This is a genomic window from Aeromonas sp. R7-4 (assembly GCF_040908055.1).
Taxonomy (GTDB): Bacteria; Pseudomonadota; Gammaproteobacteria; order Enterobacterales; family Aeromonadaceae; genus Aeromonas; species Aeromonas sanarellii.
Window position 1 is genome coordinate 23393 of the sequence record NZ_JBFODA010000026.1, and the last position, 56452, is coordinate 79844.

The 56452-nt window shown below is 64.9% G+C and carries 49 protein-coding genes; 36 read left to right on the plus strand and 13 right to left on the minus strand.

What is annotated here, in order from left to right:
• The first annotated feature begins 133 nt into the window (after window positions 1–133).
• Entirely contained in the window at window positions 134–907 is a 774-nt protein-coding gene (hisF, locus tag AB5Y72_RS04990; RefSeq protein ID WP_042078718.1) for an imidazole glycerol phosphate synthase subunit HisF, read from the plus strand.
• Window positions 900–1535 carry a bifunctional phosphoribosyl-AMP cyclohydrolase/phosphoribosyl-ATP diphosphatase HisIE gene (gene hisIE / locus AB5Y72_RS04995; RefSeq protein ID WP_209792234.1) on the plus strand — a complete coding sequence of 212 codons (636 nt, stop codon included), beginning with the start codon at window positions 900–902 and terminating at the stop codon, window positions 1533–1535. The genes hisF and hisIE overlap by 8 nt, the downstream gene beginning before the upstream one ends.
• A 61-nt stretch (window positions 1536–1596) precedes the next feature.
• Here the strand turns inward: hisIE and AB5Y72_RS05000 are convergent, their stop codons facing one another.
• Window positions 1597–3222: an acyl-CoA synthetase gene (locus tag AB5Y72_RS05000; protein WP_325782360.1), complete on the minus strand. Its 1626-nt coding sequence runs from the start codon at window positions 3220–3222 to the stop codon at window positions 1597–1599.
• Window positions 3223–3533: 311 nt separating this feature from the next.
• Here AB5Y72_RS05000 and AB5Y72_RS05005 point away from each other — a divergent pair, with 311 nt between their 5' ends.
• The 8 genes from AB5Y72_RS05005 (at window position 3534) to AB5Y72_RS05040 (ending at window position 15364) form a co-directional block, all read left to right on the plus strand.
• Window positions 3534–4073 (plus strand): glycine zipper 2TM domain-containing protein, encoded by a 540-nt coding sequence (locus AB5Y72_RS05005; protein ID WP_042078722.1) that lies wholly within the window; start codon window positions 3534–3536, stop codon window positions 4071–4073.
• A gap of 307 nt (window positions 4074–4380) precedes the next feature.
• Window positions 4381–7299, plus strand: a complete 2919-nt coding sequence (locus AB5Y72_RS05010) for an AAA family ATPase (protein WP_368198653.1) — start codon at window positions 4381–4383, stop codon at window positions 7297–7299.
• Window positions 7300–7610: 311 nt separating this feature from the next.
• Window positions 7611–8222 carry a nitroreductase family protein gene (locus AB5Y72_RS05015; protein ID WP_325782358.1) on the plus strand — a complete coding sequence of 204 codons (612 nt, stop codon included), beginning with the start codon at window positions 7611–7613 and terminating at the stop codon, window positions 8220–8222.
• A gap of 96 nt (window positions 8223–8318) precedes the next feature.
• The gene (locus tag AB5Y72_RS05020) at window positions 8319–8534 is read left to right on the plus strand and encodes a hypothetical protein (protein WP_318163270.1); all 216 of its coding nucleotides are present in this window, start codon (window positions 8319–8321) and stop codon (window positions 8532–8534) included.
• Between the two features lie 161 nt (window positions 8535–8695).
• Window positions 8696–10156 (plus strand): TolC family protein, encoded by a 1461-nt coding sequence (locus tag AB5Y72_RS05025; RefSeq protein WP_325782357.1) that lies wholly within the window; start codon window positions 8696–8698, stop codon window positions 10154–10156.
• A complete protein-coding gene (locus AB5Y72_RS05030; protein WP_325782356.1) occupies window positions 10153–11271 on the plus strand; it encodes an efflux RND transporter periplasmic adaptor subunit in 1119 nt (372 codons plus the stop codon). The genes AB5Y72_RS05025 and AB5Y72_RS05030 overlap by 4 nt, the downstream gene beginning before the upstream one ends.
• Entirely contained in the window at window positions 11268–14366 is a 3099-nt protein-coding gene (locus tag AB5Y72_RS05035) for an efflux RND transporter permease subunit (protein ID WP_325782355.1), read from the plus strand. The genes AB5Y72_RS05030 and AB5Y72_RS05035 overlap by 4 nt, the downstream gene beginning before the upstream one ends.
• On the plus strand, window positions 14366–15364 hold the full coding sequence (locus tag AB5Y72_RS05040) for a lipid A deacylase LpxR family protein (protein ID WP_325782354.1): 999 nt from the start codon (window positions 14366–14368) through the stop codon (window positions 15362–15364). Before AB5Y72_RS05035 ends, AB5Y72_RS05040 begins: the two co-directional genes overlap by 1 nt.
• A 134-nt stretch (window positions 15365–15498) precedes the next feature.
• On the opposite strand, the gene AB5Y72_RS05045 is transcribed toward AB5Y72_RS05040, so the two are convergent.
• Window positions 15499–18717 carry an ExeM/NucH family extracellular endonuclease gene (locus AB5Y72_RS05045; protein ID WP_325782353.1) on the minus strand — a complete coding sequence of 1073 codons (3219 nt, stop codon included), beginning with the start codon at window positions 18715–18717 and terminating at the stop codon, window positions 15499–15501.
• A gap of 552 nt (window positions 18718–19269) precedes the next feature.
• Between AB5Y72_RS05045 and AB5Y72_RS05050 the strand changes: the two genes are divergently transcribed.
• The 5 genes from AB5Y72_RS05050 (at window position 19270) to AB5Y72_RS05070 (ending at window position 24900) form a co-directional block, all read left to right on the plus strand.
• Window positions 19270–20391, plus strand: a complete 1122-nt coding sequence (locus tag AB5Y72_RS05050; protein ID WP_325782352.1) for an ABC transporter substrate-binding protein — start codon at window positions 19270–19272, stop codon at window positions 20389–20391.
• 101 nt (window positions 20392–20492) lie between these two features.
• Window positions 20493–21545, plus strand: a complete 1053-nt coding sequence (locus AB5Y72_RS05055) for an iron ABC transporter permease (protein ID WP_042077489.1) — start codon at window positions 20493–20495, stop codon at window positions 21543–21545.
• Window positions 21538–22308 carry an ABC transporter ATP-binding protein gene (locus AB5Y72_RS05060; RefSeq protein WP_325782351.1) on the plus strand — a complete coding sequence of 257 codons (771 nt, stop codon included), beginning with the start codon at window positions 21538–21540 and terminating at the stop codon, window positions 22306–22308. The genes AB5Y72_RS05055 and AB5Y72_RS05060 overlap by 8 nt, the downstream gene beginning before the upstream one ends.
• Window positions 22309–22363: 55 nt before the next feature.
• Window positions 22364–23593, plus strand: a complete 1230-nt coding sequence (locus tag AB5Y72_RS05065) for an MFS transporter (RefSeq protein WP_325782350.1) — start codon at window positions 22364–22366, stop codon at window positions 23591–23593.
• A 785-nt stretch (window positions 23594–24378) separates the two neighbouring features.
• On the plus strand, window positions 24379–24900 hold the full coding sequence (locus AB5Y72_RS05070; protein ID WP_325782349.1) for a hypothetical protein: 522 nt from the start codon (window positions 24379–24381) through the stop codon (window positions 24898–24900).
• Between the two features lie 87 nt (window positions 24901–24987).
• Here AB5Y72_RS05070 and AB5Y72_RS05075 read toward each other — a convergent pair whose 3' ends face one another.
• The 5 genes from AB5Y72_RS05075 to fadI all read right to left on the minus strand — a co-directional run bounded on the left by AB5Y72_RS05075 (window position 24988) and on the right by fadI (window position 30481).
• Complete coding sequence (locus tag AB5Y72_RS05075) at window positions 24988–25872, minus strand: AEC family transporter (RefSeq protein ID WP_325782348.1); 885 nt, start codon at window positions 25870–25872, stop codon at window positions 24988–24990.
• A 12-nt stretch (window positions 25873–25884) separates the two neighbouring features.
• Window positions 25885–26442 carry a YaeQ family protein gene (locus AB5Y72_RS05080; RefSeq protein WP_052815038.1) on the minus strand — a complete coding sequence of 186 codons (558 nt, stop codon included), beginning with the start codon at window positions 26440–26442 and terminating at the stop codon, window positions 25885–25887.
• 189 nt (window positions 26443–26631) lie between these two features.
• Window positions 26632–26772: a TIGR02808 family protein gene (locus AB5Y72_RS05085; RefSeq protein WP_005325161.1), complete on the minus strand. Its 141-nt coding sequence runs from the start codon at window positions 26770–26772 to the stop codon at window positions 26632–26634.
• A 248-nt stretch (window positions 26773–27020) separates the two neighbouring features.
• Window positions 27021–29171 carry a fatty acid oxidation complex subunit alpha FadJ gene (gene fadJ / locus AB5Y72_RS05090; RefSeq protein WP_368198741.1) on the minus strand — a complete coding sequence of 717 codons (2151 nt, stop codon included), beginning with the start codon at window positions 29169–29171 and terminating at the stop codon, window positions 27021–27023.
• On the minus strand, window positions 29171–30481 hold the full coding sequence (gene fadI / locus AB5Y72_RS05095; RefSeq protein ID WP_325782346.1) for an acetyl-CoA C-acyltransferase FadI: 1311 nt from the start codon (window positions 30479–30481) through the stop codon (window positions 29171–29173). Before fadI ends, fadJ begins: the two co-directional genes overlap by 1 nt.
• Before the next feature lie 183 nt (window positions 30482–30664).
• Here fadI and AB5Y72_RS05100 point away from each other — a divergent pair, with 183 nt between their 5' ends.
• The 11 genes from AB5Y72_RS05100 to AB5Y72_RS05150 all read left to right on the plus strand — a co-directional run bounded on the left by AB5Y72_RS05100 (window position 30665) and on the right by AB5Y72_RS05150 (window position 42929).
• Window positions 30665–31615: an AAA family ATPase gene (locus tag AB5Y72_RS05100; RefSeq protein ID WP_325782345.1), complete on the plus strand. Its 951-nt coding sequence runs from the start codon at window positions 30665–30667 to the stop codon at window positions 31613–31615.
• A 46-nt stretch (window positions 31616–31661) separates the two neighbouring features.
• Window positions 31662–32552, plus strand: coding sequence for a DUF58 domain-containing protein (locus AB5Y72_RS05105; protein ID WP_325782344.1), 891 nt, complete (start codon window positions 31662–31664; stop codon window positions 32550–32552).
• Window positions 32537–33076: a DUF4381 domain-containing protein gene (locus AB5Y72_RS05110; RefSeq protein WP_325782343.1), complete on the plus strand. Its 540-nt coding sequence runs from the start codon at window positions 32537–32539 to the stop codon at window positions 33074–33076. The genes AB5Y72_RS05105 and AB5Y72_RS05110 overlap by 16 nt, the downstream gene beginning before the upstream one ends.
• Entirely contained in the window at window positions 33073–34062 is a 990-nt protein-coding gene (locus AB5Y72_RS05115) for a VWA domain-containing protein (RefSeq protein ID WP_325782342.1), read from the plus strand. The genes AB5Y72_RS05110 and AB5Y72_RS05115 overlap by 4 nt, the downstream gene beginning before the upstream one ends.
• Complete coding sequence (locus tag AB5Y72_RS05120; protein WP_325782341.1) at window positions 34062–35510, plus strand: tetratricopeptide repeat protein; 1449 nt, start codon at window positions 34062–34064, stop codon at window positions 35508–35510. The genes AB5Y72_RS05115 and AB5Y72_RS05120 overlap by 1 nt, the downstream gene beginning before the upstream one ends.
• Window positions 35507–37039 (plus strand): hypothetical protein, encoded by a 1533-nt coding sequence (locus AB5Y72_RS05125; RefSeq protein ID WP_325782340.1) that lies wholly within the window; start codon window positions 35507–35509, stop codon window positions 37037–37039. The genes AB5Y72_RS05120 and AB5Y72_RS05125 overlap by 4 nt, the downstream gene beginning before the upstream one ends.
• 39 nt (window positions 37040–37078) lie before the next feature.
• On the plus strand, window positions 37079–37669 hold the full coding sequence (locus AB5Y72_RS05130; protein ID WP_325782339.1) for a sigma-70 family RNA polymerase sigma factor: 591 nt from the start codon (window positions 37079–37081) through the stop codon (window positions 37667–37669).
• Entirely contained in the window at window positions 37662–38405 is a 744-nt protein-coding gene (locus AB5Y72_RS05135; protein ID WP_042075656.1) for a DUF3379 domain-containing protein, read from the plus strand. The genes AB5Y72_RS05130 and AB5Y72_RS05135 overlap by 8 nt, the downstream gene beginning before the upstream one ends.
• 407 nt (window positions 38406–38812) lie before the next feature.
• On the plus strand, window positions 38813–40084 hold the full coding sequence (locus AB5Y72_RS05140; RefSeq protein WP_216990213.1) for an outer membrane protein transport protein: 1272 nt from the start codon (window positions 38813–38815) through the stop codon (window positions 40082–40084).
• 251 nt (window positions 40085–40335) lie between these two features.
• Window positions 40336–41592: an outer membrane protein transport protein gene (locus tag AB5Y72_RS05145; RefSeq protein WP_325782338.1), complete on the plus strand. Its 1257-nt coding sequence runs from the start codon at window positions 40336–40338 to the stop codon at window positions 41590–41592.
• A 116-nt stretch (window positions 41593–41708) separates the two neighbouring features.
• Complete coding sequence (locus AB5Y72_RS05150; protein WP_325782337.1) at window positions 41709–42929, plus strand: HDOD domain-containing protein; 1221 nt, start codon at window positions 41709–41711, stop codon at window positions 42927–42929.
• Between the two features lie 96 nt (window positions 42930–43025).
• Here the strand turns inward: AB5Y72_RS05150 and AB5Y72_RS05155 are convergent, their stop codons facing one another.
• On the minus strand, window positions 43026–44189 hold the full coding sequence (locus AB5Y72_RS05155; RefSeq protein WP_325782336.1) for an acetyl-CoA C-acyltransferase: 1164 nt from the start codon (window positions 44187–44189) through the stop codon (window positions 43026–43028).
• A gap of 132 nt (window positions 44190–44321) precedes the next feature.
• Here AB5Y72_RS05155 and AB5Y72_RS05160 point away from each other — a divergent pair, with 132 nt between their 5' ends.
• Window positions 44322–44720 (plus strand): MerR family DNA-binding transcriptional regulator, encoded by a 399-nt coding sequence (locus AB5Y72_RS05160; RefSeq protein ID WP_042075666.1) that lies wholly within the window; start codon window positions 44322–44324, stop codon window positions 44718–44720.
• Between the two features lie 94 nt (window positions 44721–44814).
• Here AB5Y72_RS05160 and AB5Y72_RS05165 read toward each other — a convergent pair whose 3' ends face one another.
• Window positions 44815–46059 carry a dicarboxylate/amino acid:cation symporter gene (locus tag AB5Y72_RS05165; protein ID WP_042075668.1) on the minus strand — a complete coding sequence of 415 codons (1245 nt, stop codon included), beginning with the start codon at window positions 46057–46059 and terminating at the stop codon, window positions 44815–44817.
• A 269-nt stretch (window positions 46060–46328) separates the two neighbouring features.
• Here AB5Y72_RS05165 and AB5Y72_RS05170 point away from each other — a divergent pair, with 269 nt between their 5' ends.
• The 3 genes from AB5Y72_RS05170 (at window position 46329) to AB5Y72_RS05180 (ending at window position 49808) form a co-directional block, all read left to right on the plus strand.
• Window positions 46329–46613: a pyrimidine/purine nucleoside phosphorylase gene (locus tag AB5Y72_RS05170; protein ID WP_042075670.1), complete on the plus strand. Its 285-nt coding sequence runs from the start codon at window positions 46329–46331 to the stop codon at window positions 46611–46613.
• Window positions 46614–46770: 157 nt separating this feature from the next.
• Window positions 46771–48153, plus strand: coding sequence for an L-serine ammonia-lyase (locus tag AB5Y72_RS05175; RefSeq protein ID WP_325782334.1), 1383 nt, complete (start codon window positions 46771–46773; stop codon window positions 48151–48153).
• Window positions 48154–48437: 284 nt separating this feature from the next.
• Window positions 48438–49808, plus strand: a complete 1371-nt coding sequence (locus AB5Y72_RS05180) for an L-serine ammonia-lyase (RefSeq protein WP_042075674.1) — start codon at window positions 48438–48440, stop codon at window positions 49806–49808.
• A 189-nt stretch (window positions 49809–49997) separates the two neighbouring features.
• Here AB5Y72_RS05180 and AB5Y72_RS05185 read toward each other — a convergent pair whose 3' ends face one another.
• A complete protein-coding gene (locus tag AB5Y72_RS05185; protein WP_042075677.1) occupies window positions 49998–50957 on the minus strand; it encodes a lytic transglycosylase domain-containing protein in 960 nt (319 codons plus the stop codon).
• Complete coding sequence (locus AB5Y72_RS05190; RefSeq protein ID WP_042075678.1) at window positions 50957–51235, minus strand: YcgL domain-containing protein; 279 nt, start codon at window positions 51233–51235, stop codon at window positions 50957–50959. Before AB5Y72_RS05190 ends, AB5Y72_RS05185 begins: the two co-directional genes overlap by 1 nt.
• 106 nt (window positions 51236–51341) lie before the next feature.
• Here AB5Y72_RS05190 and minC point away from each other — a divergent pair, with 106 nt between their 5' ends.
• The 6 genes from minC (at window position 51342) to AB5Y72_RS05220 (ending at window position 55026) form a co-directional block, all read left to right on the plus strand.
• Window positions 51342–52058: a septum site-determining protein MinC gene (minC, locus tag AB5Y72_RS05195; RefSeq protein WP_216990207.1), complete on the plus strand. Its 717-nt coding sequence runs from the start codon at window positions 51342–51344 to the stop codon at window positions 52056–52058.
• Between the two features lie 18 nt (window positions 52059–52076).
• The gene (gene minD, locus AB5Y72_RS05200) at window positions 52077–52889 is read left to right on the plus strand and encodes a septum site-determining protein MinD (RefSeq protein WP_042075682.1); all 813 of its coding nucleotides are present in this window, start codon (window positions 52077–52079) and stop codon (window positions 52887–52889) included.
• 2 nt (window positions 52890–52891) lie between these two features.
• Complete coding sequence (gene minE / locus AB5Y72_RS05205) at window positions 52892–53158, plus strand: cell division topological specificity factor MinE (protein ID WP_042075683.1); 267 nt, start codon at window positions 52892–52894, stop codon at window positions 53156–53158.
• A 173-nt stretch (window positions 53159–53331) separates the two neighbouring features.
• A complete protein-coding gene (locus tag AB5Y72_RS05210; protein WP_042075684.1) occupies window positions 53332–53658 on the plus strand; it encodes an HI1450 family dsDNA-mimic protein in 327 nt (108 codons plus the stop codon).
• Window positions 53643–54419 (plus strand): monofunctional biosynthetic peptidoglycan transglycosylase, encoded by a 777-nt coding sequence (gene mtgA, locus AB5Y72_RS05215; protein ID WP_216990206.1) that lies wholly within the window; start codon window positions 53643–53645, stop codon window positions 54417–54419. The genes AB5Y72_RS05210 and mtgA overlap by 16 nt, the downstream gene beginning before the upstream one ends.
• Window positions 54420–54702: 283 nt before the next feature.
• The gene (locus AB5Y72_RS05220; protein WP_042075688.1) at window positions 54703–55026 is read left to right on the plus strand and encodes an HI1450 family dsDNA-mimic protein; all 324 of its coding nucleotides are present in this window, start codon (window positions 54703–54705) and stop codon (window positions 55024–55026) included.
• Window positions 55027–55070: 44 nt separating this feature from the next.
• Here AB5Y72_RS05220 and AB5Y72_RS05225 read toward each other — a convergent pair whose 3' ends face one another.
• Both AB5Y72_RS05225 and AB5Y72_RS05230 read right to left on the minus strand, forming a co-directional pair.
• Entirely contained in the window at window positions 55071–55382 is a 312-nt protein-coding gene (locus AB5Y72_RS05225) for a DUF1289 domain-containing protein (RefSeq protein ID WP_042075689.1), read from the minus strand.
• Window position 55383: 1 nt separating this feature from the next.
• Complete coding sequence (locus AB5Y72_RS05230) at window positions 55384–56253, minus strand: S1 RNA-binding domain-containing protein (protein WP_042075691.1); 870 nt, start codon at window positions 56251–56253, stop codon at window positions 55384–55386.
• Window positions 56254–56452 lie beyond the last annotated feature (199 nt).

Below are 56452 nucleotides of genomic sequence, written 5' to 3' on the forward strand. Positions count from 1 at the left end.
TGGGCAGCCGTGTAGCTGCCCATCCCCCGTCAGGATCCCGCGAGGCATGCCGACCGCTTTCCCATTCGCCGCCAGATCCTGCGTCGGCGGCAGAACGATGTTGTTTAACCGTGCTTTACATGGAGCAATGAGCATGTTGTCAAAGCGTATTATCCCCTGTCTCGACGTCAAAGATGGCGTGGTGGTCAAGGGCGTGCAGTTTCGCAACCACGAGGTGATGGGCGGCATCGTCGAACTCGCCCGCCGCTACGCCGCCGAGGGGGCCGACGAGCTGGTGTTCTATGACATCACCGCCTCGAGCGACGAGCGGGTGGTGGACAAGAGCTGGGTGAGCCGGGTGGCGGAGGTGATCGACATCCCCTTCTGCGTCGCCGGCGGCATCAAGAGCGTGGAGGATGCCCGCCAGATCCTGGAATTTGGTGCCGACAAGGTCTCCATCAACTCCCCGGCCCTGGCCGATCCCACCCTGATCACCCGTCTGGCCGAGCGTTTCGGCGTGCAGTGCGTGGTGGTGGGCATCGACTCCTACTTCGACGCGGCCCTCGGCCAGTATCAGGTCAAGCAGTTCACCGGCGACGAGAGCCGCACCCGCACCACCGCCTGGACCACCCTCGACTGGGTGCAGGAAGTGCAGCGCCGCGGTGCCGGCGAAATCGTGCTGAACGTGATGAACCAGGATGGCATGCGCCAGGGCTATGATCTCGAACAGCTCAGGCTGGTGCGCGCCGTCTGCAAGGTGCCCCTCATCGCCTCCGGCGGCGCCGGTGCCATGGAGCACTTTCGCGATGCCTTTACCCTGGCCGACGTGGACGGAGCCCTGGCGGCTTCCGTGTTCCACAAGGGCCTCATCCCCATTCCCGAATTGAAACGCTGGCTGAAAAACGAAGGAGTCGCCATCCGTGAATAATCAAGCAGTAGACAATGCATTGCCGCTGGCCGAGCGCCTGGACTGGGCCAAGTGTGACGGCATGATCCCCGCCATCGTCCAGCACGCCGCGAGCGGCCAGGTGCTGATGCAGGGCTTCATGACCAAAGAGGCGCTGGAGAAGACCCAGGCCACCGGCCAGGTCACCTTCTTCAGCCGCAGCAAGCAGCGCCTCTGGACCAAGGGGGAGAGCTCAGGCCATGTGCTCAAACTCGTCGCCATCTCCACCGACTGCGATCAGGACTCCCTGCTCATCGCCGCCGATCCCGTGGGCCCCACCTGCCACCTGGGCACCCCGTCGTGCTTCGACGGCCACCCGCTGCCGCCGCTGGGTTTCCTCGCCGAGCTCGAGCAGATCCTGGCCGCCCGCAAGGGGGCGGACCCCGCCACCAGCTACACCGCCAGCCTCTATGGCAAAGGCACCAAGCGCATCGCCCAGAAGGTGGGCGAAGAGGGGGTCGAAGTGGCCCTGGCCGCCATGGCCAAGGATCGGGAGGAGCTCATCAACGAATCCGCCGATCTGCTCTATCACCTGACCGTGCTGCTGCAAAACGAGGGGCTGGGGCTGAAGGATGTGGTGCAGCGCCTCCATGAGCGCCACAACAAGTGATCGACACCGAGATAAACAACGGGCCCTGATGGGCCCGTTTTGTTTTACGGCTGTGGCAGCCTCAACAGTCCAACTGCTTTCGCAGCATAAATTTCTGCACCTTGCCGGTGGAGGTCTTGGGCAGGGGGGTGAAGATGATCCGCTTGGGGGCCTTGAAGTGGGCCATCTGCTCGCGGCAGAACGCGATGAGGTCGGCCTGGGTGAGCTCGCGGCCCTCCTTGAGCTTGACGAAGGCGCAGGGTACCTCCCCCCACTTCTCGTCCGGCATGGCGATCACCGCCGCCTCGTCCACGTCCGGGTGGCGATAGAGCACGTCCTCCACCTCCAGGCTGGAGATGTTCTCCCCGCCGGAGATGATGATGTCCTTGGATCTGTCCTTGATCTCCACATAGCCGTCCGGGTGCCAGACCGCGAGATCCCCGCTCCGAAACCAGCCGTCTGCCATCGCCTCCTCGCTCGCCGCCGGATTCTTGAGGTAGCCCTTCATGACGATGTTGCCGCGCAGCACTATCTCCCCCAGGGTCTTGCCATCCCGGGGAACCGGCTCGCCGCTCACCGGGTGGATGACCCGCATCTCCCCCTGCAGTGGTGAGGCGACCCCCTGGCGCGCCTTGAGGCGGGACAGCGTGGTGGCGTCCTGCCCCTCCCAGCTTCGCTGGGGCTCGCACACCACGCAGGGGCCATAGGTCTCGGTAAGACCGTAGACATGGGTCACGGCGATCCCCATGGCCTCCATGCCGGCGATCACGGTGGCGGGCGGCGCCGCCCCCGCCGTCATCGCCTTGATGGGGTGATCTAGCCCCTGCTTGAGCGCCGGATCGGCATTGTTCAGCATGTTGAGCACTATGGGGGCGGCGCAAAAATGCGTCACCTTGTGCTCGTGCAGCGCCTCATAGATGGCCGCCACCTGCACGTGACGCAGGCAGACGCTCACCCCGGCGGTGGCCGCCAGGGTCCAGGGGAAGCACCAGCCGTTGCAGTGGAACATCGGCAGGGTCCAGAGATAGACGCTGTGCTTGGGCAGCTCCCAGGAAAGGGCGTTGTTCACCGCGTTGAGGTGGGCACCGCGATGGTGATAGACCACCCCCTTGGGGTTGCCTGTGGTGCCCGAGGTGTAGTTGAGCGAGATGGCCTGCCACTCGTCCCCGGGCAGCCAGCCGGGCTCATCGCCGTTGCCCCCGGCAATAAAGGCCTCGTAATCCAGCTCGCCAATGAGCTCCCCCTCCCGGTAGAGGGGATCGTCGATGGCGATGACCAGGGGCTGGTTGTCTATCTGGGAGAGCGCCCTGCGCACCACGGCGCCAAACTCCCGGTCCACCAGCACCGCCTTGCTCTGGGCATGCTGGAAGATAAAGGCCATGGCGTCGGCATCGAGCCGGGTGTTGATGGTGTTGAGCACGGCGCCGCTCATGGGCACTCCGAAGTGTGCCTCGAACATCGCAGGCACATTGGGGGCGACAATGGAGACGGTGTCCCCCTCGCCGATGCCGCGGCGGCGCAGGGCCGAGGCGAGCCGGCGGCAGCGTACCTCGGTCTGGGCCCAGCTCTGGCGCAGGGGGCCGTGGATCAACGCCGGGTAGTCGGGGTAGACGCTGGCCGTCCTGGCCAGGAAGCTCAGGGGGGTCAGCGCCTCGAAATTGGCGGGCGTCTTGCCAAGGCCGGTCTCGTAGATGTGGGGCTTTGTCATCGGGTTCCTTCCTCGTCGGGTACAAAGCGGAGTGCGTCTCGCGTTCGAGATGCCGCCCGACGCAGCGCAGGGGCGACTCTCGAGAACGGATGAAAGGGTATCAAGGGGGCGTGATCCCAGGTATTAGCGAAACGTCTTAGGGTGCAGGCCTGCCCCCCCGTTGTCGCCAATCGCCGACGCTCTTTTGCCAAGGTCGTTTTTTGCGCAGTCAGTCTCTGTCGCAGTCGGGGGGCGCTCTGCTTGAGCCGGAGGGGGAAAATGCCAAGAATGCACCCAGGCCCGAAGCGGGTATCTGTATGAGGAGAGAGACGATGAACACATCCATGTTGGCAGGTATCGGGATCGGTGTGGCCTCTGCGCTGGCCTTGTCGGCCGCCGCCAGCGGATCCCTGTTTACCTCAGAGCCCCAGTTTGCCGAGGTGCTGGCCAGCAAGCCGGTGACCGAGACCATCAAGACGCCGCGCCAGGAGTGCCGCAACGTCACCGTCACCCACCGCAAGCCGGTGCAGGACGAGCACAAGATCCTGGGGACCGTGGTCGGGGCGGCGCTGGGGGGCGTGGTCGGCCACCAGTTTGGCGGCGGCAGCGGCAAGAAGATCGCCACCGCGGCCGGTGCCGTGGCCGGCGGCTACGCCGGCAACCAGGTGCAGGGCAACATGCAGGCGGGCGACACCTACACCACCACGGAGCAGCGCTGCAAGACGGTGCAGGAGAGCAGCACCCGCACCCTGGGCTATGACGTCACCTACCGCCTCGCCGGCCAGGAAGGGGTGGTGCGCATGGAGAAGCAACCCGGCACCACCATCCCGGTCAAGGATGGCAAGCTGGTACTGAGCAACGAGCAGGGTTGATACTCCGTTAGGAGCGCCCTGCCATGAGGAAGGCCCACCAGAGAGGTGGGCCTTTTTCTTGGGTCACCGTTGGAAAAGCACCGGAGCCACGGCCACCTCTGCCCTGCCTGTGGCTCGCCCCCCTCATTGCCAATGGGTGTCATCTGGTGAGTCGTCAAGCCACTGGCGGGCGTCATTAGCTTCCCTTTTTCACTGCCGCCCCCGGTTTTCTCTCCCCATCGCCGCTACGGCTGTCTTTTTTCTTGACCCCCATGACGGGCCGACTAAGATGATTCCGATTGCCAGCCTGCGGTATAACGGTTTGAATATGTCAAAGATATCAAGTACATCGCTTCCATTGCATGTCCGCTTTGGCGAGTTCGAACTGGATGAACGCAACGCACTCTTGCTGCGCAGCCACAGGGCCATCCCCCTCTCCCCCATCCCGTTCAACCTCTTGTGTGCCCTGGTACGGGATCCCGGCACCCTCCTGACCAAGGACGAGCTGCTCGACCGGGTATGGGGTCATCGCTTCGTCAGTGCCTCCGTGCTGAAAGGGGCCATCAGTGATCTTCGCACCCTGCTGGGAGACAGTCCCCGTCAGCCGCGCTTCATAGAGACGGTCTCACGCCGCGGTTATCGCTTTATCTGCCCGCTCCTCCCCCAGGGGGAGTCTGCCCCGCCCGATGGCCCCCTCCCCCCAGCAGTCCGGGTGCCGAGCATCGGCACCCCATCCCCCGAGGGATTCATCGGCCGCGGGGAGGAGCTGGCGCGGTTGCAGGACGCCTGGCGACGGGCGACTCAGGGTCAGCGCACCATAGTCTGGGTCGCGGGCGAACCCGGGATCGGCAAGTCCACCCTGATCGCGCACTTCTGCTCCGGGCTCGACCACGCCCTCTGGGTGCGGGGGCAGTGCGTGCAACTGCATGGGGCGGGCGAACCCTATCTGCCGGTGCTGGAGGCCATCGCCGAGCTGTGCCGTCGCGATGAGCAGGCGATCCCCCTCCTTCGCAGCGTGGCCCCCACCTGGCTGCTGCAACTGCCCTGGCTCTGCTCGGCCGCGCAGCGAGAAGCCCTGCTGAATGAACTGGTCGGCGCCCACCCGCAGCGCATGTTGCGGGAGATGAGCGAGTTTCTGGATCGTTACACCGAGCATCAGCCGCTGCTGCTGATCACCGAAGACCTGCACTGGGGCGATCCCTCCACCCTGCAGCTTGTCGACTATCTCGCCCGCCGGCGCAGCCACAGCCGCCTGATGTGGCTTGGCAGTTTCCGCCTGACCGAGATCATCGCCCAGGATCATCCTCTCAACGAGCTCAGACACGAGCTGCGCCCGCAGGGCTTGTGCGAAGAGATCCTGCTCGACGCCTTCTCCGAGCGGGATGTGGCGACCTATGTCTGCACGCGGCTGCCGACGCTGGCCGCCGAGGACAGATTCGTGAAGGCCCTGCATGAACGCACGAGTGGCGTGCCCCTGTTCGTGGCATCCCTCGCCAACGAGGTCCTCGCCCAGGCCGCCCATGGCAGCCTCGCCGGGCTGGCGGATCTGGCCCGCACCCGGATCCCCGAGAGCCTGAACGCCCTGATCGATCACCATGTGGCCAAACTCTCGGGCGAGCGGCGCCAGTTGCTCACGGCGGCCGCCGTGTTTGGCATGACACTGCGTCTCGACATGCTGTCACGGGTGCTGGACAGCGATCCTGTGCAGGTGGCGGAGCTCTGTGATCGGCTGGCACGGGAGCGGCTCTGGCTGACGGAAGTCACATCGAGCGAACCCGCACTCGGGGTGATGCCCTCCTTCGTGTTCCACCACCAGCTGTTCCGTCAGCGCCTTTATGACGGCTTGCCCGGCGCGGTGCGCGCCGCCTGGCACGGCAAGATAGGGGTCCTGCTCCAGCAGGACGGGAGCGCAACGGCCGCCGAACTGGCCATGCATTTCGATCGGGGCCGTGAGCCCATGAAGGCGCTTGGCTATTATGCCGAGGCGGCCCGGGCGGCCTTGCTCCATCTCAGCCCCGTCGAGTGCATGGGGTTGACCGAGCGGGCACTCTTTCTGATCGATCAGATGCCGGAGAGTGCCCAGCGCCATGCGCTCGAGATCACCCTGGCCACGCTGCGCGGCTGCGCCGCCTTCCACACCCTAGGGGCCGGGGACGACACCCGCGCCGCCTACCAGCGTGCGACCAGGCGCCTCGTCGAGGTGCCATCGCATCCCATGGCCGGCCTGGCACTGCACGGTTTTGGCCTGCTGCTCGATTTTCGGGCCGAGTATGACGAGGCGCTGGCCATAGCCGCACGGGCGCAAGCCCTCGCCACCGAGAGGGCGGATCCCCTGCTGACGCTGGCGGCCTGCACCATACAGGGGCATGCGCTCATGATGCAGGGCCATCATCTGGCGGCCAGGGAGGTACTGGAGCTGGCGTTGCCGGCCCTCGAGCAGGCGACGGCGACGACCGAGCACAATTTCATCGGGTTCATCGCCGATCCCCAGGCGACTGTGCTCGCCTTGCTGAGTCTCTCCCTCGCCCAGCTGGGCCTGTTCCATCAGGCGCGCGAACGCCTCCGGCAGGCTTATGCCCGCTCCCGCCACCTTGCCCAGCCGATGGCGCTGATGTTTACCCTCTGGTGCGATGCGCTCTGTGCCATCCGGCATGGCGACGTGGCGCGAGTCGCGGCGCTGGCCGGAGAGATGGCGACCCTCGTCGACCGCTTCTCCCTTGCCCAGGGCAAGGCGGCCTGCCGCTGGTTCCAGGGGTGGGCAGAGAGCCATTGCGGCAGCCCCCTGGAAGGAGGCCGCCAGATCTGCCTGGCTTACGAAGAGAACCGGGCGCTCGGGATGCTGTCAGGGAGCAGCGAAACCCTGGGCTATGCCGCCGAGGCCTTGGTCCTCCAGCAGGAGTGGGAAGGAGCCCAGGCGACGCTGGCGCGGGCGCTGGCGTTCGTGCACAGCCACGGGGAGCGCATCGTCCTGCCGCAATTGTTGCTGCTTCGCGCGGCCACAGAGCAGGCCAGGGGCGACGTGACGGCCGCGGCAACCTCGGCACGCCATGCACGCGCCGAGGCCATGGCCCAAGCCGCGCCATGGCTCGAAGTCATGGCATTGACCGCCCTTTGCGACCAGGGTGCTGCGACGCCAGAAGAGAGGGCGGCGCTCGCCGGATGGGAAGAGCGACTCGCCGCGCAGGGAGAGCCCGCCCCCCTTGTCAGGACGGTGCGCCCCCTTGCAAACGGCAAGGCGGCTCAATAAGCGCCCCTCCCGACCGAATCCCCACCTCTCCCTGACCACATGCCCATTCGTCGTCCTTATACTCGATTGCGACAGGTAATGGGCGTGATCCGGCCACTGGCCCGCGTCCTAGTGTGAGAAGGGGGATCCTCTGGCCCCCGCCTCGCCAACACCCTCGACAGGGCCTGGCGATCCCCGTCATTCAGGCCCAGCCATGGACACAGGGGGATTGAACGGCAGGCCAGGAGCCCCTTGTACCTGACGCCGCCATCGGTCGCGTTCACGCGTTTCCGGCGACCTCTTGCCTCCATTTACGTGATACCGGTGCCCCCATGGATATCTGTGATTGCCGTCAGTCAGGCCGTTGCAAGGATAGATTCGCCTCAGGCAGGCCCCTGCCAGAGTCGATCATCGACGAGCTCTGCTCCCTGGCCTGCCTTGGCCAGCCATCACAGCGCCGCCTGCCCTGGCATGTCATGGTGGCCTCCTCGCTGGATGCGAAGCGGCGCATCAATGCGGTAGTCAGCGGGGCGTTCCCCTTCGCCCCCTGCCAGCTCCACAAGGCGTCCCATATCGTGGTGCTGTGCGCCAGAACAGGGCCGAGGCGGGCCGCCTATGATGGGGCGTTGCCGACGGCCGTCCCCGGGCACCATGCCGAATATCCGGCAGCCCCCCGGGAGCACGCGGCAGAGCAGGCGGCCCTCGCCGGCGCCTCTCACCCGATCTACATGGCCCTGGGCGCACTCTTGCTGGGAGCGGCGACCCTGAACCTGGCCACTTGCACCGTGGATGACTTTGATGCTGACTGGCTGGATGCCGAGCTGGGGCTGGCCGAACGGGGATGGCGCAGCGTCGTGATGGTGGGTCTGGGCCAGCATGCCGCTGGCGATATCGAGCCACCCTCTCTCCCCCTGCCGACGGAGCTCTTCATGACGCGACTGTGAACAGATCGCCACCCAATTCCGACCTTTTATCCACCACTTCGCCCTCGTACTCCCGTAATCTTCTGCGGCAAGCCCGAATATTGATGGATGCTGCCCATGATCCTCAGATCCGATCCCCAATACCCCCTCCATCGCATGTACGTCGTCAAGCTGGACCGGGACGCCACGCCAGATGCGCTCCATGGGCGCCTTGAAAACCTCGTCTCCGGCACGCAGCGCAACTTCGCATCGGCGCAGGAGCTGCACGGCCTGATGGAGCGGGATCTCGAGCGCGAGGACGCCCCCGGGCAGAGTCCTGACCCCATTCCCTGACGGCACCCGCTCCCACCCATTTCCGACCAAAGTCCGACCCCTTCCTGACCATGGCCGCGGCCCGGCTTGCTAGTCTGCCTACCCGATCCCGTCCACCCCATGATGCGAGTTATACGATGTCTCCAACACCTGCCATCTCCCGGGTCCCGCGCCCGCGAAGGATGCGCGTCATCCCAGCCCTGGTCTCCTCTGCCCTGGCGCTTGCCTCGGCTGGCTGCACCACGCCCCAACTGGACTCCACCCTGGATCTCCCCGCCAGCTTCGCCACCTCGCGGGAGGCGGCCGAGCCGGACGTGCAGTGGTGGGAGAGCTACGGCGATCCTGTGCTCAGCGAGCTGATCGTCCAGGCGGCCCACGCAAACCGCGACATCCGCATCGCCGCCCAGCGCCTGCGCGCCGCCCGGGCGGGAGAGACAGTCAGCCGCTCCGTCCTCCTGCCCAACCTGGGGGTGACGGGCAGTGCCGGCCACAGCGACAACGGCTATGGCAGTGGCGCACGGCAGGCCGCCCCCGAGACGAGCAGTCTCTCCGCGGGCCTGAGCGTCTCGTGGGAAGTGGATCTCACCGGCCGTCTGCGGGCTGGCGCGGCCGCCGCCGCGGCAGAGGCCGAGGCCAGCGAGGCGCAGGCACGCGGCGTGCGTCTGCTGGTGCTGACGGATGTGGCCAGCAACTATTTCACCCTGGTCGGCGCACAGCGCCAGCTGGAGACGGTACACGCCATCTCGGAGGCCCAGGACGAGACCTTGCGTCTGGTGACGGCGCGCCAGCAGGTCGGGTTGGCCTCCCCCTTCGATGTCGAACGGGCGCGCACCGATGCCGCCCAGGCACGGGCGGCCATGCCGCGACTCGCCACCCTGATCGCCGTCTCGCGCCATCGTCTCGCCGTGCTGATCGGCGCCCAGCCGGCGACCGCCAGGATCACCCCTTCCCAGGCCGTCATCAAGACCCCGCCGGTACGCCCCGGACAACCGGCCAGCCTGCTGGAGCGTCGCCCGGACCTGCTGACGCTGCGTGCCCAGCTGGCAGCCTCGAACTGGCGTCGCCAGCAGGCAAAAACGCAGTGGTTCCCCCGCCTGTTCGTCAGCGCCCTGTTCGGTCGCGAGGATCTGGATGTGAACGGCATGGCGCTCGGATCGGCCCGCTTTGGCAACATCGCCGGCCTGATGACGATGCCGCTGCTGGACTGGGGCCGAACCAGCGCCGTCAACGAGATCGCCGAGAGCGCCCAGTCCGAGGCGCTGCTGCGCTACGAGGATGGCATCGTCCGAGCGCTCGAGGATGTGGAGAACAGCCTGGTCGCCCTGCGCGACGAGCGTGATCGGGCAGACGTGCTGCAAGGGGCCGCACGGTCGGCGCAAATGGCCCTCAAGCACGCCGAGTCCCTCTATCAGCGGGGACAGATCGATCTGTTGCCGCTGCTCGATGCCCAGCGCGCACGCCTGACCGTGCAGCTCGGCGCCAATGACAGCCAGACCCAGGCCCTGCTCGACAGCGTGACGCTGTTCAAGGCGCTGGGCGGTGGCTGGCAGGCCTTCGAGCCGGCGACAACCCATACCCCCGAGACAGCCGTGTCCAAACGCATCACCCCCACCCCTTTATCCACTAACGAGGAATCGTCGTGAAACCCTTCGTCGCCGCGGCCAGTGCCGCCACCCTTACTGCCTTGCTGTGTGCCTGCTCCGAACCCGCCCCCTCCACGGGCGCACTCAGACCGGTGAACACCATGGCGCTTCATTACGACAGCCTGCGCGACAGCCAGCGCTATTTTGCCTCGGTCGCCTCCCGCTACGAGGTCGAACAGGCCTTTCGCATTGGCGGCAAGGTGCTGGTGCGCAAGGTCGATGTCGGCCAGGTCGTGAAAGAGGGCAATGTGCTCGCCATCCTGGATGATGCGGACTACCTGCTCGCCGAAGAGGCCGCCCGCCAGCGTCTGGCGGCGGCCAAGGCGGCCGCCTGGCAGGCCGAATCGGATTGGCAGCGCCTCAGTGAGCTGAAGAAGAACGGCTCCGTCAGCGCCTCCCACGAGGAGCAGGCACACAGCACCCTGCTCACCGCCAGGGCGGCGGCACAGGCGGAGGCCCGCCAGTTCGAGCTGGCCCGCAACCAGGTCAATTACACCCAGCTGCGGGCCCCCATCAGCGGCGTGGTGACGGCGCTGCGCATGGAAACAGGCCAGGTGGTGGTGGCGGGTCAGCCCGTCATCACCCTCGCCAACGAGGGCAAGCCGGAAATCGTGGCGGATATTCCCGAGAACCGGCTGGCCGAGTTCAAGGCCGCACGCTACAAGGCCGCGCTGGCCACGGCGCCGGAGCGCTATTTTGCGGTCGAGCTGCGCGAGCTCTCGGCCCAGGCCTCGGCGCAGACCCGCACCTACCGCGCCCGCCTCAAGCCGGTCGAGCCCAGAGCACTGCCGCTGGGGGCGACCGCCACCCTGATCGCCGAGCGCACCGATGAGGGCACCCGCGTCGCCACCCTCCCCGCCACGGCCCTGACCCAGGAGCAGGGGGCGCCGGCCGTGTGGACGGTGCAACAGGACGGCAAGGGCAATACGGGCACCGTCAAGCTGGTCAAGGTCGCCATCCAGGGCTATCGCAGCGACGAGGTGCTCGTCTCCGGTCCCGCCGAGGGCGCCCTCGTCGTCACCGCCGGGGTGCAGAAGATGGCGCCAGGGCTGAGAGTCGCCCTGCCCGCCGCCGCATCCGCATCCCGCTCTGAACGTGAGGAAGTGACCCCATGAAATCGCTCAATCTCACCGAATGGGCGCTGAGCCACCGCGCCGTGGTGCTGTTCCTGATCCTGCTGGTGACGGTGGCGGGGACCCTGGGCTTTGGCAGGCTGGGTCAGCTGGAGGACCCCAACTTCTCGGTGCCCTCCATGACCGCCATGGTGGTCTGGCCCGGCGCCACGGCGCAGCAGCTCCAGGATGAAGTGCTCAACCGCATGGAGAAGAAGTTCGAGCAGCTCGATCACTTCGAGAAGGTCAAGACCTTCGCCCGCCAGGGGTTCGGCGGCATGCTGATCACCGTCAAGGGGGGCACCTCCAAGGCGGATCAGCAGGAGGCCTGGTATCAGGCGCGCAAGAAGTTCAGCGATCTCGAGCTCGAGCTGCCCGAAGGTGTCGTAGGCCCCATATTCAACGACGAATTTGGCGACGTCTACGGCCTGATGTACGCCATCAAGGGGGACGGGGTCAGCCTCGCGGATCTCGCCGATCAGGCGGAGATCATCAAGCGCCGCCTGCTCAAGGTGCCCATGGTCAAGAAGGTGGATCTGCTCGGCAAGCAGGCGGAAAGAGTCTACATCGAGTTCTCCCACGAGCGCCTGGCGGCGCTGGGCATCCAGCCCGTGCAGATCATGGCGGCCCTGAAGAGCCAGAATGCCGTCCTGCCGGCAGGCTCCCTCGACACCGCCTCCGACCGCATCTATGTGCGGATCAGCGGCCAGTTCCGCAGTCTCGACGACATCCGCAACCTGCCCATTGCCGCAGGCGGGCGCGTCATAAAGCTCGGCGACTTCACCACGGTGCGCCGCGGCTATGAGGATCCCCAGACCTACAGCATCCGCCACAACGGCCAGCAGGTGCTGATGCTGGGCATTTCCATGACCAATGACGGCAACATAGTCCAGCTGGGCGAGGCGCTTGAGACCGTCATCGCACAGATCCAGAACGAGCTGCCCTACGGGGTCGAGCTCGAGCAGGTCGCCGATCAGCCCACCACGGTCAAGGAGGCGGTCTGGGACTTCGAGCGCTCCCTGGTGGAGGCCCTGGTGATCGTCGTCATCGTGAGCCTGCTGAGCCTGGGCTGGCGCACCGGCATAGTGGTCGCCCTGTCGGTGCCCCTGGTACTGTGCATGGTCGCCATCTTCATGCTGGGGACCGGCTGGAATCTGGAGCGGATCTCCCTGGGGTCGCTCATCATCGCCCTGGGCCTGCTGGTGGACGACGCCATCATCGCCCTCGAGATGATGGTGGTGAAGATGGAGGCGGGCTGGGACAAGGTCAAGGCCGCCGCCTACTCCTACAAGGCGACCGCCATGCCCCGCCTGTCCGGTGCCCTGATCACCGCCGCCGCCTTCATGCCGGTGGGCTTCTCCCAGTCCACCACGGGTGAGTACGCCGGCGGCATCTTCTGGATCGTCGGCGTGGCGGTGGTCTTCTCCTGGCTCTGCTCGGGCCTCTTCACCCCCTACCTTGCCGTCAAGATGCTGCCCGCCCAACTCGGCCATCACCATGGCGAGGGGAACCCCTATGACACCAAGGGCTACCGCCGGCTGCGCGGCTGGATCCAGCAGGCCATCGCGCGCCGCTGGCTGGTCATCGGCATCACCTTCGGGGCCCTGGTGCTGGCCGTGCTGGCGGTCAGGCTGGTGCCGCAGCAGTTCTTCCCCAACAGCACGCGGCCCGAGCTCATCGTCGAGCTGCGGGTCAAGGAGGGGGCCTCGTTCGCCGCGACCACAGAGCAGGTAACACGCCTGGAGCAGCTGCTGGCCAAGGACGAGGACGTGCGCTTCTACACCGCCTACACGGGCGCCGGCGCACCGCGCTTCTACCTCTCCCTGGATCCCGAGCTGCCCAACCCGGGCTATGCCCAGTTCGTGGTGATGACCAAGGATCTGGAGGCCCGCGAGCGCGTGCGTTCGCGCCTGATGGCCATGGCCGGGGAGCAGTTCCCCCAGGCCTGGGTTCGCGTCACCCGCCTCGAGCTCGGCCCGCCGGTGGGCTTTCCGATCCAGTACCGCATCGTCGGCGCCGACACTCAGGTGGTGCGCGCCATCGCCCGCAGGGTCGAGCACCTGGTGGCGAGCAATCCCCAGGTGCGCGACGTCCAGCTCGACTGGAACGATCCGGTGCGCGCTCTGAATGTGGCGCTCGATCAGGAGAAGGTGCGCGCCCTGGGGCTCTCCCCCGCCGAGGTGGCGATGGCGACCCAGTCCCTGATGCAGGGGGTGACCCTGACCCAGTTGTGCGACGGCGAGGAGCTGGTCGACGTGGTCGCCCGCGCCATTCCCTCGGAGCGACTGGATGTGGAGACCCTGAAGGACATCAACCTCTACACGAGCCAGGGCACTGTGGTGCCCCTGTCGCAGATTGCGACCGTGCGCCATGAGCTGGAAGAGCCTGTGCTGTGGCGGCGCAACCGCGACATGGCGATCACGGTGCGGGCCGACGTGGTGGACGGTGCCCAGGCGGTCTCCGTGACCCAGGCCATCACCCCCCTGCTCAAGGAGCTGGAGGCGACCCTGCCGTCCGGTTACCGGATTGACGTCGGCGGCGCGGTCGAGGAGAGCAACAAGGCCAACGAGGCGCTGATCGCCGTGGCCCCCGTGATGCTGATCACCATCTTGCTGATCCTGATGCTGCAGTTGCAGAGCTTCTCCCTGATGACCATGGTGCTCTTGACCGCGCCCCTCGGGATGATCGGCGTGGTGGCCGCCCTGCTGGTGTTCCAGGCTCCCCTGGGCTTCGTCGCCATCCTGGGCGTCATCGCCCTGTGCGGCATGATCATGCGCAACTCGGTGATCCTGATCGACCAGATCCAGATAGAGACGGCCGGTGGCCGGGATCCCTGGAGCGCCGTGGTCGAAGCCGCCGTGATGCGGGCCCGCCCGGTGATGCTGACCGCGGCGGCCACCGTGCTGGCCATGATCCCCCTGACCCGCAGCGTCTTCTGGGGCCCCATGGCCATCGCCATCATGGGCGGGCTGACCATCGCCACCCTGCTGACCATCTTCTTCGTGCCCTCCCTCTATGCGGCCTGGTTCCGGATCGCCCCGGCCAAGGAGACCGGGCCCACCCTGGCGCAGGCCTCTGGCGCAGAGGAGCGGGCATAGTGAACAAGGGACGCACTGCGCTGATGTTGACGGGGTTGCTGCTGAGCGGCGCCAGCCAGGCCGGGGATGGCACCCTGACCCTCACGGTGGAGAACGACGTCTTTACCGGCTCAGACAACAACTACACCAATGGCGTGGGGATAGCCTGGGTCTCTGAGGCCATCGCTCGGGAGGACGATGGCCCCCTAGGTCAATGGACCCGCTTCTGGGCATTCCTGCCGTTCGTGGCCGATGAGGGCTACACCAACTATGCCTCTTGGGCCCTGGCCCAGGAGATCAACACCCCGGACGACATCGGGGAGCCCCATCCCGATGTCGACGATCAGCCCTACTCAGGGGTGCTGGTGATCGACAGCACCCTCTATGCCCGCAGGTGGGACTGGAGCCACGCCTGGCAGCTCAGGCTGGGGGTGGTGGGGCCCGCCTCCCAGGCCGATGACACCCAGCGGGAGTTCCATCGCCTGATCGGGGCCGACAAGCCGCAAGGCTGGGATACCCAGTTGCCGAACGAACCCATCGTCAACCTCAACTACACGGTGGCCCACCTCGCGGCGGCCGGACACACGGCGGCCGAGCTGGAGTGGCGCCTGGTGCCCCTGGCCACCGCCGGGGTCGGCAACTATTTCACCGGGGCCGGGGTCGGCCTCTATGGCGAAATAGGCTGGGATCTGGTGGATGCCCTGGGGGTCACCGCCCTGCGCTCCGGCCTCAATGCCGCCTCCACGGTCGGCATTGCACCGCAGAACCGCTGGTCGGTCTCGCTCTTTGGCGGGGGCGGCGCCTACGGGGTCGTCCACTACCTGCCCCTCGACGGCACCCTGTTTCGCACCAGCCACGCCGTCGATACCGAGCCCGTCATCGGCATGGGCTCCTTCGGCTTCTGTTTGCGGCGCGGCAAGTTGACCCTGGGGTTCGCCCGCACCTTTTTCACCGAGACCTTCGACACCCAGCGAGAGCAGACCGACTTTGGCACCCTGAGCCTGTCATGGGTGCTGTGATCGCCATCCCCCTGGGCGGGTTCGCCGGCAGCCAGCGTCCGGGCCGAGGTTGCCCTCGCGCCAGATGCAGAGCACGGCGCCCTTCATAAAAAAACGGGAGCCGTAATGGCTCCCGTTGTCATGCTTTCTCCCGGTTACTTGCGACCAAAGGGCCACCAGGACTTGTCGTTGTCCAGAATGTCGACCCGGGTCTGCTGGACGGCGCCCGGCTGGGCCCCTTTCAGCTTCTCGAGGCTCACACTGAACTGCTCGGTGGGCTCGACGAACCAGTCATCGATGATCAGCACCTTGACCGACTTGCTGCCCCCCTCGCCCGCGGCCCAGCTCACCGACTGACCGAGCCAGGGCAGGAAGTCCAGCCCCCAGCGGGCCGTGCTCCCCTCAAGGCTCACCTTGGCACGGGCGGGCTTGCTGAGATCGCCGCTGCGCACCAGGGGGATCTCCGCAAACCACTGCCCCTCGTTCACCGTCAGGGTGGGGTGAGCCAGGGTGATGGTGGACGGTGCCAGCTTGTCCTTGATGGTCACCAGGGTCTGGTGCTGATCCCCCAGGGCCGCGCCGCTTGCATCATAGAGCTCCAGGGTGAAGGTCTCGTCCCCCTCGCGCAGGGTGTCGCTCTTCACCGGGATGCTGATGGTCTGGCTGTCGCTCTCGCCCGCCCCCCAGTGCAGGGTGCCGGTAAGCGGCGCCACGTCGTTGGCATCGGCGCTGCCGTAGGCAATGCGATAACTCACGCTGGCCTCACCATAGGTGCCGTCGCGGCGCGCCACGCTCAAGGCCAGGGTGTTGCCCTCCTCCACGTTCGCAGCGGCGCTCTCTAGGCTCAATACCCCGGCGGGTGGCAGCGGATACTGGATGGCCACCAGCACGGGATCGTGATCCGAGGCGCTGAAGGGCCCTTCGGATTTTGCCAGCTGGCCGCTGTACTTGCTGCCGTACTCGAAGAAGTTGCTCTCGGCGGAGTTGATGTGCCAATCCTCGATGCCGATCACCTTGGCTGCGAGGCTCGGATTGGCCAGGGCGTGATCCAGGTTGCCGAGCTCCCCTTCATAGCTGTAGGAGTAGGTGTCGGTCCCGTGGAAGCGGGTGTTGAGGTTGATGAACCCATACCCCTTGCCCAGGGCGCTGCCGCTCTCCTCGAAGGGCTGACCCGCCAATGTGGTGAAGGAGGCGCTCATGATCTGGCGCGACTGGGCAGCCGGATCATAGTCGGTCAGCACCCGGATGGGATCCTCCATGCCGTAGGCGTTCATGTCGCCGATGAGCAGCAGATCCCCGGCCAAATCCTTGAGGGTCTCCCCCAGCACCTTGGCGGCGGAGACCCGCAGCGCGTTGCAGTGGCCCTGGCCATCCAGCGGATCGGCGGTGGCGTAGTCGGGGTAATCCTCGAAGCAGGCGGAGCCCTTGGACTTGAGGTGGTTGACCACCAGGGTCAGGGGCGCATCCCCCTTGGGCGAGCCGAAGCGCTGTACCAGTGACTCGCGCATCCCCTGGTTGATGGTCACCGGCTTGCCGCTGGCGTCCACCGCCTCGGCCTGCTGCACCGGCAGCGCGATGAGGCTGGCGGCCCCCTCCGGGGTCACCTTGGCGGGTCGGTAGATGAGCCCCACCGTGATGGCGTCGGTGCCGATGGGCTTGCCATCCGGCGAGGCAATCCAGCGGTAGTGATCCGCCTCGTCCGGCTGGGCGGCGTTGAGGGCCCCCACCAGGTTGGCGATGGCGGAGTTGTCGCCGTAGCCGTTGTTCTCTATCTCCATCAGCCCCACCACGTCGGCATTGAGGCGGGTGATGGCGCTGACGATCTTGGTGCGCTGCAGCTCGAACTCCGCCACCGTGAGGGCGCCCCGGTTGCTGCCGGTGGGGTTGGCATCCCCCCCCACGACAGTGGTGAAGAAGTTGAGCACGTTGAAGCTCGCGACCCGCAGATCCCCCGCCTCGGCGAGCTCGGGGGTTTCCACCCGATCCCAGCCACTGTGATCGATCTGGCTTGCGTCGATGCGGTTGTTCGCCACCAGCCTGAACAGGTTGTAGGAGTAGCCAAGCGCCCCTTCCAGCCCGTTGAGCCTGTCGCCGATGCGCAGGTAACCGTCCTCGGCGTTGAAGCCGGGATACCAGGGCAGCACGCCGTCCGGCGCCTTGGCGTCGGTCTCCACCACCAGCTGGTTCTGCTGGTTGCGCAGGGCCCAGTTGCTCGCCTCCTGGCTCATGGCGGCAAACTTCTGGGTCGACTTGATGAGCGGCGCGCCATAGGCCAGCACCAGGTTGTTGCGCTTGCTGTCGTAGTCGAAGCTGAAGTTGCGGGTCACCACCAGGCTGGATTCGGGCACCAGCCGCACCTGCATCCCCTCGTGACGCTCCAGCAGCTGGCTCAGGCTCTCCCCCGCCACCGGCAGCAGATCCACCGCCGCCGGCACGGCGCCGGCAGGTTGGGTCACCACCAGTTCGTCGGCACTGAGCTGGGTCTGGTTGAAATACTCCTTCACCTTGCCCGAGACGCACACCTCGGCCCCCGGCACGACGGCAGAGTTGGCCTTGGTGCTGTAGACGAAGAGGCCATCGGAGGTGGCCGGATCCCCGTCCCCTTGCACGTCCTGAATGAAGAAGCCCTTGTAGAGGCCGCTCACCACCTGGGTCACCACGCCGCGGATGGCATAGGCCTGCTCGGACTCGAACTTGCCGGCCGGCACCAGGGGGCTGCTGTTGCCGGGGCCCTGAATGGCGGGCACCGGCACCAGGCTGTCCACCGGGCAGACGAAGGCGGGCGGCTGGGTGCCATCGCAGGGACCATCGCCACTGCAGCCCAGACCGCTGGCGTCATCTTTCGGGGCGGCCACATATTCCTGCGCCGGATCGAAGGGGGCGGTCGCATCGACCCGGCCCGTAGTGACGGTGGCCTTGCGGCGCAGGGTCATGTCCAGGGTCGAGACGTTGCCCGACACCCAGGCCGTGCCCGGATCCACCCCCACCTGGCCGAAGCTGTCCACAAGCTCGCTGCCGCGATAGAGCACCAGGGCGTCGTCACCGTTGAACACCAGGTTGCCGCTGGTCTGATTGGCCTTGGCCAGGATCTCGCTGCTGGCGGAGGGGTTGGCCAGCACCAGGCTGGCCCCCGGCGCCAGGGTGCCCTGCAGCGCCAGGCTGTTGGTGGGGGCCTCGGTGAGGGGTTTGCCGTTGGCATAGAGCGCCAGTCGGTATTGGGAGAGATCGATGACGCTGGAGCCCACATTGCTCAGCTCCACCGCCTTGTTGTTGCTGGATCCTTCCAGATATTCGCTGATAAGCAGTTGCGCCTGCGCCTGTCCAGCGAGCGCCAGCCCGACGGCCAGCGCCACGAGAGAATGTCTTCCTGACATGGTCAGTTTCCTTTTTTTATTTGCAGTTCGTGTTATTGGCGCCCCGCGCAAGGCGGGCCGCAGCACCTTGTTGCCGGCGAGATCATGACGATTCGGTGCCATGATCCCGCGGCGGGCCTACTCTGCCCCTTTGACGGCGGAGCCGCTGGGAGCTGGCTAACAATGACAACAAAATGTTGCGTGCAGGTGACGGGCAATACCCGAATGGGCAGTGCCCGTCATCGGTGCGCAGGAAATCGTCGCCACCTCTGGCGGTGCCATGCCAGGGAGACTCGACATCGGACAGACTCCAGGGTTGAGAGCGCGAGCGGTGCGGCGGCCAGTACCCTGCACCACACGCGGCAAGATGGGCACCACGGGCCACCCTTTTTCCATGCAAACAGAAAGAGGGTCTCTATTGGAGCAGGGTGTTGTGCTGCGGTGGCATGGGTTCCAGTAGTGACATAAATAACAAGAGAGGGGATGGCACAAAGGTTTGTTGCTTTTACGCTCGCGAATGGCAATAGTTCTCACTTTCTTTTTTGACCGTTTCTATTCCCGAGGTGCTACAAGATGTTTCGTCACCCCCTGGCAAAGTTGCTGCTGCTCGGCCAGCTCGTCCTGGCGAGCTGGATGGCGCAGGCCGCCCCCCCCGTTGAAGTGGAAGATGTGATGGGCCGCAAGGTCTCCCTCAGCCTTCCGGCCAGCCGCATCGTGCTCGGTTTCTATCCCGAAGATTACCTGGCCGTGGCCGGTGAAGGCGGCGCCGATCGCCTGGTGGGCATGTCCCTGGGCTGGTTCATGAAGTCCCGTCCCGCCATCTGGTCTCTCTACGTGGCCAGCCAGCCACAACTGGCCAAAGTGCCGGACCTTGGCAACGTGCAGGATCAGAGCTTCTCCATCGAGAAGACCCTGGCGGTCAAGCCCGATCTGGTGATCCTGGCGAAGTGGCAATACGAGGCCCTGGCCGCGGACCTGCCGCGCCTCGAGCAGGCGGGGATCCCGGTGGTGGTCATCGACTACAATGCCCAGACCCTGGCACAGCACATGGCGAGCACCCTGCTGCTCGGCAAGCTGACCGGCCAGGAGGCCCGTGCCCGGAAGATGGCCGACGAGTACAAGGCCAAGATTGACACCATCACCTCGCGCATCGCCGCCGCGAAGCGCAAGCCGCCCCGGGTCTACATCGAGCTGGGTGACAAGGGCCCGGCCGAGTACAGCTACACCTATGGCAAGGACATGTGGGGCGCCATGGCCCTGCTGGCGGGCGGTGAGAACGTGGCCGCCCCCTTCGTCGATCGCTGGGGCCCCATCCACCCGGAACAACTGCTGGCGAGCAAGCCCGAGGTGATCCTGATGGCGGGCTACGAGAGCGTGAGCAGTGCTGTCGCCATGCAGGTGGGCCAGGATGTGTCGGCCGAGACCGTGCGCCAGCGCCTGCAGGGCTTTGCCGCCCGTCCGGGCTGGAGCGAGCTGCCCGCGCTGCAGCAGGGGCGCCTCTATGCGGTCTACCACGGCGCCACCCGCAGCATCATGGATGCCGCCCTGATCGAGTTCATGGCCAAGGCCCTCTACCCGGATCTGTTCCAGGATCTCGATCCCCTGGCCACCTATCAGGCGTTCTACCAGCACTACCTGCCCATCCGTCCCCAGGGCACCTTTATGCTGGGCATCAAGCAGGGTGACGCAAGCTAACCCTGGCAATTCGGGCGCGGCCCACTTCGGCCGCGCCCTCTTCAGCAACCCTCTTGGATTGTGTGGGCGCCTCTTGTGGCGCCCGTTTCAGGATTGACATCATGAATGATTTGGCTGCCCTGCAGCAGACCCTCGCCCGGCAGCGGCAACGGGAGCGCCGTCGCTGGCACTGGCTGGCGCTGCTCGCCCTGGTCCTGTGCATTACCCTGGTGCTCGACATCGCCACCGGCCCCTCCCTGCTGGCCCTGCACGACGTGATCGATGCCCTGGTTTCCCCCGCCCAGGCCGATCCCATGACCCGCACCATAGTCCACGACATGCGCCTGCCCATCGCCCTCATGGCCCTGGTGGTCGGTGCCTCCCTCGGCCTGGGCGGCGTGCAGATGCAGACCCTGCTGGACAACCCCCTCGCCAGTCCCTACACCCTGGGGCTCGCGGCGGCGGCGGGCCTGGGCGCGGCGCTGGCCCTCTACACCGGCGGCCTCGGGCTCTCCCCCCTGGTGGCCATCCCGGCCGGCGCCTTCATTGTGTGCATGTTTGCCGCCTGCCTGCTGTTTGGGCTGGCCATGATGCGCCATGTCAGCAGCCAGACCCTGATCCTGGCGGGCATCGCCCTGCTGTTCCTGTTCCAGTCCCTGCTCTCCCTGCTGCAGTTCCTCTCCTCCCCCGAGCTCAACCAGCAGATCCTGTTCTGGCTGTTTGGCAGCCTGATGCGCACCACTTGGGACTCCCTGATCATCACCGCCGTCGTCACCCTGATCTGCACCCTGCTCATCTACCGGGATGCCTGGGCCCTCACCAGCCTGCGCCTCGGGGAAGCCCGCGCCCGCAGCCTCGGGGTCAACGTCGACAGGCTGCGCATGAAGACCCTGGTGCTGGTCGCCTTGCTCACCGCCACCGCCACCAGCTTCGTCGGCGTGATCGGCTTCGTCGGCCTGGTGGCCCCCCATATCGCCCGCATGCTGGTGGGGGAAGATCAGCGCTTTTTGATCCCCCTCTCCGCCCTGTGCGGCGCCTGCATGCTCTCGGCGGCCTCGGTGCTCTCCAAGTCCATCATTCCGGGAGCCCTCTTCCCCATCGGCATCGTCACCGCGCTCATTGGCGTGCCCTTCTTCATCTGGTTGATCCTCGGCAGGGGGCGTAAACGTGCTTGAAATATCCCGACTCTCCCTCTCCCTCGGCCAGCAGACCCTGCTGCGGGATCTCAGCCTCACTCTGCATCCGGGTCAGGTCCATGTGATCATCGGCCCGAACGGGACCGGCAAGACCTCCTTGATGCGCGCCCTCTTTGGTGAACTGACCCCGGACAGTGGCGACATCCGCCTCGGGGACCAGAGTGCCCGCCAGATGACGCAGGCCAGGTGGCGCCAGCAGTTTGGCTACATGCCCCAGAACATCCAGCTGGAGCTGGACCTCAGCGTCATCGAAGTGGTGGTGCTCGGGCGCCTCGACAGCCTCTCCATGCGCCTCGCAGACGAGGACATCCTGGCTGCCGGCCGCGCCCTGCAGGCGCTCGGCATCGCCCATCTGGCGGATCGCCCTCTCTACTCCCTGAGCGGCGGCCAGCGGCAGATGGTGCTCTTCGCGCAGGTGCTGCTGCGCGACCCCCGCATCATGATGCTGGACGAGCCGGTCAGCGCCCTGGACCTGCACCACCAGATGCAACTGATGGAGCACCTGTGCCAGCAGACCCGGGAGCAGCAATGGATCACCCTGGTGGTGCTGCACGATCTCAACCTGGCCGCCCAGTTTGCCGATCAGCTGATCGTGCTGGCAGGGGGAGATCTGCAGGCCTTCGGCCCCCCCGCCCGGGTGCTCGACGCGGCCCTCATCGAGCGCCTCTACCAGGTGCCGGTGGAGATAAGCCACGATCAGCACGGCATCCCCTTCCTCAGAACCCTGCGAAAGACATCATGACACAGTGCTGCGCCACCCCGGCGACCACCTCCCCACGCGCTGGCGGGAGGCGACCATGAACGGCGCCTCCTACTGGCGGGACTGGCAGGGCATGAGCCCGGCCGCCCGCCTGCTCATCACCAACGGGCTCGCCTTCAACCTCGGCTTCTACATGATGATGCCCTTCCTCGCCCAGCACATGGGCAGCGGGCTCGGCCTGGCCGGCTGGGCCTGCGGCCTCGTCATGGGGATGCGGGTCTTCAGCCAGCAGGGGCTCTTCCTGCTGGGCGGCACCCTTGGAGATCGCATCGGCTACCATCCCGCCATCGTCTGGGGCTGCCTGGTACGATCCTTGGGCTTCGTGCTGCTGGGCTGGGCCGAGTCCCTGCCCATCCTGCTGCTGGCCGCCGCCCTCACCGGCTTTGCGGGAGCCCTGTTCACCCCCTGCGCCCAGGCCTACCTTGCCAGCGAATGCCACAACCCGAGCCAGCGCCAGCGCGCCTTCGCCCTGCACAATCTGGCCAGCGAGGCGGGCATGCTGCTCGGCCCCCTGGTCGGCCTCACCTTGACCCAGCAGAGCTATACCCTGACGGGGATCCTGGCGGCGAGCCTCTTCGCTCTGCTCGGAGTGCTGCAATACCGGGTGCTGCCCAAACGCCCGGTGAGCAACCAGAGCCCCCGTGGCGCCATCTTGCGCCAATGGGGGGAGATAGTGCGCCAGCGCCCCTTCATGGGGTTCACCCTGCTGGCGGGCAGCTACCAGATCCTGTTCCACCAGCTCTATCTCGCCCTCCCCGCCCATATCCAGAGCCTGCCGGACGCCACCCGGCTGCTCGGCGGCGTCTTCACCCTCTCGGCGGTGATCGGCGTCCTGCTCCAGCTCCCGGCCTCGCGCCTGGTGGAGCGCCGCCTGGGGGTGCCGCTCGCCATGGGGCTGGGGATAGGCATGATGGGCCTGAGCTACCTGGCCCTGCCCCTGCTGGCTCCCTGGCCGACGGCGGGCGTGTTGACGCAGGTGGCCCTGCTTTCCTTAGGCTCCATCCTCTGCTTCCCGCTCTTCGCCGCCCAACTGCCCCGCTACGCGCCCCCTGAGCAGCTCGGCAGCTACTACGGCTTCTATGCCAGCGCCGGGGGCTGCATGGCGCTTTTTGGAAACCTGCTCATCGGTTTTATGCTGGGGGACGCGGGCAGCCGCCCCACCACCGCCATCTGGTGGCTGCTGGCCCTCGCCGGCCTGCTGGCGGGGGTTGGCCTCTATACCCAGTTGCGCAAGGATGGCCAGGTTCAGCCGGCCACCCATCAATAAACAGGGCGGCCAAGGCCGCCCTAGTTTTGTTCCTGTTCTCTCCCTTCCCCACCTTATCAAGCGAACCAGAAACTGAGCGATATGCTTGACGTCGGTGGTTATCTTGTCAGAAATGAGTTCAACTCTTGCAAAAGCCCTACTAGCATGACCTGCTCCTTGAGGTCGGTAACCTTGACTGCCCACTACAGGGAGTATTTGGGGGTGGAGTAAGGCAGATATTGGGCATTCCAATCAGATTCAGATACGCCCTAGACCCAAAATCACATTATGCGATGGGTTTATGGGGTATAATATGCGCTGGGAGTAACTTAAGGTTATTATTAATACTTTACGTCCAGCATATAGGCCGCAATGAACTGATAGAAAGTCACTTATCTATTCCGAACGCAGGCTACTTTCAGCACTTAATATATTAAAGGCGAGTTTATTTTAAACGGTGATAAGCATAAAAATCTTTGGTCTCCTTGTTTTCATTAATTTTGTACTGATTCGCAATTGTTTACGCTCGAGGTCTCAATGGCGCCCTAGTCAAAGGCCCAGCTATAGTACCTCACCCATCAATGTCGTAAGGTCTTCCCATCCGAACAGCTCCAAGAAAAACTTGAGAAATAACAGTAGACAGAAAGCATTCCGATAAGAGCCGTATCTCGCCATTCTAAAGAAAGCTAACAACAAGGAATGATTATGGTAACTTATTGATACGCGTCACAGAACACAACGAGTAATTGATTAGGCTACCACTATGGAATCCACCAACCCAGTCGGGGAAATTATGAGCGCTTACAATGAATAGAAAACTCAAATCCCAAGGTGATCTTGATGGTGCCTGTTTTCTTTATTCCATCGTGAACGCCGTTCTCTCACTTAATGGTGAGGTAACAGCAAAGAGCTGGTCCAATGCAATATCCTTACTTCCGAAGGCGAAATTTTTCCTGCGACAAGACGAAGGTACACTCGCGTTCGATGATGATGGAGATAAATTAGAAAATATTTCAAAGAAATTTCTTCATGGACTTGTAGGAGATCAGTTCAAGCTAGAATTTCACCACGTAAATAAGAAAGGTATTCACAAGCTCATTGATCAACACTCTGTTGTAATCGTCAGTAATCCGGAGCATTGGTTTGTCGTTACAGAGGTTTACGATGAGTTTGTTTTCATTGCTTGCTCTGATGTATACAACACCCATAAATGTGAATATTTGGAAAAAAACACTCCAAAATATGGTCACTTGTCCAATTCAAAAATCGATTACAGCGCACTGAGTGTATTTGGCTGGATGGCTTTTCGCATCACAAAGGAATCATAGAGCCATGTTCAATTACCAAAACATCATCGGACTATCGCGATAGCAATAAAAAGGACGCCATCAGGCGTCCTCGAATACAACACCGGGTCAACTCCCCAGATGCAGCGCCAGCCAGACCGCAAGCGGGATCACCACCACAGAGAGCGCATTGCCGCCGAGCACTATGCTGGCCACCTTGTCGGGCTGGCACTGGTACTGCTCGCACAGGATGTAATTGAGCACCGCCGGGGGCAGCGCCACCGACAGCATCAGGAGTGGTATCCAGTCAGGTTCGAGGGGCAGCAGCCAGACGGCGAGCCCCAGGGAGAGGCCCCCCGCCAGCAGGTAGAGCAGGTTGCACTTGATGGCCAGCCCCAGATGATCCAGCTCCCCTTCCATCAGCCTCACTCCCAAGGCGAACAGCATCAGGGGCACCGCTATCTGGCCGAGCAGGGCGGCGCTGGTCACCAGGTAGTCCGGCAGCGGGATATGCAGGTTGGCCACCAGCAGCCCGGCGAAGGCGGCCCAGAGCACCGGGCTTCTCAGCCAGCCCCAGCGGGAGCTGCTGGCGGAGAGGATGAACATGCCCACCGAGAAGTGGAGCAGGTTGGAGAGCACAAAGAGGATGACGATGGCGCCGAGCTGCTGCTCGCCAAAGGCGAGCACCATCAGCGGAATGCCGAGGTTGCCGGTGTTGCGAAACATGGCGGGCAGGATCAGCGCGGCCCGCTCTATCTCCTTGAGTTTGAGCAGGGAGAGCAGCAAGCCGGGCAGCAGGATCACCAGGGCACCGGCCCCCACAAGGGGCAGGTGGGCCGCGAGATCCAGGGGGTATTTCACCAGGGCCGAGAAGACCAGCGCCGGGGTAAAGAGCTCGATATTGGCCCGGTTGACATAACCCAGGGCCCCGCCCGGTCGCAGCCGTCCATAGAGGGCGCCAAGGCCCACCACCGCAAACACGGGAATGACGATATTGAGCAGGGCGCTGAACATGGGGGCTCCCGATCAGAGTTCGCGGGCCGGACGTCCCATCAGCACCACGGGATCCAGGGTGACCTCCTGGCTGCCGTTGCTGACCCAGAGCTGGCCGTCGGAGATGGTGCAGGTGAGCTGCATGGTGCGCTCCACCATGGCCGCCAGCGGCAGGGTCTGGCTGTCGGAGAGCTCGATGACGCTCAGGTTGTCGTGCAGACCGAGCTTGCCCTGGTTCTGCTTCCACCAGACGCTGGTGCCACGGCCGCCGTAAAGGTAGAGCACCACCTGGCGGGAGCGGTTGCACGCCTTCTTGAGGCGCTTCTCGTCCGGCTGGCCCAGCTCAATCCAGAGTTCAATCTCGTCGGAGTAGTTCTTGCGCCAGAGCTCGGGTTCGTCGTCGGCAGAGAGCCCCTTGGTGAACTCCAGCCGCTCGGCCGCATGCCAGGCGAAGGCCGCGAGGCGGATCATCATGCGCTCGTCGGTCTCGGAGGGGTGACGGGCCAGGGTGAGGGAGAAGTCCTGATAGAGATTGCGATCCATGTCAGACAAGCTGATCTGGGCCTTGAAGATGGTTGCCTTGAGCGCCATAGAAGTCGTGAACACCTGATAAAAGAGAAAGGGGCGGACATGCCGGGCGTCAGTGTAATCAAAATGACTGCCGGGTTCGACCGTCTTGCGCTCCCTTTACCCTATCAGGGGCGGGATAAGTGCTTCAGGAGACACAAAAAACAAATGCCAGTCGTGAGACTGGCATTTGGCGGCATGAACGAGAGTGACTCACTTCTCGGCGGACTTGACCCCGAAGGCATTGAGCAGCAGGCAGCAGGTGACTGCCACGGCCACGAAGCCACTCAGAAAGATAAAGGGCATGGCCCCGTATCCCAATATGTTCCAGATGGTTTGTTCGAGCAGACTCATAGTGTGTCCTTCATCCAGTGAAATGGGTGTCCCTTTCGCGACGGGGTAGTCCCCGTTCCTGATAAGGCTATTTGACCTCAACCCGCGCCTGAGTCCTATGCCACCAAAGTAATAAATGGGGCACCAGTTTGCGCCAGATCAATAATTTGGCCCCTTGTCACCCCGTTTTCCGCTCCCCGAGGCCCCTGGCTTGGACAAAAAAGGCGGGGCGACCCAGGGCCGCCCCGCCTGTTTGTCACGCAGACGCCTCAGCCGTAGAAGCGCTGCTGCTCCGCCGCCATCGCCTTGAGCCGTGCACAGGGGGCAAAGCGGTCGCCAAAGCGCTTCTGATGGTGCTCGAGGCGCCCCACCAGGTAGTCGATGCCGAGGCTGTCCATGTAGCGGAAGGGGCCGCCCAGGAACGGCGGGAAGCCGATGCCGAAGATGGCGCCGATGTCGCCGTCCCGGGCCGAGGCTACCACGCCGCTGTCGAGCGCCATAGCCGCCTCGTTGAGCATCAGCAGCACGCAGCGCTCGGCGATCTCCTGCCTGGCCAGCCTGGCCTGGGGCTTGACGCCGAGCACGTCGTAGACGCTCGCGTCCACCGTCTTCTTGCCCTCCTTGCCGGTGAGCCGGTTGCGCGGCGCCGCCTTGCCATAGAGGTAGAAGCCCTTGCCGTTCTTGCGCCCCTTGCGATCGTCTTCCAGCAGCTTGTCAAACGCCTTGGGGGCCTGGAACTGCTCGCCACCCAGCTCCTTTTCGAGGATGGGGGAGATCTTGGCCCCTACGTCGATCCCCACCTCGTCCAGCAGGGTGATGGGGCCTACCGGGAAGCCGAAGTCCAGCAGGGCGCCGTCCAGCACCTCCACCGGCTCCCCTTCCAGCACCAGGCGGGCCGCCTCGTTCATGTAGGGGGCCAGGATGCGGTTGACGTAGAAACCCGCCTCGTCCTTCACGACGATGGGGGTCTTGCCCTGGGCCCGGGCGAACGCCAGGGTGGTGGCCACCGTCTCGGCGCTGGTACCCGCGTGGGGAATGATCTCGGCGAGCGGCATCTTGTCCACCGGGCTGAAGTAGTGCAGCCCCACCACCCGCTCCGGGTGCGTCGCCGCCGAGGCGATCTGGTGGATGGGCAGGGAGGAGGTGTTGGAGGCAAACACCGTGTGCTCAGCGCACTCGCGCTCCACGTCCTGCACCATCCGGTGCTTGAGATCGATATCCTCGAACACCGCCTCCACGACCATGTCGACCCGGTGGAAGCCGGAGTAGTCCAGGGTGCCGGTGAGCAGGCTCATCTGTTTCTCCAGCTCGCTGCGCAGCAGTTGGCGACGCTTAAGCTTCCTGGCCAGGATGTCGTAGCTGTAGCGCATGGCGTTGCCGATGCCGGCGCTCGCCACATCCTTGATCCGCACCGGCACCCTCGCCTTGGTGGCGGTGACGAAGGCGATGCCGCCCCCCATCAGGCCGCCCCCCAGCACGGCCGCATGGGCCACCTTGCGGGGCTCGGCCCCCTGGTAGCTCACCTCCTTCTTCATCTCTGTGGTGGCGAAGAAAATAGAGCGCAGGGCGGCGGATTCCGGCGTCATCACCAGCTCGCCGAAGTGGCGGGCCTCGGCCAGCAGGCCGGCCTGCATCCCCTCCTCCACGCCGATGCGCACCACCTCGATGATGCGCTCCGGCGCCGGGTAGTTGCCCCGGGTCTTCGCCTTCACCCCCTTGCGGGCCTGATCGAACAGCACCTTGCGCCCGAGCGCGTTGGTCTCCAGCACCTTGCCCTGCAGATCCCGCTTCAGGCGGTGGCGCGGCTTGCCCTTCTTGGCGAGCTTGATGGCGGCTTCCAGCAGAATGGAGGTGGGCACCATGTCATCCACCAGCGCGAGTTTCTTGGCCTGCTTGGCCCGCACCTGCTTGCCGGTCAGCATCAGATCCAGCGCCTTGGCCACCCCGATGAGGCGCGGCAGACGCTGGGTGCCGCCGGAGCCCGGCAGCAGGCCGAGCTGTACTTCCGGCAGCCCCAGCACGGTTTTAGCGTGATCGGTCACCACCCGGCCATGGCAGGCGAGCGCCAGCTCCAGCCCGCCGCCGAGGCAGGGGCCGTGGATGGCGGCGATCACCGGTATGCCCAGGGATTCGATCTCGGCGAACACTTCCTGCCCGGCCCGGGAGAGCGATTCGGCGTCCTGGGCGCTGGTGCAGGCTGCCAGCATGGCGATGTCGGCCCCCGCGATGAAGGAGTCCTTCTTGCCGGAGACGATCACCAGGCCGATCAGATCCCCGTTCCCCTTCACCTCGGCCAGCAGGGTGCGGATCTCGTCTGCAAAGGAGGCCTTCAGGGTGTTCATGCTCTCACCGGGCACATCCATGGTGAGGATGCCGATGCCGTCTTTGCGAATTTCCAGGGAAAAAGTCTTCTCGTTCATCATTCCACCTCCAGCACCATGGCCACACCCAGCCCTCCCGCCGCACAGGCGGTGTTGAGCCCCAGTCCCCCACCCCGGCGCCGCAGCTCGTGCAGGGTCTGGGTGATCATGCGTGCCCCGGTGGCGGCAAAGGGGTGTCCGTAGGCCAAAGAGCCGCCGAGCACGTTGAACCTCTCCATGTCCACCTCGCCGATGGCCTGATCCCGGCCCAGCTTGTCACGGGCGAATTCGGCACTGGCAAACATCTTGAGGTTCGCCAGAGTCTGGGCGGCGAAGGCTTCGTGCATGTCGATGAGGGTGAGATCAGCCAAGGTGATGCCGGCGCGGTCCAGCGCCAGCGGCGTGGCGTAGGAGGGGCCCATCAGCATGTCCTGCCACACGTCGATGGCGGAGAACGCGAAGCTGCGGATGTAGCCCAGCGGCTCCAGACCGAGCTCGCGGGCACGCCCTTCACGCATCATCAGCACGGCGGCGGCACCGTCGGTGAGCGGAGTGGCGTTGGCGGCGGTCACCGAGCCGTGAGCCCTGTCAAACACCGGCTTGAGCTTGGCGTAGCTCGCCAGATCCGAGCTTTCGCGGATGTTGTTGTCCCGCTCCAGCGGCGACTTGTAGGGGGGCACGTGGGCGGTGAACACCTCGCCGCTCAATTTGCCCTGTGCCCAGGCTTCGGCCGCCAGGGTGTGGGAGCGGTGGGCCAGCGCATCTTGCGCCTCGCGGCTGATCTGATGGGTCTTGGCCATCTGCTCGGCGGTCTGCCCCATGGAGAGACCGGTGGAGTACTCGGCCACGGCAGGGGGCACCGGCAGCAGATCCTTCAGACGCAGGCAACGCAGGATGTTGAAACGCTGCTGAAGGTTGCGCGCCTTGTTGAGATCCACCAGGGCGCGGGCCAGAGACTTGCTGACCCCGATGGGCAGTACGGAAGAGGAGTCGGCACCGCCGGCGATGGCGATGTCCACCGTGCCGGCCATGATGGACTCGGTGACGTTGGCCACCGCCTGGAAACTGGTGGCGCAGGCGCGCGACACGCTATAGGCATCGGTGCTGACGCTCATGCCGGTGCCGAGCACGATCTCGCGAGCGATGTTCGGCGCTTCCGGCATCTGCACCACTTGGCCGAACACCAGCTGGTCGATGAGCATGGGATCGAGATCGGTGCGGGCGAGCATCTCGCTCACCACCAGTTTGCCGAGATCCACCGCAGGCACGCCGTGAAAAGCGGTGGCCTGCTTGGCAAAGGGGGTGCGCAGACCCGCCACGACGGCTATCCGTTCGCCCTGGCGAGTCGTCAGTTTCAATGGCTGTTTCATCCTGGCTCCTTGGGTTGAAAAGGCAGAGGTCAGACCTCATTGCGCCACATCTTAACAATCCACTCACAACTTTCATACAGCTGATTGAAACTAAATTGTCTCCATCTTGGCACCCTCCCTCGCCCTTGCGGGCCAACTGGGGTATAAAAAGATCAACTTCCATAAAAACAACGGGTTTATCGCATGGCAGCGGCCGAGTTCAGAGCACTTGGAGACTATCTGGGCAGCCAGATCCTGGGACAGGGGCCCCTCATCGAGGGGCTGCTGATCGCCCTGTTATGTGAAGGACATGTGCTGATCGAGGGGGCGCCTGGCCTCGCCAAGACCCGGGCCGTCAAGGCGCTGGCCGGGGCGGTGGAGGGTCGCTTCGCCCGCATCCAGTTCACCCCGGATCTGCTCCCTGCCGATCTCACCGGCAGCGAGGTATTCCATCCCCAGGATACGAGCTTCGTGTTTCAACCCGGCCCCCTCTTCAACCACCTGGTGCTGGCGGACGAGATCAACCGGGCCCCGGCCAAGGTGCAGTCCGCACTGCTGGAGGCCATGGCCGAGCACCAGATCACCGTGGGCAAGAAGAGCTGGCGCCTGCCGCCGCTCTTTATGGTGGCCGCCACCCAGAACCCCATAGAACAAGAGGGCACCTACCCCCTGCCGGAGGCCCAGCTCGACCGCTTCCTGCTGAAGCTCCTGGTGGACTACCCCAGCCCCGCCATGGAGCTCGCCATCCTCCAGCTCAACGCCCGGGGCGACGCCCTGCCGCCACCGCCCTTGACCCTGAGCCAGGCCGATCTGCTCTCGGCCCGCACCGCGGTGCAGTCCGTGCAGATGCAGGGGCGCCTCGAGCACTACCTGGTGCAGCTGGTCTGCGCCACCCGCCCAGGCAGCGGCCTGTGCCCCGAGCTCGAACCCCTTGTCGCTGTGGGTGCCAGCCCCAGGGCCAGCATCGGATTGGCCCGCGCCGCCCGCGCCCGCGCCTGGCTTGCGGGGCGCGACTTCGTGCTGCCCGAGGACATCCAGCAGCTGGCCCCCGCCGTGCTGCGCCACCGCCTCATCCCCAGCTACCAGGCCCTGGCGGACAACCTGGACAACGAGGCGCTGATCGCCCTGCTGCTGGATGCTGTTCCATGCCCCTGAGCCTTCGTCAGCCCATGGTCTCCTCACCCCCGAGGCCCCGGCAGTCATGACCCGCGCCGCCGCCCCCCGGGATCACCCCGACATCGCCCTCACCCTCGACCGCCTGCTGGCGGTGCGGCTCTGGGCGCGGCAGGGCGAGCGGGCCCGCATTCACCAGGCGCGCCAGGGACGCGTCAGGCGCCAACCTGGCCTGAGCTTTCGCGAGCTGCGCCTCTATCAGGCCGGAGACGAGGTGCGCCACATCGACTGGCGGGTCACCGCCCGCCTCGGCCGCCCCCACACCCGCCTCTACGGGGAGGAGCAGGAGCAGGCCCACTGGCTGCTGCTGGATCTCTCGCCGGCCATGTACTTCGGTTCCCGCGCCCAGCTCAAGGCCCGCCTCGGCTGCGAGCTCGCGGCCGCCCTGCTCTGGCAGGGGGAGAAGCAGGCCAACACCCTGATCTGTCACGGCATGGACACCCGTCCCCTGCACCAGCGCGGCCCCCTCATCCCCTTGCTGGAGGCGCTCTGCCACCACTACGAGGCGGGGCTGGATCGCGCCCCCCAGCCCCAACTCCTGGCTCAGACCCTGGCGCGGCTCACCCTGCCCCATGGCGCCAGGCTGACCCTGATAAGCCACCACCAGGCGCCGGACAAGACGCTGTGCCAGCAGTTGCAGCGCCTTCGCCTGCGCCACGACATCCACTACTGGCAGATCCGGGACCCCCTGGAGGCGGCCCTGCCCGATCAGGGGCAACTGGCGGTGCAATCGGGCAGGCGCAGCGGCTGGCTCGATGGGGGGCAACCCCGCTTTCGCGCACGCTATCAGGCAGCGGCCGACGAACAGGCGGCGGCCAGCCAGCAGCAACTGCTGCCCCTGGTGACGCGCCTCTACCGCCTCGACAACGGCGCATCGCTGCAACGCCAGTGGCAGGAGGGTGGATGCCGTCTGTTCTGAACGCCGCCCCCGGGAGCGGGCCGACTTCCCCGTCGACCCCCTTGCAGGGGATCCAGGCCCAGCTTCGCGACATCCATCCGGGGCCGCCCCTCGAGACCGAGCTCGATCCCCGCCTGCCTGCCCTGGGGTGGCTGCTGATCACGGCCATCGCCGCCTGGCTGATCTGGGCCACGGTGCTCACCCTGTGGCGCCAGCGCCGCTGGGCGCGCCAGATCGAGTGGCAGGCCGACGATCTCGTACCCAGGCTGCACGAGACGCTGCGGGAGGCGGCCATGGCCCGCTGGCCCGAGGCGGCCTCCCTGCAGGGAGAGGCCTGGCTCGCCTGGCTCGACGAGAAGGGCGGCGGCGATTTTGGCCAGTTTGCCTCCCAGTGGCCCCGCTGGCTCTATGGCTCACAGAAGCCGGACGAGGGGCAGCGGGCAAGGCTGCGCCGCGCCTACCTCAGCTGGGGGCGCCGCTGCGTCAGCAGGCCGGGGCTGCCGTCACTGAGACGGGACGCAGGACGCGCCCGGAGGGTGCCATGATCCTCGCCTGGCCCTGGTTCGCCCTCGCCCTGGTCCTGCCGCTGCTGGTGCGCTTCGGCCTGCCGCCCCTGGCAGGGGGAGGCCGCGCCAGGCTCTCCCACATCGGTTTTCCCCTGCTCCAGCCCCAGGCGGGGCAGCCGTTCTGGCGCATGGCGCTCTGCTGGTGCGCCCTGGTGCTGGCCCTGTGCCGCCCCCAGTGGCAGGAGGCCCCCGTCATCCACTACCAGAGCAGCCGGGATCTCATCCTGGCGGTGGATCTCTCCGACAGCATGCGCACCCAGGACATGCTGGACGAGGGGGAGCAGAAAGACAGGCTGGCCGCGGTGCGCCAGCAGATCGACGGGCTCATCGCCGCGCGGCCTGGCGATCGCATCGCCCTCATCGTCTTCGCCGATCACGCCTATCTGCTCTCCCCCCTGACCCAGGAGACCGGGGCCCTGCTCGCCCTCACCCGCGAGCTCGACTTCGATCTGGCAGGGCGCACCACGGCCCTCGGCGAAGCCCTGCTGCTGGCCCGCCAGCACGCCAACCCCACCCGCCCCACCGCCCTGCTGCTGGTGACGGACGGGCGCAACACCTCGGGTAACGCGGATCCCCTGACCGAGGCCAGACTGGCCGCGGCCGCCGGCATCCGCCTCTATACCCTGGGGGTGGGCGCCGATCCCGACACCTTTGCCGCTCCCGCAGGGGACGCCGATCCCAGCGCCGAGCTGGATGAAGCCCTGCTGCAGCAGCTGGCCCGGCTGGGGCAGGGCCGCTATTTTCGCGCCCGCAACCAGGGGGAGCTGACCGCCATCAACCAGGCCCTCGACGCCCTAGAGCCCGCCGCCCGTCCCCAGATCCTCTATCGACCCCGCCAGGAGCTCTACCCCTGGCCACTGGCCCTGGCCTGGCTGCTGCTGGCTTGGCCCGCCCGCTGGCCGGGGCGTCTGCGTCCGACACGGAGTGGCCCCATGGGTGATCATTCCCCCCGGAGGGCCCCCTGATGGAATTCACCCTGTTGCGCCCGCTCTGGCTGCTGGCACTGCTCCCCTGGCTCTGGCAGGGGTGGCGGCGCCGTCGCTCACCCGAGCTGCTCTCCCCCGCCATGCAGGCCTATCTGCTGCCGGCCCGGCGCCGGGCCATTCCCTGGCTCTGGCTCGCCTGTCTGCCGGTGATCCTGGCGCTCTCGGGCCCCGCCCTGCGCCAGCAGAGCCTCGCCATCCAGAGCCCGGCCCTGGATCTCTGGCTGCTGGATCTCTCGGATTCCATGCAGGCAGAGGACCTGCCACCGGACAGGGCGACCCGGATGAGGCTGCAACTGCGGGAGATGCTGGCGACCGCCGACACCCGGCAGGCACCCCATCCCCTCGGCCTCATCCTGTTTGCCGGGGATGCCTACCTCGCCATGCCGCCGACCCGGGATCATCAGGCCGTCGCCCTGCTGCTGCCGGACCTGCGCCCGGCCATCATGCCCATTCAGGGCAGCGCCCCCGAGCGGGCCGTGGCCCTGGCCCTCGCACAGATCCCCCGAGGCCAGTCCGCCCGCCTGCTCCTCGTCACCGACGGCCTGTCGCAGACGCAGCGCGAACGCATCGCCGCCCTCTGGCCCTGTCTGGACGACCTCTTCTGCCCCCAGGGAACCTCCCCCCGCCTCGACATTCTGCTGGCCAGCGGCGGCCAGGGGACACAGCTGCCCGCCGCCGAGCACAGACAGCTCGGAAGCCCCACCCTGCCGGCCCCCGACGCGGCGGCCATGGCGCGGCTCGCGGCCAGCACTGGGGGGACGCTGCAGTGGCTGCAGGCAGGCCTGCCCCGCTTCGCCCCCCTGCCCATGAGCCAGACCCTCACCCAGGTGCAGTCCCGGGATCTCGGCCCCTGGCTGCTGATCCCCCTGCTGCCCCTGGCGCTGCTGGCGCGCATCGGCGCCCACTGGCTGATCGTGCTCATGGCCATCGGCCTCTGCCCGCCTCCCCTGCAGGCGGCCGGCTCCTGGCAGGACCAGCAGGGCTGGCGCGCCTTCCAGCAGGGCCGCTATCAGGAAGCGGCCAGGACCTTCCAGGATCCCGTCTGGCAAGGCAACGCCTGGTACAGGGCCGGCGACCATGCCAGGGCCGTGGCCGCCTATGGCCGCGCCGACAGCGCCACCGCCCATTACAACCGCGGCAATGCCCTGGTCTGGCTCGGGGATCTCGCGGCCGCCGAGCAGGCCTATCTGGCCGCCCTCAAGCGGGAGCCCGGCCATCAGGATGCCCTGCACAACCTGGCCCTGCTGCGGGCCGGCGCGCCCCAGGCAGCCCCCCAGACACAGCCCGCCGATCCCGGCGAGCGTCCCGACCCTTCGCACGCATCGGATACCCCCCGCCCTCCTGCCCCCCCCGTGCTGCTGCTGGAGCAGCGCCTGCGCAAGGAGGCACAGCGCCGCCCCCTTCTCAAGGTGGAGGAGCCCTGGTGATCCCCTGCGTGCGCTCATGCCTCTCATCTGTCTACGCCTGGACCTGCTGGCTGCTTGTCCTCCTGCTGGCCTTGCCGGCACAGGCCGCGCCCCCTCGCGTCGAGCTGCTGCCGGGGGCAAAGGAGAGCGACTGGCTGCTCATCGTCGAAGCCGACGGGGAGCGGCGCGATGACGAGCTCGACCTGCGCCCCCTGCTGCGCCAGTTTGCGGTGGGCCGGGTCAGCATCAGCCGCGTCCATACCCAGACCCGCCGCCTGACCCGCTGGCAGATCCCCCTGCACCTGCTGGACACCAGCCCGCGCCTCGTGCCCCCCCTGCCCCTCGGAACCGAGTTCACCCCGCAGCGCCCCCTGACGGCACGCCGGGCAGCCGGCACCCTGGTGCCCCTCCCCGCGCAGCTCGTCTCCCCCGTCGAGCTGCAGGCCCAGGTGCTGCACCAGGGCCCCCTCTACCCGGGCCAGCCCTTCATCTATCAGTTGAGCCTGTGGCTGCCGGCCAACCTGGAGGCCCCCCATCTCGGCGAGCCCGCCGCCCCCGCCTTCACCATCCGCCGCCTCGGCGACGATCGCTGGGAGTCCCCCGCGAGCCCCGGCATGCCCGGGCGTCTGACCCGCAAGTGGCTGCTGCAGGCCAGGGAGCCCGGACAGCACGCCATCGAATCCCCCCGCCTGGAGGGACGGCTGCCGGACGCCGCGCCGACGGGGACGGAGGAGCGGCTGTCCGCCAGGGCGACCACCCTCTTCGTCAAGGTGGACAAGGCGCCGCTGGAGCCGGTGGCAAGCAGCCTGGTACTGCGCCAGCGGCTCAGTCCGCCCCGGGCCCGGGTCGGCGAGCCCGTGATCCGCACCCTCACCCTGGTGATGGAGGGAGGGGACGGCAGCCGCCTGTCCCCGCTCCCGGCACCGCCCCTGCCCGCCGGCCTCTCCATGCAGCCGGACGGCGAACAGCAGCAGGAGCGCTTCGTGGCCGAAGGGGTGCTACGCTTCGAGCGCCAGTGGCGCCAGGCCCTGACCGCAGGGGCGGCGGGTTCCTATGCGTTGCCGGCGCAGACCCTGCGCTGGTTCAATACCCAGAGCGGGCGCATCGAGGAGGCCCAACTGCCCGCACAGATCCTGGTGTTCGAGGCCGGCGCAGGCGAGGCCGCCGCCCCGCCGCCGGGTACTCAGAGCCTCTACTGGGTGGTGATGGCGATCTTGCTGCGCACCTGGAGGCGGCGCTGGCCACGCTGGCTCGCCTTCTATCGCCTGCAGCGCGCCCTCGCCGCCCGCGCGCCGGACGCGGCCAGACGGGCCCTGCTGGCCTGGGCGGCGCTGCGCTGGGGTACCCCCTGCCATCACCTGGCCAGCCTGCCCTGTCACCGGGCCCCCGTCATGGGCCCCCTGCTTGACGGGCTGGATCGGGCCTGTTTCGGCCCGCCTCAGGCCGTCGGCGACACGCTGCACTGGCAGGCGCTGGCCCGGGAGCTGTGCACCCGGGAGACCTTTGCGATAGCCTATGCTCTTGGCAAGCTGGCCTGGCGACGTTCCTGACGCCTGCCGGGAGCCACTCATGCAAAAGGACATCCCTTCATGGCGTTAGGTTTTTTTAGAAAAAAGAAGGCGGGAAGGGGAAAGGATCCCTCGGCCAACCCGGTCTATCAGGAGATGGCAGACAGACAAACCAAATACGAGGCCCTGGTGCACGCCCTGCACGGGGACATCTACCGCTACGCCTACTGGCTGTGCCGGGATCCGCAAATCGCCGAGGATCTGGTGCAGGAGACCTTCCTGCGCGCCTGGAAGGGGATCGACACCCTGCAGGATGACAAGGCCGCCAAGGCGTGGCTCATCACCATCTTGCGGCGGGAGAATGCCCGTCGTTTCGAGCGCAAGCAGTTCGATCTCGTCGATCTCGACGAGCATCCCCAGCGCGATCAGGCCGTCCTGCACAACGAGCAGGAGATGGAGCACGAGTGGCTGAGGCGCCACATCGCCCGCCTGCCCGCCGAGTATCGGGAGCCCCTGTTGCTGCAGATGCTTGGGGGATTCAGTGGCGAGGAGATCGCCGAGCAACTCGGCCTGAACAAGAACACCGTCATGACGCGGCTGTTTCGGGCCCGCAACCAGATCAAAGAGGCCATGGAGTCTGCGCAGCAACAGAGAGGACACACCAATGGATGAGCTTGAATTTCGCCGCCGGGCCATCACCCATCCCTCGGACAGGGATCCCGCCTTTCTGGAGGCCGCAGAGACCTCCCCTGCCAATCGCAAGCACCTGGAGGAGATGAAGCAGCTCGACCGGCAACTGCGCCGCACCCTGGAGGTGGAGGTCCCGGCCGGGCTCGCCGACCGGATCCTGCTCAGGCAGGCGGTGGAGGCCAGCGACGAGGTCGTGATCCCCCTCACCCCTGCGGCCCCGCGCCGCACCTGGCGCCCCGTCGCCATCGCGGCTTCGGTCGCCTTCCTGCTCGGCATGAGCACCCGCTGGATCAGCTGGCCCCCGGCCTCCGAACCCTTCTCGCTGGCCCAGGTCGCCATGGCTCACGTCTACGGCGAGGAGCCCTTCATCCACGATGTGGACGAGAAGGTGAGCCTGCAGACCATCAACGCCAAGATGGAAAAGTATGGCGCCACCCTGACGGACATGCAGGGCATGACGGTGACCTATATCAATCACTGTGCCTTCTATCAGGGGCCGGCCCTGCACATGGTGATCCAGGGCAAGATGGGGCCTGTCACCCTGTTCCTGGTGCCCAAGCACCTGCCACTGGCGATCCAGCCCGATTTTGCCGATGGTCGGCTCAAGGGGGAGATACTGCCGCTCAAGGGGGCCAACATGGTGCTGATCGGCGACATGCAGGAGCCGCTCGCCCCCGTCGCCCGGCAGATCGAGTCCCGCCTGCAGTGGTCCATTTAACAGATCTTAACCCTGGCTGACCGGAACCGGTGCCACGCAAAAACACAGGCAGACGCCCTCAATGTCTGCCTGTTCATCTCAGAATCCCCGCACGTTCCCGCTTCTTGCCTCTCTGACATCACATTTTTGCCATTTATTTTGAATGACACGAACGAAACCCTTTGTTTCTTATTTATCCAATAATGGATAAAACAGACCAATAAAACGGCAAATTCAAACAAATGATTAACACAATGGAAACTTTTATGTATTCTGCTGTCACTGGTCTGATTTCTTACCTCCTACCAGATCCATAGAATCACGCCAGAAATGTATGGGAAGAAGCTGACATAACAACAGATCTTGTCGCCTACAGCGGCCAAAGAGCCGCGATTTCGACAGAAAATCTGCTACAAAGAGAGAACACTATGACGACTGCCTTTTTCAAGAAAAGCCTGATCGCTACGGCCATGACCCTGGCCAGCACCCAGACCTTCGCCGCCGCGTTCCAGCTGAACGAGCACTCGGCCTCCGGTCTGGGCCGTGCCTATGCCGGTGAAGCCGCCATCGCCGACAATGCAGCCGTGCTGTCCCGCAACCCGGCAGCCATGACCACCTTCGACAAGATGGCTCTGTCTGTCTCCGGCACCTATATCAAGCCCGACGTGGACGTGGCAGGCGACATCTATGCCGGCCCGACCAAGCTGGCACCGTCCAGCGAGAGCGACATCGCCCCCGATGCCTTCGTGCCGGCCAGCTACTTCATCCAGCCCCTGAACGATCAGTGGGCCTGGGGCATCGGCCTGTTCTCCAACTACGGCCTCTCCACCGAGTACTCCAAGACCTTCGCGGCCGGTGCCGGTGCCGGTGACACCGAGCTGGTCACCCTGAACATCAACCCCAACATCGCCTATCGCATCAACTCCAACTTCAGTGTCGGCGCCGGTATCAACGCCGTCTATGCCCAGGCCGAGCTGAACCGCTATGCCGGTGCGCTGGCTGCCGCCATCCCGGGTGCCAACTCCGATACCCGCCTGGCGCACCTGAAGGGCGACACCTGGGGCTTTGGCTGGAACGTCGGCACCCTGTACGAGATCAACGAAAACCACCGCCTCGCCCTGACCTACCGCTCCCAGGTGGACTTGAGCTTTGACGGCGACTTCCAGGGCGCCACCTCCGGCAACCGCGTCGTCGACGGCAACCTGAAGCTGGATCTGCCGGCCCAGGCCGAATTCGCCGGTTACCACCGTCTGAACCAGCAGTTCGCGGTGCACTACTCAGTGAACTGGACCGACTGGAGCGCCTTCCAGGAGCTCAAGGCCACCAGCAGCAACTGTGCCGGCGGTGTCTGCCTGCAAAAGGACGAGAAGTTCAAGGATTCCGCCCGCTATGCCTTGGGCGGCACCTGGTACGTCAACCCGTCCTGGGAAGCCCGCATCGGCTTCGCCTATGACAACAGCCCCATCGAGCCGGAATACCGCAGCCTGAGCATCCCCGACTCCGACCGCGTCTGGTACAGCGCCGGTGCCACCTACCACATCGATCAGGACATGAGCGTCGATTTCGGCATGGCCTACCTGGACGGCAAGGAAGTGGACGTGAACGAAGGCCTGCGCAGCCACGGCGACGCCCTGCGCTGGAAAGGCACCTCCCACGGCAACGCCTTCCTGGCCTCCGCCCAGTTCAACATGAAGTTCTGATTTCATCGCCATCAAAGAGAGCGCCCCAGGGCGCTCTTTTTTTATACCAGAGCCCCGTTTCGGCGCACACATGTAGCAAACAACTGTTCTCTTTTCGTTTTTTATCAATCTGTTATAGCCATGCCTGCCAGCATTTAATCCCGTTTTGCTCCCCTGGCCCCGCCGCCCGTTGCCTTACTGGTCGTACCATATAAAATCCCGGCCCCAACCGAATAACAGAATGAACGTCCAGTTCACTCCGAGGACAAACCATGCATCCGACCATCAAACCCTCCCTCATCGCCCTGCTGCTGTTGTCTGGCCATGCCCAGGGCGCCGGCTTCCAGCTGGCGGAGCAGTCCGCTACCGGCCTGGGGCGTGCCTTCGCAGGCGAAGCCGCCATCGCCGACAATGCCAGCGTGCTCGCCCGCAACGCAGCCGCCATGACCCGCTTCGATCGCACCGCCTTCTCCGGTGGCGTCATCCATATTCAGCCCGACGTCAACATCGAGGGAGTGACCCGGGTCCCCACCGCCACGGGGCCGGTGGCCCTCGACGCCAGCGCCCACGACATCGCGGACAATGCCTGGGTCCCCAACGCCTACCTCATCCTTCCCCTGAATGAACAGTGGTGGCTGGGTCTGGCGGCAACCTCCTACTACGGCCTCGGCATCCAGATGCCGGAGAACTACAACGCCGGCCACTTCGGCAATGTCTCCGACATCAAGACGGTGGATCTGGGGGCCTCCCTGGCCTACCGCATCAACGACAGCTGGAGCCTCGGGGCCGGCCTCTCCGCCATCCATGGGGAGGGGGAAGTGGGCGGCACCTTCCCCTCCAACAACAAGATAGCCAAGCACCTCAAGGGGGACGGCTGGGCCCTCGGCTGGCACCTGGGCACCCTGCTTGAGCTGTCACAAGCCACCCGCATCGGTCTCTCCTATCGCCACGACGTGAACCTGACCCTCTCAGGCGACGCCGTCGGCACGGATCTGCAGGGTCGCACCTTCACCGACACCGGCAGCCTGGATCTGCCCCTGCCCGCCACCGCCGAGCTGGCCCTGTTCCATCAGCTGACCCCGTCCCTGGCGCTGCACTCGAGCATCAACTGGACCAACTGGAGCAAGTTCGTGCAGCTCGAATCCGAGCTCGATCACTATGGCACCATGCATATCAAGGACGAGCACTGGGAAGACAGCTGGCGCTACGCCCTCGGCCTGACCTACCAGCTGGCGCCCCAGTGGCAGCTGCGCTCCGGCCTTGCCTATGATCGCAGCCCGGTGCCCGCCGATCGCCGCACCATCTCCATCCCCGACTCGGACCGGATCTGGTACAGCGCCGGGGTGGGTTACCAGATAGATCGCAATCTGTCGCTGGACGTCGGCCTCACCCTGATCGACGGCAAGAAGGTGGACGTGAGCGAGACCCTGCAGCTCAAGCCCGGCATACCGCAAACCACCTCCACCTTCCAGGGCACTTCGGAAGGGGATGCCTGGCTGGCCGGCCTGCAGCTCAACTACCTCTTCTGACCCCAAATCCTGCCGTGCAACACTCTGCCAGTTGTTGACCGTCTCGACCCGCTCGACACTGGCATAGTGATCCGCTTCACCATAGAATCAAGCCTGCACCCATGGTGGAGAGATGCATGTATTCCTATGTAGCAAGGCAGCCCATTCTGGATCGGGAGTTGAGAACCCAAGCCTATGAGCTGCTGTTTCGCGACAGCCTGGACAACGTGTTTCCCCCCGTCTCGGCACAGCAGGCCACCTCCCGACTGGTGGCCGAACAGTTTCTGCAGCAGAACATCGATCACCTGCTGGGGGGTCACCCCTGCTTCATCAACTTCCCCCACTCCCTGCTGCTGGATGGCCTGGCCGAATGCCTTCCCCATGACAAGGTCGTCATCGAGATACTGGAAGACGCCGAGCCCGATGACGCCCTCCTGGCCAAGGTGATCCAGCTCTACGAGCTGGGCTATCGGCTGGCGCTGGACGACTTCACCCTGGTCTCGGAGTGGGACAGGTTCCTTCCCTATATCCACATCATCAAGTTCGATCTGCGCAGCACGCCGCTCCCCAGCATCGAGCGGTTCATGGCGAGCCATTGCCACCTGCCCCTGACCTATCTCGCCGAGAAGGTGGAGGATCAGGCCGAGTTTGAGCAGATGAAGCGCCTCGGCGTCACCCTGTTCCAGGGCTTCTTCTTCAGCCTTCCCCAGATGGTGCAGCAGCCTGCCATGCCGCCGGCCCAGCTGGTGGTGATGCAGTTGCTGGAGGTAGTCAACCAGCCCGAGCCGGATCTGGACAGGATAGAGCGGCTGCTCAATCAGGATCTCTCCCTCTCCCTCAAGCTGCTGCGCTACGTCAACCACCTCAAGCGCTTTCCCCAGCCCATCGCCTCCTTTCGCCAGGCCGCCAGCTCCCTGGGTCACGCCCAGCTGAAGCGCTTCGTGGCCCTCATCGCCGCCACCAGCGCCGGTCACGACAAGAGTGCCGAGCTCTACCAGATGTCCCTCATCCGGGCCCGGTTCTGCGAGCTGCTGGCACAGACCCACGGCCCCGCCCAGCAGGCACAGCAGGCCTTCATCACCGGACTCTTCTCCCTCTTGGACGTGCTGATGGGGCAGCCGCTGGAGCAACTGCTCGGCACCATCCCCCTGACCGACGACATTCGCGCCGCCCTGCTGGCGCGCACGGGCAATCTGGGCTTCTACCTCGCGTTCTGTGAAGAGTACGAGAAGGCCAACTGGCAGCGGATCGCCGCCAGCACTGCCCGCCTCGGCCTCAACGAGGAGAAGGTCAGCCACCTCTATATGACCGCCACCGCCTGGGTCGATCAGCAGCTCCAGGCCATGGGGGTGGAATAGACCCCTCTCCCTCACCTCTAAATGACAACGTCCCTCATGGAGGGACGTTGTCATTTCATCGTGCAGGACCATCGTGCCCGAGTCCGTTGTCTGGCGTCAGCCCAGCTCGATGGCCATGGCGGTCGCCTCCCCGCCCCCGATGCACAGACTCGCCACCCCCCGCTTGAGCCCGCGCGTGCGCAGGGCGTGAACCAGGGTCACCAGGATGCGGGCGCCGCTGGCCCCGAGGGGATGACCGAGAGCGCAGGCCCCGCCATTCACATTCAGCTTGTGATGGGGGATGCCGCAGCCCGCCATGGCCAGCATGCTCACCATGGCGAAGGCCTCGTTCACCTCGAACAGATCCACTTCCTCCACCGACCAGCCCACCCGGGCCAGCAGCTTGTCGATGGCGCCGACGGGGGCGCTGGTAAACTCCGCCGGCAGGGCGGCATGGCTCTGGTAGCCGACCACCCTGGCAAGCACGGACAACCCCAGGCGCTCGGCGGTCTCGGCCCGCGCCAGCACCAGCGCCGCCGCCCCGTCCGAAATGGAGCTGGCATTGGCCGCCGTGATGGTGCCGGTCTTGCTGAAGGCCGGTTTCAGGGTCGGTATCTTGTCGGGCCTGGCCTTGCCCGGTTGCTCGTCATCGGCCAGCAGCAGGGCATCAGCGGCCATCACGGGCGCCAGCTCTGCCTGGAAGGCGCCACTCTGCTGCGCCGCCAGGGCCCGCTCCAGGGAGGCGATGGCGAAGGCATCCATGTCGGCCCGGGTCAACCCGGCCCTGTCCGCACTCAGCTGGGCGTAGTGGCCCATCAGCTGCCCCTCGTAGGCATCCTGCAAGCCGTCGAGGAACATGTGATCCAGCACGGTCGAATGGCCCATGCGATAACCGCTGCGCGCCTTGTCCAGCAGATAGGGGGCCCGGCTCATGCTCTCCATGCCCCCCGCCACCACCACCTCGGCTTCCCCCAGGCGCAGGCTGTCCGCCGCCAGCATCACCGCCTTCATGCCGGAGCCGCACACCTTGTTCAGGGTGGTGCAGGGCACGCTGTCCGGCAGCCCGGCCTTGAGCGCCGCCTGGCGGGCCGGGGCCTGCCCGACCCCGGCACTCAGCACGTTGCCGAAGTAGACCTCATCGACCCGCTCCCCATCAATGCCCGCCGCCGTCAGCGCGGCGCGGATGGCGCAGGCGCCGAGCTCGGGAGCCGTCAGACCGCTCAGGGCTCCCTGAAAAGCCCCCATGGGTGTACGTTTGGCCGCAACAATCACGATATCCATCGATAGCACTCTCCTTGTTACATTGGGATAACATATGCCGCCGCCGTCACCGGAACAAGACTTGCGGGGAAGTTGACGTTTGGGTAAGGTGCCAGCCTGCATTGACAATCAGATGACAGCCAAGACAGCCCTATGACCAAATCCAAGGATGAGAGCCGTACCTTCAGCATCAGCGAACTGGCCCGCGAGTTCGATGTGACCACCCGCAGCATCCGCTTCTACGAGGATCAGGGGTTGCTGAACCCGACCCGCCAGGGGCAGACCCGGATCTACAGCCGTCAGGACAGGGTACGCCTCAAGCTGACCCTGCGCGGCAAGCGGCTGGGCTTCAGCCTGGCGGACATTCGCGAGCTGTTCGATCTCTACGACGCGGACAAGAGCAGCCGTTCCCAGTTGCAGACCATGCTGGGACTGGTGGCCGACAAGCGGGAGACGCTGCAGCAGCAGCTCGAAGACATTCAGATGGTGCTGCTGGAGCTGGAGGCGGCCGAGCAGCGCTGCCGACAGGCCCTGGCCCAGCTGGGCGCCTGAACTCGGGGCGTTCGCCCGGGCTGACGGAGAACACGGGGAAAAGAAGAGGGAGGCACTTGGCCTCCCTCTTCTGTTTATCACGCCTTGCCCGGTATCAGGCCTCCTTGCTCCAGCGATCCGGATCGTAATCCGGGCTGTAGCGATCGACGATGATGGCGCAGGCAGCATCGCCGGTGATGTTCAGCGCGGTCCGGATCATGTCGAACAGGCGATCCAGCGCGAACAGCAGCGGCAGACCCTCGATGGGGATCCCGGCGGCCAGCAACACGGCGACCACCAGGAAGCTCGGGCCCGGCACGCCGGCCTGACCGATGGCACCCAGGGTGGAGGTGACGATGATCGCCGCCCAGGCTCCCATGGAGAGATCGATGTTGTAGACTTGGGCGAAGAAGATGGCGACCAGGCCGTAATAGATGGCGTTGCCGCTCATGTTGATGGTGGCGCCGAGCGGCAGCACGAAGGACGCGGTGGCGTTGGTCACCTTCAGATCGCGCTCGCAGGTCTCCATGTTGACCGGCAGGGTCGCCATGGACGAGGCGGTGGAGAAGGCCACGATCTGCGGCTTCTTCATCGCCGAGAAGTACTTGCGTACCGGCGTGTTGGAGAAGAACGCGATGAGCAGCGGATAGACCACGAAGCCGAAGATCAGGATGGCGGCAACATAGACCACGAACAGCTTGAGCACCAGGGTCAGCACGTCGAAGCCATAGGTGCCGATGGCGTCGGCCATCAGGCCGAATACCCCGATGGGGGCAATCAGCATCACCTTGTTTATCATCCAGACGAAGGCGTCCACCAGGGTGTTGAGCCCGTCCACCAGCGGCTTGGCGCGCTCGCGGGGCTGCTTGGCCAGGGCGATGCCGAGGAACATGCAGAACACCAGGATCTGCAGGATGTTCGCCTCGTTCAGGGCGCTGAACACGTTGGTCGGGATCATGCCGAGCAGGGTGGCGATCGCATCAGGCAGTTCGCCCTTGTCGGCGTAGTCACCGGAGAACATGGCCGCGGTGGAGCCGAAGTCCACGCCGACGCCGGGCTTGAAGATCTGCCCCATCACCAGGGCCAGGAACACCGCGAGGGCTGAGGTAATGAGGAAGAAGGCGAGCGTGGTCACCCCTATCTTGCCCGCGGCGGGGCTCGCGCCCAGGTTGGCGGCACCGGACAGGATGGCGACCGCCACCAGCGGGATCACCAGCATCTTGATCAACTGGATAAACAGGGTGCCGAGCGGCGCAAACACCGTGGCCTGCTCTCCCATGAGCGCCCCCGCCAGCGCACCCAGCACCATGGCAACCACGACCTGGAAGCCGATATTTTTGATTAATCCTTTCGTTAACACAGAATGTTCCTTTATTTTGCAATTACTCACACTTTTGCAGCGTAAATGACCACCCAGAGCGTCAAATCCTCTCCATTGCTCTGGCGGTGCGCTTTATCTCATATTTGCATGCCGTTTAACATCCCGATTCCTGAACGGATCGAATTTTTCATATCTCCGAAAAAACGGGGCCTCATAGGAACCTCATCGGTTTTCACCTATTTCACCATGACAAAGACCAAAACAGTGTGCTACGTTGGCCTTGCAAACGTGCATACAGGGAAGAAAAGATGCTGAAAGTTAACGAGTATTTTGACGGAAATGTTAAATCTATCGGTTTCGAGCAAAAAGGCGAGAAGGCCACGGTCGGTGTGATGGAAGCGGGTGAGTACCTGTTCAACACCGCCGCCCCGGAACGCATGACGGTGATCAAGGGCGCCCTCACCATCCAGCTGGCCGACGAGGATGAGTGGCACACCTACCATCAGGGCGAGTCCTTCGACGTGGCCGGTCACTCCTCGTTCAAGCTGGAAGTGAAGATCGCCACCGCCTATCTGTGCGAGTTCCTCGACTGATGGCGTCACGGGCGCCGTGGGATGCCGGACCGGCTCTCATGGCGCTCTTCACCCTGACCCCATTTTCGCACCGCCATCACACCCCGCCCTTTCCCCCCTTTTCAACGACTACAAAAAATTTACAATGTTTAGACGAAATCCATAATTGGAGTACGTCATGATCAGTGTCTTCGACCTGTTTTCCATCGGGATAGGCCCCTCCTCCTCCCATACCGTGGGGCCGATGCGGGCCGCCTTCGCTTTCGTCCACTCCCTCAAGCAGAACGCACTCCTCTCCCGTACCGGGCGCGTCGTCACCGAGTGTTACGGCTCACTGGGTCAGACCGGCAAGGGCCACGGCACCGGCAAGGCCATCATCCTGGGGCTGGCGGGTTTTGAACCCGAGTCCGTGGATATCGAAGCCATTCCCGCCTTCCTCGACCAGGTGGAGCACAGCCAGAGCCTGCGCCTCGGGGGGGAACAGCCGAGCCAGTTTCCCCGGGTCGGCGCCATCCTCTTCAACCGGCGCAAGACCCTGCCCGCCCACTCCAACGGCATGACGTTGCGTGCCTTCGACGGCGAGACCCTGATCTTCGAGCAGACCTACTACTCCATCGGCGGCGGCTTCATCATCGAGGAGAGCCACTTCGCCAATGCCAGGGAAGAGGCCGCCCGCTTCGATGCCGCCCACCCCATCCCCTACCCGTTCGAGAGCGGTGCCGAGCTGCTGGCCCAGTGTCAGGAGAGCGGCCTCTCCATCTCGGGGCTGATGCTGGCCAACGAGAAGGTGTTTCGCAGCGAGGCGGAGATAAAGGCGGGCCTGCGCAAGATCTGGCAGGCGATGCAGAGCTGTGTCGAGCGCGGTTGCAGGAGCGAGGGGGTGCTGCCCGGCGGCCTCAAGGTGAAGCGCCGGGCCCCCGCCCTCTATCGCCAGCTCTGTGGCGAGACCAGCTTCAACAAGGATCCCCTGATGGTGATGGAGTGGGTGGACCTGTTTGCCCTGGCCGTCAACGAGGAGAACGCCGCCGGCGGCCGGGTGGTGACGGCCCCCACCAACGGCGCCGCCGGCATCATCCCCGCCGTGCTGCACTACTATGATCGCTTCGTGCGCAAGGTGGATGACGATCTGCTGATGCAATACTTCCTCACCGCCGCCGCCATCGGCATCCTCTACAAGAAGAACGCCTCCCTGTCGGGGGCGGAGGTGGGCTGCCAGGGCGAGGTGGGCGTCGCCTGCTCCATGGCCGCCGGCGCCCTGGCCGAGCTGCTGGGGGCCAGTCCGGCCATCGTCGAAAATGCCGCCGAGATCGGCATGGAGCACAACTTAGGTTTGACGTGCGATCCCATCGGCGGCCTGGTGCAGGTGCCCTGCATCGAGCGCAACGCCATGGGGGCGGTCAAGGCGATCAATGCCGCCCGGCTCGCCCTGCGTGGCACCGGCGAACACAAGGTGTCCCTGGACAAGGTGATCAGAACCATGTGGGAGACCGGCAACGACATGAAGACCAAATACAAGGAAACCGCCCGTGGCGGCCTCGCCGTCAACATCACCGAATGTTAATGCGCCGTAAACCAGCCACATACGACACTCAACTACCCGGCCTTGCCGGGTATTTTTTTGCAAAACGTTTGCACGGCGCTTAACAAAATGGATAACCATCAAAATAAATTTTATACTCGCGCCGCGAATTCAACAAAAATAGATCTGTTTCAACTTTTTTTAGGCATAGAGCCGTTACACTGTGGTTATCCGGTTCCCTGGCCTTTGTGACGACAGACCCGTCCCATGGATCCCCTTTCTGCGAGCGGGCATGGCGCCCCCTTCTACCCTGAGGTAATTGTTACATGATCAGCGTTTTTGATATCTTCAAAATCGGTGTTGGCCCCTCCTCTTCCCACACTGTCGGCCCCATGAAGGCTGCCAAACAGTTCGTGGATGAACTGCGTGCTGGCGGCAAGATCCGTGACATCACCCGGATCCAGGTCGATGTCTACGGCTCCCTCTCCTGGACCGGCAAGGGCCACCACACGGATACCGCCATCATCATGGGCCTGGCGGGCAACCTGCCGGAAAACGTCGACATCGATGCCATTCCCGAGTTCATCTCCCGGGTCGAGCAGACCGGGCGTCTGCCGATCGGCCTGCACTGCCACACCGTCAGCTTCCCGAAGGGGGCCATGGTGTTCCATGACGAGGCCCTGCCCCTGCACGAGAACGGCATGAAGCTGACCGCCTTCATCGAAGACGAGGCCATCTACAGCAAGACCTACTACTCCATCGGTGGCGGCTTCATCGTCGACGAAGAGAACTTCGGCAAGGGTGACAGCGGCGACATGGCCGTCAGCTACCCGTTCAAGAGCGCGGCCGAGCTGCTCGCCCATTGCGGCCAGAGCGGCCTCTCCATCTCCGCCCTGATGATGGAGAACGAGAAGTGCTTCAACACCCCGGAAGAGATCTACAAGAAGCTCGGCAAGATCTGGACCACCATGCGTGAAGGGATCGAGCGCGGCTGCCGTACCGAGGGCGTGCTCTCCGGCCCGCTGCGGGTACCGCGCCGTGCCGCACCGCTCTATCGCCAGCTGACCACCAACGAGAACCTCTCCAACGATCCCATGAACATCGTGGACTGGGTCAACATGTTCGCCCTGGCGGTGAGCGAGGAGAACGCCGCCGGTGGCCGCGTCGTCACCGCGCCGACCAACGGCGCCGCCGGCATCATCCCGGCCGTGCTGGCCTACTATGACAAGTTCATCCAGCCGGTGGGCCGTGACGAGTACACCCGCTTCTATCTGGCCGCCGCCGCCGTCGGCATGCTCTACAAGATGAACGCCTCCATCTCCGGCGCCGAAGTGGGCTGCCAGGGCGAGGTCGGCGTCTCCTGCTCCATGGCCGCCGCCGGTCTGACCGAACTGATGGGCGGCAGCCCGGAGCACGTCTGCGAAGCGGCCGAGATCGGCATGGAGCACAACCTGGGGCTGACCTGCGACCCGGTCGCCGGCCAGGTACAGGTACCCTGCATCGAACGCAACGCCATCGCCGCCATGAAGGCCGTCAACGCCTCCCGCATGGCCCTGCGCCGCACCTCCAAGCCGCGGGTGTCCCTCGACAAGGTGATCGAGACCATGTACATCACCGGCAAGGACATGGACTCCAAGTACCGCGAGACTTCCCGCGGTGGCCTGGCCATCAAGGTGATGCAGGTTGCCTGTGACTAAATCCGGATTGCGATGACATGAAGAGAGCGGGATATATTCCCGCTTTTTTTGGTCGTTATTTCCCGGGCTTGCTGAGCAAAGCCCTTGATTAAGGCGAGTTTGATAGAGAAGCAAAGAGAAAAAAACAGGCGACAAGCGACCCGATGCGGGTGGCCATGAGGGGTGGGTCAGTGAGGGAGCAAGAGGCGACTATTCCCCGATGCGATCGGCCAGGGTGCCGACGGCCACCACGAAATAGGGGGAGCGGTTCCAGTGACGCAGCACCCGGTAATTGTCGTAGGCGAGGTAGCTGCGCCCGTGAATATCGTCGGGGCGGATGAGGGAGGCCTGCATGTCGGCCTTCGGCAGCGGCGAGCCATCCAGCCGACGCACCCCGAGGGCCTGCCAGGCCGAGAGCGGCTTGCGGGTCTCAAGCCCCAGCAGGGCAGGATCGAGATCGCCGGGCACCCTCACCCGCCGACCCCAGGTCTCGTCCTCGCGCCAGCCGTTCCGGTGCAGATAATTGGCAGCGGATCCAAAGACATCCGCGAGATTTCCCCACAGATCCTTCCTGCCATCCCCGTCCTGATCCACCGCGTATGCGAGGAAGGAGGAGGGCATGAACTGCACCTGCCCCATGGCCCCCGCCCAGGATCCCTTGAAGGCCGCCGGGCTCACATGCCCCTGCTCCAGGATGCGAAGGGCATCGAACAGTTGATCCTTGAAGAAGGCTTCCCGTCGCCCGTCCCAGGCCAGGGTCGCCAGGGAGGAGATCAGCGGGAAATTACCGGTCAATTTGCCGAAATTGGTTTCAATTCCCCACAGGGCGACAATAAAACGGGGTTGCACCCCATATTCACGGCCTATTTTTGTGAGCAGCGGCAAATGCTGGCGATATAAGGCGTTGGCTTGCTTGACTTTCCATTCCGGCACCGCGCGGGGAATATATGTGTCCAGCGTCAATTTGAATTCCGGCTGGTTTTTATCGTGCCGGATCGCTGCCTCGATGAGGCGGACATCGGCAAAGGCGGCCTGCACGGTGGCGGCCGGGATCCCGACTGCCACCGCCTCCTGTTTGAGGCCCTCGACATAGCGTGCGAAGTCGGGGCTGGCCTGCAGTGGCGCGCTCAACAAACCGCCGAGCAATAGCAGCGCCAGCAGACCCCGCATCAGGATGAGGCCTTCAATTGCGCCTTGTGCTGCTCCAGCAGGTTTTCCGGCGGGGGCGGTACCTGCAGGTAGAAGCCCTGACTCTTCAGGGCGGCCATCACCCGCTCGGTCGAGGCCAGCCCCAGGGGTTTGGCCGGGTCCAGTTTGGTCATCAGGACCAGCTCGGGACGCCCGAAGGTACTCATCAGTGCCTCTGGCACCCGGGAAAAGTCCTCTCTTCTTTCAATAAAGAGATAGGTCTCGGCTTTTTTGCGACTTTTATAGACTGCACACAACATGGAACTTGATATAATCCGACGGGTTTATTGCCTCTGGTGGTGGCAAACTATAACATCAGGAATTGAATAACAATAACGTATTGCCGTCTCGGTTCGGGGAAGATTCATGGTTGAACGCGATAACGAATTGAAAGGGACCACCTTCACTATTTCTGTGTTGCATCTCAGCGATGGCAATCCGGCCCGGATCCGACAACTGCTGGAGGCCAAGGTCGCGCAGGCCCCCCAGTTTTTTAATTGTGCCCCCCTCGTCCTCAATGTGGAACGCCTCACCGAGATCCCGGATTTCGAACAGCTCAAGGAGCTGGTCGAGTCGGAGGATTTCGTGCTGGTCGGCATCACAGGGACCCGCGACGAGGCGATGAAGACGGCGGCCAAGGCGGCCGGTCTCGCGGTGCTGGTCTCGGGCAAGAGCCGCAAGGCCGAGCCCGTGGCACCCGCACCGCCCCCCGAACCTGAGGCAACACCAGTCGCCCCCGTTCAGGCCCCCCTGGAGGCGAGCAAGGTCCACGTCGGGCCGGTGCGCTCCGGCCAGCAGATCTATGCCGCCGGCACCTCCCTGGTGGTACTGGGCTCGGTGAGCCCGGGCGCCGAGGTCATCGCCGACGACAGCATCCATGTTTATGGCGCCCTGCGTGGCCGTGCCATCGCGGGGGCCAAGGGCAATCCCCAGGCCCGCATTTATTGCCAGCAATTGCAGGCCGAGCTGCTCTCCATCGCGGGCACTTTCCAGCTCAGCGATGCATTGCCGGCAGGCCTGATCCAAGAGCCAGTCCATATCCGGCTGGACAACGAACAACTTCGTATAGACCGAATCAAATAGAGTTACAAGGAAGCGAGAATGGCGCGAATCATAGTCGTTACATCGGGCAAAGGTGGCGTTGGCAAGACCACAACCAGCGCGGCCCTGAGTACCGGTTTAGCCCAGCGTGGCCACAAGACAGTGGTCATCGATTTTGACATTGGCCTGAGAAACCTGGATCTCATCATGGGCTGCGAGCGCCGCGTGGTGTATGACTTCGTCAACGTCATCAACGGGGAAGCCAACCTCAACCAGGCCCTCATCAAGGACAAGCGCTGCGAAAATCTGTTCATCCTGCCCGCCTCCCAGACCCGGGACAAGGACGCCCTGACCCGTGACGGGGTCGAGAAGATCCTGGATCAGCTGGCAGAGATGAAGTTCGACTACATCGTCTGCGACTCCCCCGCCGGCATCGAGTCTGGCGCCCTGATGGCGCTCTACTTCGCCGACGAGGCCATCGTCACCACCAACCCGGAAGTCTCTTCCGTGCGCGATTCCGATCGCATCCTCGGCATCCTGGCCTCCAAGTCCCGCCGAGCCGAGCGTGGCGAGGATCCCATCAAGGAGCACCTGCTGCTGACCCGCTACTGCCCGACCCGCGTCAACCGTGGCGACATGCTGAGCGTGCAGGACGTGCAGGAGATCCTGGCCATCAAACTGCTCGGGGTGATCCCGGAGTCCCAGGCGGTGCTGCGCGCCTCCAACTCCGGCGAGCCGGTGATCCTGGACAAGGAGTCCGATGCCGGCCAAGCCTATGAGGACGCCGTCGCGCGCCTGCTGGGTGACACCAAGGATTTTCGTTTTCTGGAAGAAGAGAAGAAGGGCTTCTTTAGCCGACTGTTCGGGAGTTAAACATGTCATTATTGGATTATTTTCGTTCCAACAAGAAACAGAACACCGCACAACTGGCCAAAGAGCGGTTGCAGATCATCGTCGCCCACGAGCGCTCATCCAGAGGGGGGCCGGATTACCTGCCCCAGCTCAAGCAGGACATCCTCGACGTGATCCGCAAATACGTGGAGATAGACCCTGACAAGATCACGGTCCAGCTCGACAAGAAGAGCGACGAGCTGTCGGTGCTGGAGCTCAACATCACCTTCGCCGACGACAAGAAGGGATGAGCTGACGCCCCATGCGCGACCCTTTCCCCCAATGAAGACCGGATCCTTTGCCAGGATCCGGTTTTTTATTGGTGCCGGCACATCTCGCCAAGGGCGACGGGGGCGGCTAGAATACCGCGCACCACGAGGGCCTGCCGACGGCGCCCCTCCCCATCATCTGGAACACCGAACTTATGTCTTTGCACGACGAAATGCACAGCGTCGAGGAACTGCTCGACACCGCCCTCGCGCTCTTCATGGAGCTGGCCTCCGACAACCTGCCCGAGCAGGAGATCGCCCGTTTCAACCAGGAGTTCAACGACCGCGGCCTGCTGGCGGAAACCGATCCCGCCGACGACTGGGCGGCGGACGTGGGCTTCGAAGTCAGTGATGCCGACTATATCGAGGTCTGGATCGGCCTTGGCAACGAACAGGAAGAGTACGAACACCTGTTCGCCCGCATGCTGCTCTCCCGCCGCGTCGACGAGAAGTTCTGCCACATCGAATGGCTGCCCCAATAATTCCGGACCCCGATGATCCCGGTCACTATGACTGGGACGCAGAGCCCGAGCCCGTGAGGGCGACGGGGTGGCGGCGCCTGCTGGGCTGGCTCGGCAAGCTGTTGCTGGCCGCCTTCCTCAGCACCATAGTCTCGGTGGCATTGCTGCGCTTCATCGATCCCCCCATGTGGACCTGGCGCCTCGAACGGGCGCTGTTCCCGCCGGCCAAGGTGGCCGAGGTGAAGCACGACTGGGTGCCGCTTGAGCAGATCTCCCGCGAGCTGCAGCTGGCGGTCATCGCCGCCGAGGATCAGCGCTTTGCCGAGCACAACGGCTTCGACATGGATGCCATCAGCTCCGCCCTCAGGCACAACCAGCAGAGCCGGCGGGTGCGCGGCGCCAGCACCCTCAGCCAGCAGACGGCGAAGAACCTCTTCATGTGGAGCGATCGCAGCTTCCTGCGCAAGGGGATCGAGGCCTGGTTCACCCTGCTGATGGAGCTGGGCTGGGACAAGTCCCGCATCCTCGAGGTGTATCTGAACATCGTGGAGTTCGGGCCCGGCATCTATGGCGCCGAGGCCGCCGCCAGGCACTACTTCGGCAAGCCGGCGGCGCGGCTGACCCGCTACGAGGCCTCCCTGCTGGCCGCCGCCCTGCCCAACCCCTGGCGCTACCGGGTCAAGCCCCCCTCGCCCTATGTGCAAAAGCGCTCGGCCTGGATCCGCCGCCAGATGGGCCAGCTCGGCCAGATCACCCTGAACCGGGTCCACGAGGCGGGCTAGGCGGGTCGGCGGCATCGGGCGCAGGGCCAAGATGACCGCCGACGGTTTCCCGGTGCAACGGCAGATAGTGCCACCACCAGGTCTCCCGTCGCCGCGTGATCCGTCGCCTGTAGTGTCGTCGCTTCATGCTGCCTGCACGCCTCGTCATGCCGCCCGCGCGGCGGCTCTGTTAACCTTATCCCCTGATCCCGCCATTTGACAGCACGGCGTCACCGCCCCCAGGCTAGCTGCCACCCCCAATAATTGCTAAAGTGGTGAACCTGGACGTATCTGGAGTGATTTCATGGAACAACGTAGCCCGGATCAGCTGGTCGAGTGGGCCTATGATCAGTTTCTGGAGCAGGCCGCCGACATGCTGGCCCCCGAACAAATCGTCGACATTACCCTCGAGTTCGAGCAGCGTGGCGCCGTCGAGGCGACCCTGCCCAATGCGGACTGGTCGACCGAACTCGGCGAGCCGGTCGACATGGCGCGTTGGGCCGAGGTCTGGGTCGGCTTGCTGGATCACCAGGAGGAGTTCGAGGTGATCTACGCCATCTTCCTGCTGCCCCGGGATCAGAGTGAACACGAGGTGCACGTTCGCTGGCACCGCCAGCAACAGGCATAAGAAAGGCGCCCCTGGCGCCTTTTTCGTTTTTGCGATTCACCGGTTCAGGGCCGTGCCGCGACGGCCTTGGCCAGGCAGCGCCGGCACCAGCAGGCACCGGCATCGCTCATGGGCAGAGCCGGCAACTGGCTGCACCAGCAGCGCTCGATGGGCTCACCGGCAGAGACGGCGCAAAACGCCGGCTCGCCGCAACCCGGGCAGACATGGGTGCTGATGGTCCCGTCCAGCTCCGCCATGCGCGCCAGCTGGGCCTCGCTGTCCATGGCGGACCACTGGCCTATCTCGGTCAGGGTGCGACCGCAGCCGAGGCAGAGCCCATCCCTGGCCTGGCACTGGCCTATGCAGGGGCTCGGCACCTTATTCGCCGTCCCCGGCCGCATTCGCCCCGGTGAGGCTGATGCTGTTGTCTTCGATGACGATCCTGCCCTGCTTGTAGAGCCCGCCGATCGCCTTCTTGAAGGTGCCCTTGCTCATGTTGAACATCTTGTAGATGAGCTCGGGGTCGCTCTTGTCCCCCACCGCCAGACTCCCCCCCTGCTTTTGCAACCGGGTCAGGATGCGCTCCCCGGCGTCGTCCATGCGGGCCAGCCCGGGTTTTTGCAGGGCCAGATCCAGCTTGCCATCCTCACGCACCTGCTTGACCCAGGCGGTCAGCGGCCGACCCGTCATCACCCGGCCGAACACCTCGTTCCTGAACAGCATGCCGGCGTACTGGCCGTTGACCACGGCCTTGATGCCGAGGGGGGTGTGTTCCCCCGGCAGGGCCGTCACCTCGTCGCCGGCCTTGAAGGGGGGATCGCTGCGCAGGAAGCGCTCCAGGCGGCTGGTGCCCACCATGCGCCCCTCGTTGTCCAGCATCAGGTGCACCAGATAGACGTGACCCACCTGCATCGGCTTGTTCTGCTCGCGGCTCGGCACGAACAGATCCTTCTTCATGCCCCAGTCGAGGAAGGCCCCGATCTTGTTGGCGTTGACCACCTTGAGGCCGACGATGTCCCCCACCATGGCGAAGGGCTTGTCGGTGGTGATCACCGGCTCGCAATCGGCGTCCAGATAGAGGAAGACGGACACCTCACCCCCTTCGGCGACGCCTTCCGGCAGCTGGCGCCTGGGCAGCAGTAGCTCGCCATATTCCCCCGCAGCCAGCCAGGCGCCGCGATCCTCGAGCTCAACGACGGTGAGGGTGTTCATCTTGCCAATCTGTAACATGGTGATCTCTTCTTTCAATATCCGGATGGGCCCGTTTTGCCGGCCCGTAAATGGAGGCGCATCGCCGCCGTCGTCCGACGTAAAGAAGACGGGGCTTATTTCTCATGCAGGCGCGCATGTTACCCCAGAGCGGGGGCTGGACCTAGTCCCCTGCCCTCTGGACGCGGACTATTTTCCCGTCCCCTGGCGCCCAGAATGGCGATATTAGCAGCATTCG

What these genes read in the sequence shown, in the direction of transcription:
- fadI (WP_325782346.1), bottom strand. Translation starts at nt 30,481, where the DNA reads ATGAAACAGCCATTGAAACTGACGACTCGCCAGGGCGAACGGATAGCC.
- AB5Y72_RS05220 (WP_042075688.1), top strand. Translation starts at nt 54,703, where the DNA reads ATGGAACAACGTAGCCCGGATCAGCTGGTCGAGTGGGCCTATGATCAG.
- AB5Y72_RS05150 (WP_325782337.1), top strand. Translation starts at nt 41,709, where the DNA reads ATGTATTCCTATGTAGCAAGGCAGCCCATTCTGGATCGGGAGTTGAGA.
- minE (WP_042075683.1), top strand. Translation starts at nt 52,892, where the DNA reads ATGTCATTATTGGATTATTTTCGTTCCAACAAGAAACAGAACACCGCA.
- AB5Y72_RS05100 (WP_325782345.1), top strand. Translation starts at nt 30,665, where the DNA reads ATGGCAGCGGCCGAGTTCAGAGCACTTGGAGACTATCTGGGCAGCCAG.
- AB5Y72_RS05085 (WP_005325161.1), bottom strand. Translation starts at nt 26,772, where the DNA reads ATGAGTCTGCTCGAACAAACCATCTGGAACATATTGGGATACGGGGCC.
- AB5Y72_RS05065 (WP_325782350.1), top strand. Translation starts at nt 22,364, where the DNA reads ATGAACGGCGCCTCCTACTGGCGGGACTGGCAGGGCATGAGCCCGGCC.
- AB5Y72_RS05160 (WP_042075666.1), top strand. Translation starts at nt 44,322, where the DNA reads ATGACCAAATCCAAGGATGAGAGCCGTACCTTCAGCATCAGCGAACTG.
- AB5Y72_RS05020 (WP_318163270.1), top strand. Translation starts at nt 8,319, where the DNA reads ATGATCCTCAGATCCGATCCCCAATACCCCCTCCATCGCATGTACGTC.
- AB5Y72_RS05015 (WP_325782358.1), top strand. Translation starts at nt 7,611, where the DNA reads ATGGATATCTGTGATTGCCGTCAGTCAGGCCGTTGCAAGGATAGATTC.
- minC (WP_216990207.1), top strand. Translation starts at nt 51,342, where the DNA reads ATGGTTGAACGCGATAACGAATTGAAAGGGACCACCTTCACTATTTCT.
- AB5Y72_RS05175 (WP_325782334.1), top strand. Translation starts at nt 46,771, where the DNA reads ATGATCAGTGTCTTCGACCTGTTTTCCATCGGGATAGGCCCCTCCTCC.
- AB5Y72_RS05130 (WP_325782339.1), top strand. Translation starts at nt 37,079, where the DNA reads ATGGCGTTAGGTTTTTTTAGAAAAAAGAAGGCGGGAAGGGGAAAGGAT.
- AB5Y72_RS05055 (WP_042077489.1), top strand. Translation starts at nt 20,493, where the DNA reads ATGAATGATTTGGCTGCCCTGCAGCAGACCCTCGCCCGGCAGCGGCAA.
- AB5Y72_RS05190 (WP_042075678.1), bottom strand. Translation starts at nt 51,235, where the DNA reads ATGTTGTGTGCAGTCTATAAAAGTCGCAAAAAAGCCGAGACCTATCTC.
- AB5Y72_RS05010 (WP_368198653.1), top strand. Translation starts at nt 4,381, where the DNA reads ATGTCAAAGATATCAAGTACATCGCTTCCATTGCATGTCCGCTTTGGC.
- hisF (WP_042078718.1), top strand. Translation starts at nt 134, where the DNA reads ATGTTGTCAAAGCGTATTATCCCCTGTCTCGACGTCAAAGATGGCGTG.
- AB5Y72_RS05050 (WP_325782352.1), top strand. Translation starts at nt 19,270, where the DNA reads ATGTTTCGTCACCCCCTGGCAAAGTTGCTGCTGCTCGGCCAGCTCGTC.
- AB5Y72_RS05135 (WP_042075656.1), top strand. Translation starts at nt 37,662, where the DNA reads ATGGATGAGCTTGAATTTCGCCGCCGGGCCATCACCCATCCCTCGGAC.
- AB5Y72_RS05005 (WP_042078722.1), top strand. Translation starts at nt 3,534, where the DNA reads ATGAACACATCCATGTTGGCAGGTATCGGGATCGGTGTGGCCTCTGCG.
- AB5Y72_RS05105 (WP_325782344.1), top strand. Translation starts at nt 31,662, where the DNA reads ATGACCCGCGCCGCCGCCCCCCGGGATCACCCCGACATCGCCCTCACC.
- AB5Y72_RS05025 (WP_325782357.1), top strand. Translation starts at nt 8,696, where the DNA reads ATGCGCGTCATCCCAGCCCTGGTCTCCTCTGCCCTGGCGCTTGCCTCG.
- AB5Y72_RS05110 (WP_325782343.1), top strand. Translation starts at nt 32,537, where the DNA reads ATGCCGTCTGTTCTGAACGCCGCCCCCGGGAGCGGGCCGACTTCCCCG.
- AB5Y72_RS05000 (WP_325782360.1), bottom strand. Translation starts at nt 3,222, where the DNA reads ATGACAAAGCCCCACATCTACGAGACCGGCCTTGGCAAGACGCCCGCC.
- AB5Y72_RS05070 (WP_325782349.1), top strand. Translation starts at nt 24,379, where the DNA reads ATGAATAGAAAACTCAAATCCCAAGGTGATCTTGATGGTGCCTGTTTT.
- AB5Y72_RS05145 (WP_325782338.1), top strand. Translation starts at nt 40,336, where the DNA reads ATGCATCCGACCATCAAACCCTCCCTCATCGCCCTGCTGCTGTTGTCT.
- AB5Y72_RS05180 (WP_042075674.1), top strand. Translation starts at nt 48,438, where the DNA reads ATGATCAGCGTTTTTGATATCTTCAAAATCGGTGTTGGCCCCTCCTCT.
- AB5Y72_RS05045 (WP_325782353.1), bottom strand. Translation starts at nt 18,717, where the DNA reads ATGTCAGGAAGACATTCTCTCGTGGCGCTGGCCGTCGGGCTGGCGCTC.
- minD (WP_042075682.1), top strand. Translation starts at nt 52,077, where the DNA reads ATGGCGCGAATCATAGTCGTTACATCGGGCAAAGGTGGCGTTGGCAAG.
- fadJ (WP_368198741.1), bottom strand. Translation starts at nt 29,171, where the DNA reads ATGAACGAGAAGACTTTTTCCCTGGAAATTCGCAAAGACGGCATCGGC.
- AB5Y72_RS05120 (WP_325782341.1), top strand. Translation starts at nt 34,062, where the DNA reads ATGGAATTCACCCTGTTGCGCCCGCTCTGGCTGCTGGCACTGCTCCCC.
- AB5Y72_RS05080 (WP_052815038.1), bottom strand. Translation starts at nt 26,442, where the DNA reads ATGGCGCTCAAGGCAACCATCTTCAAGGCCCAGATCAGCTTGTCTGAC.
- AB5Y72_RS05075 (WP_325782348.1), bottom strand. Translation starts at nt 25,872, where the DNA reads ATGTTCAGCGCCCTGCTCAATATCGTCATTCCCGTGTTTGCGGTGGTG.
- AB5Y72_RS05140 (WP_216990213.1), top strand. Translation starts at nt 38,813, where the DNA reads ATGACGACTGCCTTTTTCAAGAAAAGCCTGATCGCTACGGCCATGACC.
- AB5Y72_RS05210 (WP_042075684.1), top strand. Translation starts at nt 53,332, where the DNA reads ATGTCTTTGCACGACGAAATGCACAGCGTCGAGGAACTGCTCGACACC.
- AB5Y72_RS05155 (WP_325782336.1), bottom strand. Translation starts at nt 44,189, where the DNA reads ATGGATATCGTGATTGTTGCGGCCAAACGTACACCCATGGGGGCTTTT.
- AB5Y72_RS05035 (WP_325782355.1), top strand. Translation starts at nt 11,268, where the DNA reads ATGAAATCGCTCAATCTCACCGAATGGGCGCTGAGCCACCGCGCCGTG.
- AB5Y72_RS05185 (WP_042075677.1), bottom strand. Translation starts at nt 50,957, where the DNA reads ATGCGGGGTCTGCTGGCGCTGCTATTGCTCGGCGGTTTGTTGAGCGCG.
- AB5Y72_RS05170 (WP_042075670.1), top strand. Translation starts at nt 46,329, where the DNA reads ATGCTGAAAGTTAACGAGTATTTTGACGGAAATGTTAAATCTATCGGT.
- mtgA (WP_216990206.1), top strand. Translation starts at nt 53,643, where the DNA reads ATGGCTGCCCCAATAATTCCGGACCCCGATGATCCCGGTCACTATGAC.
- AB5Y72_RS05115 (WP_325782342.1), top strand. Translation starts at nt 33,073, where the DNA reads ATGATCCTCGCCTGGCCCTGGTTCGCCCTCGCCCTGGTCCTGCCGCTG.